This window comes from Streptomyces sp. NPDC016469, assembly GCF_040632905.1.
In the GTDB taxonomy this organism is placed as follows: domain Bacteria; phylum Actinomycetota; class Actinomycetes; order Streptomycetales; family Streptomycetaceae; genus Streptomyces.
Map to the genome: position 1 here is coordinate 1 of NZ_JBEYCQ010000031.1, position 56,198 is coordinate 56,198.

Annotated in this window: 50 protein-coding genes and 1 pseudogene (1 of these 51 running past the window's edge); 32 read left to right on the forward strand and 19 right to left on the reverse strand. The window is 73.0% G+C overall.

Annotation, left to right across the window (positions count from 1 at the left end; translation table 11 throughout):
* Positions 1-146: 146 nt before the first annotated feature.
* Complete coding sequence (locus ABZ565_RS28520; protein WP_361032865.1) at positions 147-881, forward strand: ABC transporter ATP-binding protein; 735 nt, start codon at positions 147-149, stop codon at positions 879-881.
* Positions 875-3,332: pseudogene (locus tag ABZ565_RS28525) on the forward strand (FtsX-like permease family protein). Before ABZ565_RS28520 ends, ABZ565_RS28525 begins: the two are co-directional and overlap by 7 nt.
* Before the next feature lie 6 nt (positions 3,333-3,338).
* On the opposite strand, the gene ABZ565_RS28530 reads toward ABZ565_RS28525, so the two are convergent.
* Positions 3,339-4,022 carry a phosphotransferase gene (locus tag ABZ565_RS28530; RefSeq protein WP_361032868.1) on the reverse strand — a complete coding sequence of 228 codons (684 nt, stop codon included), beginning with the start codon at positions 4,020-4,022 and terminating at the stop codon, positions 3,339-3,341.
* Between the two features lie 165 nt (positions 4,023-4,187).
* On the opposite strand from ABZ565_RS28530, the gene ABZ565_RS28535 reads away from it, so the two are divergent.
* Both ABZ565_RS28535 and ABZ565_RS28540 read left to right on the forward strand, forming a co-directional pair.
* Positions 4,188-5,546, forward strand: coding sequence for an alpha-lytic protease prodomain-containing protein (locus ABZ565_RS28535; protein WP_361033065.1), 1,359 nt, complete (start codon positions 4,188-4,190; stop codon positions 5,544-5,546).
* Positions 5,547-5,661: 115 nt separating this feature from the next.
* Positions 5,662-6,522, forward strand: a complete 861-nt coding sequence (locus tag ABZ565_RS28540) for a carbohydrate-binding protein (protein ID WP_361032871.1) — start codon at positions 5,662-5,664, stop codon at positions 6,520-6,522.
* Between the two features lie 120 nt (positions 6,523-6,642).
* Here ABZ565_RS28540 and ABZ565_RS28545 read toward each other — a convergent pair whose 3' ends face one another.
* Positions 6,643-8,328: a bifunctional 3'-5' exonuclease/DNA polymerase gene (locus ABZ565_RS28545; RefSeq protein WP_361032874.1), complete on the reverse strand. Its 1,686-nt coding sequence runs from the start codon at positions 8,326-8,328 to the stop codon at positions 6,643-6,645.
* Between the two features lie 142 nt (positions 8,329-8,470).
* Between ABZ565_RS28545 and ABZ565_RS28550 the strand changes: the two genes are divergently transcribed.
* Positions 8,471-9,649 carry a DUF2786 domain-containing protein gene (locus ABZ565_RS28550; protein ID WP_361032877.1) on the forward strand — a complete coding sequence of 393 codons (1,179 nt, stop codon included), beginning with the start codon at positions 8,471-8,473 and terminating at the stop codon, positions 9,647-9,649.
* Between the two features lie 68 nt (positions 9,650-9,717).
* Positions 9,718-11,850, forward strand: a complete 2,133-nt coding sequence (locus tag ABZ565_RS28555) for an FUSC family protein (protein WP_361032880.1) — start codon at positions 9,718-9,720, stop codon at positions 11,848-11,850.
* Positions 11,851-11,868: 18 nt separating this feature from the next.
* Here ABZ565_RS28555 and ABZ565_RS28560 read toward each other — a convergent pair whose 3' ends face one another.
* Complete coding sequence (locus ABZ565_RS28560) at positions 11,869-12,396, reverse strand: hypothetical protein (RefSeq protein WP_361032883.1); 528 nt, start codon at positions 12,394-12,396, stop codon at positions 11,869-11,871.
* A 249-nt stretch (positions 12,397-12,645) separates the two neighbouring features.
* On the opposite strand from ABZ565_RS28560, the gene ABZ565_RS28565 reads away from it, so the two are divergent.
* Positions 12,646-12,882 (forward strand): DUF397 domain-containing protein, encoded by a 237-nt coding sequence (locus ABZ565_RS28565; protein ID WP_018102227.1) that lies wholly within the window; start codon positions 12,646-12,648, stop codon positions 12,880-12,882.
* Positions 12,883-13,024: 142 nt separating this feature from the next.
* Here the strand turns inward: ABZ565_RS28565 and ABZ565_RS28570 are convergent, their stop codons facing one another.
* Positions 13,025-13,525 carry an ATP-binding protein gene (locus ABZ565_RS28570; RefSeq protein ID WP_361032887.1) on the reverse strand — a complete coding sequence of 167 codons (501 nt, stop codon included), beginning with the start codon at positions 13,523-13,525 and terminating at the stop codon, positions 13,025-13,027.
* Between the two features lie 328 nt (positions 13,526-13,853).
* Here ABZ565_RS28570 and ABZ565_RS28575 point away from each other — a divergent pair, with 328 nt between their 5' ends.
* The 5 genes from ABZ565_RS28575 (at position 13,854) to ABZ565_RS28595 (ending at position 18,762) form a co-directional block, all read left to right on the forward strand.
* The gene (locus ABZ565_RS28575; RefSeq protein WP_361032890.1) at positions 13,854-14,735 is read left to right on the forward strand and encodes a helix-turn-helix transcriptional regulator; all 882 of its coding nucleotides are present in this window, start codon (positions 13,854-13,856) and stop codon (positions 14,733-14,735) included.
* Positions 14,736-14,789: 54 nt separating this feature from the next.
* The gene (locus ABZ565_RS28580; RefSeq protein WP_361032893.1) at positions 14,790-16,247 is read left to right on the forward strand and encodes an aldehyde dehydrogenase family protein; all 1,458 of its coding nucleotides are present in this window, start codon (positions 14,790-14,792) and stop codon (positions 16,245-16,247) included.
* A gap of 66 nt (positions 16,248-16,313) precedes the next feature.
* Positions 16,314-16,955 (forward strand): PadR family transcriptional regulator, encoded by a 642-nt coding sequence (locus tag ABZ565_RS28585; RefSeq protein WP_361033068.1) that lies wholly within the window; start codon positions 16,314-16,316, stop codon positions 16,953-16,955.
* 80 nt (positions 16,956-17,035) lie between these two features.
* Entirely contained in the window at positions 17,036-17,980 is a 945-nt protein-coding gene (locus ABZ565_RS28590) for an ATP-binding cassette domain-containing protein (RefSeq protein ID WP_361032896.1), read from the forward strand.
* Positions 17,977-18,762, forward strand: coding sequence for an ABC transporter permease (locus ABZ565_RS28595; protein WP_361032899.1), 786 nt, complete (start codon positions 17,977-17,979; stop codon positions 18,760-18,762). Before ABZ565_RS28590 ends, ABZ565_RS28595 begins: the two co-directional genes overlap by 4 nt.
* A 4-nt stretch (positions 18,763-18,766) precedes the next feature.
* Here ABZ565_RS28595 and ABZ565_RS28600 read toward each other — a convergent pair whose 3' ends face one another.
* Together ABZ565_RS28600 and ABZ565_RS28605 are read right to left on the reverse strand one after the other, a co-directional pair.
* Complete coding sequence (locus ABZ565_RS28600; protein ID WP_361033071.1) at positions 18,767-20,191, reverse strand: glutamate decarboxylase; 1,425 nt, start codon at positions 20,189-20,191, stop codon at positions 18,767-18,769.
* A 156-nt stretch (positions 20,192-20,347) separates the two neighbouring features.
* Complete coding sequence (locus ABZ565_RS28605) at positions 20,348-21,622, reverse strand: ion channel protein (RefSeq protein ID WP_361032902.1); 1,275 nt, start codon at positions 21,620-21,622, stop codon at positions 20,348-20,350.
* A 129-nt stretch (positions 21,623-21,751) separates the two neighbouring features.
* Here ABZ565_RS28605 and ABZ565_RS28610 point away from each other — a divergent pair, with 129 nt between their 5' ends.
* On the forward strand, positions 21,752-22,510 hold the full coding sequence (locus ABZ565_RS28610; RefSeq protein WP_361032905.1) for a MerR family transcriptional regulator: 759 nt from the start codon (positions 21,752-21,754) through the stop codon (positions 22,508-22,510).
* 110 nt (positions 22,511-22,620) lie between these two features.
* Entirely contained in the window at positions 22,621-23,325 is a 705-nt protein-coding gene (locus ABZ565_RS28615) for a VTT domain-containing protein (RefSeq protein WP_361032908.1), read from the forward strand.
* 29 nt (positions 23,326-23,354) lie between these two features.
* On the opposite strand, the gene ABZ565_RS28620 is transcribed toward ABZ565_RS28615, so the two are convergent.
* Both ABZ565_RS28620 and ABZ565_RS28625 read right to left on the reverse strand, forming a co-directional pair.
* Positions 23,355-25,052, reverse strand: a complete 1,698-nt coding sequence (locus ABZ565_RS28620) for a threonine/serine exporter family protein (protein WP_361032911.1) — start codon at positions 25,050-25,052, stop codon at positions 23,355-23,357.
* A 143-nt stretch (positions 25,053-25,195) separates the two neighbouring features.
* Positions 25,196-25,690: an inorganic diphosphatase gene (locus ABZ565_RS28625; RefSeq protein WP_018520452.1), complete on the reverse strand. Its 495-nt coding sequence runs from the start codon at positions 25,688-25,690 to the stop codon at positions 25,196-25,198.
* Positions 25,691-25,776: 86 nt separating this feature from the next.
* On the opposite strand from ABZ565_RS28625, the gene dacB reads away from it, so the two are divergent.
* The 6 genes from dacB (at position 25,777) to folE (ending at position 33,339) form a co-directional block, all read left to right on the forward strand.
* Entirely contained in the window at positions 25,777-27,267 is a 1,491-nt protein-coding gene (gene dacB / locus ABZ565_RS28630; protein WP_361032914.1) for a D-alanyl-D-alanine carboxypeptidase/D-alanyl-D-alanine-endopeptidase, read from the forward strand.
* Positions 27,268-27,316: 49 nt separating this feature from the next.
* Positions 27,317-28,450, forward strand: coding sequence for a zinc-dependent metalloprotease (locus ABZ565_RS28635; RefSeq protein ID WP_361032917.1), 1,134 nt, complete (start codon positions 27,317-27,319; stop codon positions 28,448-28,450).
* 189 nt (positions 28,451-28,639) lie between these two features.
* Positions 28,640-29,725, forward strand: a complete 1,086-nt coding sequence (gene tilS, locus ABZ565_RS28640) for a tRNA lysidine(34) synthetase TilS (protein ID WP_361032920.1) — start codon at positions 28,640-28,642, stop codon at positions 29,723-29,725.
* A gap of 101 nt (positions 29,726-29,826) precedes the next feature.
* Positions 29,827-30,366, forward strand: a complete 540-nt coding sequence (gene hpt, locus ABZ565_RS28645; RefSeq protein ID WP_037777945.1) for a hypoxanthine phosphoribosyltransferase — start codon at positions 29,827-29,829, stop codon at positions 30,364-30,366.
* Between the two features lie 193 nt (positions 30,367-30,559).
* Positions 30,560-32,584 (forward strand): ATP-dependent zinc metalloprotease FtsH, encoded by a 2,025-nt coding sequence (gene ftsH, locus ABZ565_RS28650; RefSeq protein WP_361032923.1) that lies wholly within the window; start codon positions 30,560-30,562, stop codon positions 32,582-32,584.
* 149 nt (positions 32,585-32,733) lie between these two features.
* On the forward strand, positions 32,734-33,339 hold the full coding sequence (gene folE, locus ABZ565_RS28655) for a GTP cyclohydrolase I FolE (protein WP_361032926.1): 606 nt from the start codon (positions 32,734-32,736) through the stop codon (positions 33,337-33,339).
* Positions 33,340-33,380: 41 nt separating this feature from the next.
* Here the strand turns inward: folE and ABZ565_RS28660 are convergent, their stop codons facing one another.
* The 6 genes from ABZ565_RS28660 to ABZ565_RS28685 form a co-directional block, all read right to left on the reverse strand.
* A complete protein-coding gene (locus tag ABZ565_RS28660; RefSeq protein WP_361032929.1) occupies positions 33,381-33,866 on the reverse strand; it encodes a DUF3180 domain-containing protein in 486 nt (161 codons plus the stop codon).
* A 75-nt stretch (positions 33,867-33,941) separates the two neighbouring features.
* The gene (folK, locus tag ABZ565_RS28665; protein WP_361032932.1) at positions 33,942-34,553 is read right to left on the reverse strand and encodes a 2-amino-4-hydroxy-6-hydroxymethyldihydropteridine diphosphokinase; all 612 of its coding nucleotides are present in this window, start codon (positions 34,551-34,553) and stop codon (positions 33,942-33,944) included.
* Entirely contained in the window at positions 34,550-34,909 is a 360-nt protein-coding gene (folB, locus tag ABZ565_RS28670) for a dihydroneopterin aldolase (protein ID WP_073966343.1), read from the reverse strand. Before folB ends, folK begins: the two co-directional genes overlap by 4 nt.
* Positions 34,910-35,120: 211 nt before the next feature.
* On the reverse strand, positions 35,121-35,624 hold the full coding sequence (locus ABZ565_RS28675; protein WP_361032937.1) for a nuclear transport factor 2 family protein: 504 nt from the start codon (positions 35,622-35,624) through the stop codon (positions 35,121-35,123).
* Complete coding sequence (gene folP, locus ABZ565_RS28680) at positions 35,621-36,475, reverse strand: dihydropteroate synthase (protein ID WP_361032940.1); 855 nt, start codon at positions 36,473-36,475, stop codon at positions 35,621-35,623. Before folP ends, ABZ565_RS28675 begins: the two co-directional genes overlap by 4 nt.
* Positions 36,476-36,505: 30 nt before the next feature.
* Positions 36,506-38,335 (reverse strand): phosphatidylglycerol lysyltransferase domain-containing protein, encoded by a 1,830-nt coding sequence (locus ABZ565_RS28685; protein ID WP_361032943.1) that lies wholly within the window; start codon positions 38,333-38,335, stop codon positions 36,506-36,508.
* A 140-nt stretch (positions 38,336-38,475) separates the two neighbouring features.
* Here ABZ565_RS28685 and ABZ565_RS28690 point away from each other — a divergent pair, with 140 nt between their 5' ends.
* Positions 38,476-39,597, forward strand: coding sequence for an alpha/beta hydrolase-fold protein (locus tag ABZ565_RS28690; protein WP_361032946.1), 1,122 nt, complete (start codon positions 38,476-38,478; stop codon positions 39,595-39,597).
* A gap of 26 nt (positions 39,598-39,623) precedes the next feature.
* On the opposite strand, the gene ABZ565_RS28695 is transcribed toward ABZ565_RS28690, so the two are convergent.
* Positions 39,624-40,802: a betaine/proline/choline family ABC transporter ATP-binding protein gene (locus tag ABZ565_RS28695; protein ID WP_361032949.1), complete on the reverse strand. Its 1,179-nt coding sequence runs from the start codon at positions 40,800-40,802 to the stop codon at positions 39,624-39,626.
* Positions 40,803-40,933: 131 nt separating this feature from the next.
* On the opposite strand from ABZ565_RS28695, the gene ABZ565_RS28700 reads away from it, so the two are divergent.
* The 4 genes from ABZ565_RS28700 to ABZ565_RS28715 all read left to right on the forward strand — a co-directional run bounded on the left by ABZ565_RS28700 (position 40,934) and on the right by ABZ565_RS28715 (position 44,463).
* Entirely contained in the window at positions 40,934-41,635 is a 702-nt protein-coding gene (locus tag ABZ565_RS28700; RefSeq protein ID WP_361032952.1) for an ABC transporter permease, read from the forward strand.
* A gap of 1 nt (position 41,636) precedes the next feature.
* A complete protein-coding gene (locus ABZ565_RS28705) occupies positions 41,637-42,311 on the forward strand; it encodes an ABC transporter permease (protein WP_361032955.1) in 675 nt (224 codons plus the stop codon).
* A gap of 88 nt (positions 42,312-42,399) precedes the next feature.
* Positions 42,400-43,377, forward strand: coding sequence for an ABC transporter substrate-binding protein (locus ABZ565_RS28710; RefSeq protein ID WP_361032958.1), 978 nt, complete (start codon positions 42,400-42,402; stop codon positions 43,375-43,377).
* A gap of 219 nt (positions 43,378-43,596) precedes the next feature.
* Complete coding sequence (locus ABZ565_RS28715) at positions 43,597-44,463, forward strand: hypothetical protein (protein ID WP_361032961.1); 867 nt, start codon at positions 43,597-43,599, stop codon at positions 44,461-44,463.
* Between the two features lie 41 nt (positions 44,464-44,504).
* On the opposite strand, the gene ABZ565_RS28720 is transcribed toward ABZ565_RS28715, so the two are convergent.
* Both ABZ565_RS28720 and ABZ565_RS28725 read right to left on the reverse strand, forming a co-directional pair.
* Complete coding sequence (locus ABZ565_RS28720) at positions 44,505-45,647, reverse strand: NADH-quinone oxidoreductase subunit D (RefSeq protein ID WP_361032964.1); 1,143 nt, start codon at positions 45,645-45,647, stop codon at positions 44,505-44,507.
* Positions 45,648-45,721: 74 nt separating this feature from the next.
* Positions 45,722-46,693 carry an SAM-dependent methyltransferase gene (locus ABZ565_RS28725; protein ID WP_361032967.1) on the reverse strand — a complete coding sequence of 324 codons (972 nt, stop codon included), beginning with the start codon at positions 46,691-46,693 and terminating at the stop codon, positions 45,722-45,724.
* A 94-nt stretch (positions 46,694-46,787) separates the two neighbouring features.
* Between ABZ565_RS28725 and ABZ565_RS28730 the strand changes: the two genes are divergently transcribed.
* Together ABZ565_RS28730 and ABZ565_RS28735 are read left to right on the forward strand one after the other, a co-directional pair.
* Positions 46,788-48,005, forward strand: a complete 1,218-nt coding sequence (locus ABZ565_RS28730) for a sensor histidine kinase (protein ID WP_361032970.1) — start codon at positions 46,788-46,790, stop codon at positions 48,003-48,005.
* Positions 48,006-48,030: 25 nt separating this feature from the next.
* Positions 48,031-48,705: a response regulator transcription factor gene (locus ABZ565_RS28735; RefSeq protein WP_361032973.1), complete on the forward strand. Its 675-nt coding sequence runs from the start codon at positions 48,031-48,033 to the stop codon at positions 48,703-48,705.
* A gap of 5 nt (positions 48,706-48,710) precedes the next feature.
* Here ABZ565_RS28735 and ABZ565_RS28740 read toward each other — a convergent pair whose 3' ends face one another.
* A complete protein-coding gene (locus ABZ565_RS28740) occupies positions 48,711-49,838 on the reverse strand; it encodes a DUF5937 family protein (RefSeq protein WP_361032976.1) in 1,128 nt (375 codons plus the stop codon).
* A gap of 42 nt (positions 49,839-49,880) precedes the next feature.
* Positions 49,881-51,071: a beta-eliminating lyase-related protein gene (locus ABZ565_RS28745; protein ID WP_361032979.1), complete on the reverse strand. Its 1,191-nt coding sequence runs from the start codon at positions 51,069-51,071 to the stop codon at positions 49,881-49,883.
* 166 nt (positions 51,072-51,237) lie between these two features.
* Between ABZ565_RS28745 and ABZ565_RS28750 the strand changes: the two genes are divergently transcribed.
* The 5 genes in view from ABZ565_RS28750 to ABZ565_RS28770 are tightly spaced (at most 2 nt apart) and all read left to right on the forward strand, a layout consistent with a single transcriptional unit that may run on beyond the window.
* Entirely contained in the window at positions 51,238-52,218 is a 981-nt protein-coding gene (locus tag ABZ565_RS28750; RefSeq protein ID WP_361032982.1) for a DUF2520 domain-containing protein, read from the forward strand.
* Positions 52,218-53,234 carry a pantoate--beta-alanine ligase gene (gene panC / locus ABZ565_RS28755; protein WP_361032985.1) on the forward strand — a complete coding sequence of 339 codons (1,017 nt, stop codon included), beginning with the start codon at positions 52,218-52,220 and terminating at the stop codon, positions 53,232-53,234. The genes ABZ565_RS28750 and panC overlap by 1 nt, the downstream gene beginning before the upstream one ends.
* Positions 53,231-54,961 (forward strand): L-aspartate oxidase, encoded by a 1,731-nt coding sequence (locus ABZ565_RS28760; protein WP_361032988.1) that lies wholly within the window; start codon positions 53,231-53,233, stop codon positions 54,959-54,961. Before panC ends, ABZ565_RS28760 begins: the two co-directional genes overlap by 4 nt.
* A gap of 2 nt (positions 54,962-54,963) precedes the next feature.
* Positions 54,964-55,995, forward strand: a complete 1,032-nt coding sequence (gene nadC / locus ABZ565_RS28765; RefSeq protein WP_361032991.1) for a carboxylating nicotinate-nucleotide diphosphorylase — start codon at positions 54,964-54,966, stop codon at positions 55,993-55,995.
* Positions 55,995-56,198, forward strand: the 5' portion of a protein-coding gene (locus tag ABZ565_RS28770; RefSeq protein ID WP_361032994.1) for a type III pantothenate kinase. The gene runs 594 nt beyond the window's last position; only the first 204 of its 798 coding nucleotides appear in the window; it begins with the start codon at positions 55,995-55,997; its stop codon lies off the right edge, out of view. The genes nadC and ABZ565_RS28770 overlap by 1 nt, the downstream gene beginning before the upstream one ends.

The window sequence follows — 56,198 nt, forward strand, 5'->3', positions numbered from 1 at the left end:
ACCTGGTCAACCGGCCGCTGGATGCGGACGGGTCGCGGACTGTAACCGCCGGTTCGGAATTGCACTTCTGAGGTGGAGCTACCTCCACCTCAGAAGTGGAAACCGCTGCGATGTGCCGGGCGGACGGCGGCGGTTGGCTGGGGGACATGAATCACGCAGCCGTCCGACTCCGCTCGGTCACCCGGTCCTACGCCGGCAGATCCGGTGCCGTCACCGCGCTCGACGCGGTCAGCCTGGACATCCCCCGGGGCTCCTTCACCGCCGTCATGGGCCCTTCGGGTTCCGGCAAGTCCACCCTGCTCCAGTGCGCCGCGGGCCTCGACCGGCCCACCGCCGGTCGGGTGTTCCTCGGTGACACGGAGCTGACCGGGCTGAGCGAGCGCCGGCTGACCCTGCTCCGGCGCAGCCGCATCGGCTTCGTCTTCCAGGCGTTCAACCTGCTGCCCGCTCTGACCGCCGAGCAGAACGTGGCCCTGCCGCTCAGGCTCGCGGGCCGCCGCCCGAAGCGCGCCGACGTCCTCGCCGTCCTGGACCGGGTGGGTCTCACCGGACGCGCCGGGCACCGCCCCGGTGAGCTGTCGGGCGGCCAGCAGCAGCGGGTGGCGCTGGCCCGCGCGCTGGTCACCCGGCCCGACGTGCTGTTCGGCGACGAGCCGACCGGCGCGCTGGACACCGCGACCGGCCGCGAGGTGCTGACGCTGCTTCGGACCATGGCGGACGACGGCCAGACCGTGATCATGGTGACGCACGACCCGGTCGCCGCCTCCTACGCGGACCGGGTGCTGTTCCTCGCGGACGGCAGGGTGCGCGACGAGCTGCACGCCCCGGCGGCCGAGGAGATCGCGGCCCGGATGACCCGGATGGGGGCCGTCCCGTGCTGAAGCTCATCCTCCAGGGCATACGGACCCGCTGGGTCACCCTCGCCGGCTCCTTCCTCGCGCTGGCCCTCGGCGTGGGGATCATCACCACGACGGGGCTGGCCCTCGCCGCCACCGTCGACGGCCCGGAGCAGGCCCCCGAGCGGTTCGCCGCGGCGCCGGTGGTGGTGCGCGGTGCGGATCAGGTGCGCGTACGCACCCCGATCGGCGTCCGTACGCAGAAGCTCGCCGATCCCCGGCCCGTCCCGGCGGAGGCCGCCGCCCGGCTCGCGGGGCTGGGGCGCACGGCGGTGGACCGTACGTTCCCGGTATCGGCCGGGTCCCGCGAGGCGGCCGGGCACCCCTGGGCCGTCGCCGCCGCGACCCCCTACCGGCTGCTCTCCGGTCGTCCGCCCGCCGCGTCCGGCGAGGTCGTGGTCACGGCGGACACCGGTGCCGTGGGCGACCGGGTCACCCTCACCACGCCCGCGGGCAAGGGGACGTGGACGGTGACCGGGACCGTGCGCCCCGCCCGCTTCGAGCGCGCCGTCTTCTTCGGCGAGGCGGAGGCCGCCCGGCATTCCCCGGACATCGACGCCGTCGTGGTCCACGCCGACCCGGCCGCCGTGCGCGCTGCCGTGGGCGACGGCTTCGGCCTGGACGTCCTCACGGGCGACGAGCGGCGCAGGGCCGACCCCGACCCGGACCGGGACGCCGAGGCCCTGGTCTCGGTCAACGCCCTGCTGGGCACGGCCGCCGGCATCACCGCCTTCGTCTCCGTGTTCGTCGTCGCCTCGACGTTCTCCTTCGCCGTGGCCCAGCGCCGCCGCGAGTTCGGCCTGCTGCGCATGGCGGGTGCGACGCCCGGCCAGGTGCGCCGCCTGGTGTACGCGGAGGCCGCGCTCGTCGGTGTCCTCGCCTCGGCGGCGGGCTGCTGGCTGGGGCTCTCCGGGGCGCCGAGGCTCGCGGCCTGGATGGTCCAACAAGGCCTCGCGCCCGCCTGGTTCACCATCGGGGACCAGAACTGGCCGCTGCCCACCGCCTTCTGGACCGGCCTCGCCGTCGCCCTCGCCGGAGCGGTCGCCGCCGCGCACCGCGCCGGACGGGTCCGCCCGGCGGAGGCCCTCCGCGACGCCGCTGTGGACAGCGGCACGATGCCGCCGGTACGGGTGGTCCTGGGCGCGGCCGTCCTGCTCACCGGGGCGGTGCTGGTGGTGCTCGGGCTCGTCCAGGACCCGGCGGGGCTCCTGAAGCGCAAGACGTACACCACGCAGCCGATGCTCCTGATCGTCGGATGCGCCCTGTTCGCACCCGTCCTGGTGCGCCCCGCGATCCGCCTCCTGGCCTGGCTGCCCGCCAGGCTGCCGGGCGCCACCGGACTCCTGGTCCGGGAGAACGCCTCGGCCGGGCTGCGCCGGACGGCCGCCGTCGCCGCACCCGTGCTCGTCACCGTCGCCCTGGCCGCCTCACTGATGGGCACCAAGGCCACCATCGACGCGGCCAAGGCGGCCGAGGCGCGCGGCCAGGTCACGGCTGACTTCATGGCCGTGGACGAACACGCGGGCGTCCCCGAGGAGTTCGTGGTCCGCGCCCGCCGCATCCCGGGCGCCCGGGTGAGCGCCTCGCGCGCCACCTCGGTCACCGTGCTCGAAGAGGGCACCGCCCTCATCCGCTCCGACGCCCGGGCCGTGGACCCGGCCGACGCCGCAGCCGTGTCCGCGCTGCCCGTGGTCGCCGGGCGGCTCGCCGACCTGGACGACCGCTCGATCGTCGTCAACGAGGAGTGGGCCATTCACCGGGTCGGCGCCCGCGTCCGCGTCTGGCTCGGCGACGGCCGCGAAACCACCCTCCGCGTCGCGGCCGTGCTCGCCCGGGGGCACCGGTGACAACGGCGTCTACCTCACCCCGCGCAACGCGGCCGGCGCCCCCGTCGACCGCGTCGGGATCGCCGTACGCGCCGGGGCGGACCGGCGGGCCGTCGAGCGCGGACTGCACGCGGCCGGGCGGGCGACCGGCACCGAGGTGCTGACCCGTGAGCAGTGGACCGCGACACTCGTGCAAGGCGGCGGCAGCACCCGGACCGGGCTCCTGATGATCCTTGCGATCGCCCTCATCTACACGGGGATCGCCCTCGCCAACACCCAGGTCATGGCCACGGCGGACCGGGTCCGCGACTTCGCCGTGCTGCGCCTCGCCGGGGCGACCAAGGCGCAGGTGCTGCGGCTGGCCGGGGCGGAGGCGCTGGCCGTGGTCGCGGTGGGCGCGGGGCTCGGCGGGGCGGTGGCCGCGCTGAACCTGCTCGGCGTACGGGCCGCGCTCGGCCGGCTCTCCGTGCCCTCGGCGGTCGTCGTGCCGTGGGAGGCGGTCGGGCTGGTGGTCGCGGTGAGCGCGGCGCTCGCGGTGGTCTTCGCCGCGCTGCCCGCCTGGCTCGCGTTGCGCATCCGGCCGGTGGAGTTCGCGGGGGCGCAGGAGTAGGGCGTGCTACCGGCCGGCGAGTGCGGTGACCAGGGCCGCCGCGTCCCCGATCAGGGCCGTCTCGGCCGGGCTCATCGTCGGGTTGAGGGTGCGCCGGGCGACCGCGTCGGCGAGGTGGGGGGCCGGGAGGCCGTCGTCGGCGGCCAGGCGCGGCACCAGGGCGGTGAGCAGTTCCCGCGCCCCGTCCGCCGCCGGGTGAGCGGGGTCCACCGCCGCCTGCGCGAGGATCAGCGCCGACATGGCCCGGTCCAGGGCGGGCCGCCCTTCCTCGGTGTTGCTCCAGTCGATGACCACCGGCCCGTCCGCCGTCAGCATCACGTTGTCCGGGTGGAGGTCCAGGTGGAGCACCCGGTCCTCGGGGTCGGGCGAGAGCCTGGCCGGGACGGAGTGCAGATCGGCGAGGAGCCCGGTCAGCAGGCCGGCGCCCTCCTCGGCGCCCATCGCCCCGGACATCAGGGACTCCAGCATGCTCGGACCGTGCAGGCGCTGGAGGACCAGATCGCCGGGACCGGCCGAAGGGGGCTGCGGGCCCAGCCGCGGCACCGGGTAGCCGGAGGCGGACAGGTAGGACATGACGGGCAGCTCCCGGGAGGCGTCCATCCCGTCGCGGTAACGCCGCAGTACCCACGCCTCGTCCAGCTCGTACACGTCCGCGTTGCGTCCGCTGCCCAGCAGTTGGCCCATTCGCATGAGGGGAAACCTACTCGGGCCCCGTATACAAAGGGGGTTCGGGACCGGACCCGGTGCCCCATAACGCGGTGCGATGGGGCGGACGGGATCTCCTGGAGCTGACGTGTACGCGGCTACCTTGGCGGCGATTCCCCCCAAGTCAAGGAGAGTTCCGTGGAGAGATCCATGCTCCGCAGGCGGGCCCTGGCCGCGTGTACCGCCACCGTGGCCGTCGGCGCGCTCGCACTCGCCGGGCTGACCGGCACCGCGTCCGCCGACCCCGCCACCACCGCCCCCACCCCCGCGGCGGACTCCGCCCACCTCTCGCCCGGCCTGCTGAAGGCCATGCAGCGGGACCTCGGACTCACCGCCGCCGAGGCCCGAGGCCGCATCGCCCGCGAGTCGCGTGCCGCCGCCCTCACCGCCGGGCTGCGGTACTCGCTCGGCGACCGGTTCGCCGGCGCCCGGGTCAGCGGTGCCGACGCGGACCTGACCGTCGCCACCACCGACGCCTCGGACGCCGCCCGCATCACGAAGGCCGGTGCCCGCGCCGAGGTCGTCGACCACAGCCTCGCCGAACTCGACGCCGCCAAGGCCGCCCTGGACCGCGTCGCGCTGCGCGCCGCGCCGAAGGACGTGCCCGCCTGGTACGTGGACGTACGCAGCAACCGCGTCGTCGTCCAGGCCGGGAAGGCGACCGCCGCCGACGCGTTCCTCGCGAAGGCCGGCGTCTCCCGCGACCTGGTGACCGTCGCCCGGTCCACCGAGCAGCCCCGCACCTTTACGGACCTGCGCGGCGGCGACGCGTACTACATGAACGGCTCGGGCCGCTGCTCCATCGGCTTCCCCGTCAAGCGCGGCACCCAGGGCGGCTTCGTCAGCGCCGGGCACTGTGGCACGCCGGGCGTCTCCACCAGCGGCTACAACCAGCAGGCCCAGGGCTCCTTCCAGGGCTCCACCTTCCCCGGCCGCGACTACTCCTGGGTCGCCACCAACACCAACTGGACCCCGCGCCCGCTGGTCAACGGCTACGGCAACGGCGACGTGACGGTCACCGGCTCCACCGAGGCGATCGAGGGCTCGTCGGTCTGCCGCTCCGGCTCGACGACCGGCTGGCACTGCGGCACGGTCCAGCAGCGCAACAGCAGCGTCACCTACCAGGAGGGCACCGTCTCCGGGGTGACCCGGACCAACGTGTGCGCCGAACCCGGCGACTCCGGCGGCTCGTTCATCTCCGGCAGCCAGGCCCAGGGCGTCACCTCCGGCGGCACCGGCAACTGCTCGCAGGGCGGTGTGACGTACTTCCAGCCGCTGAACCCGGCGCTCCAGGCGTACGGACTGACCCTGGTCACCAACGGCTCCACCACCCCGCCGGACCCGACCGACCCGCCGACGAACCCGGGCGGCACCTGGGCGGCCGGCACCACCTACGCGGCCGGTGACGTCGTGACGTACGGCTCGGCGAGCTACCGCTGCCTCCAGGGTCACCAGGCGCAGCCCGGCTGGACCCCGCCCAACGTCCCGGCCCTCTGGCAGGCCGTGTAACACCGAACACCCCGCCCCTCAGGCGATCGAGGAACGGGCCCGGGGCGTCCGACACCGCCCCGGGCCCCCGCACCGCGCACGTGCCCTTCCCCACCATCCCGAGGAGTCCGTCACCATGCCCGCAACCCCCGAGTCCTCCGCACCCGAGCCCGCCGCCGAAGCCGCGGGCGGCCCTGCGATCAGCCGCAAGTCCCTCCTCAAGGCGGCGCTCGTGGCCACCGCCGTACCGCTGTTCGCGGGCGGCGGGGTGGCGCTGGCGCGCGACTCCGCGAACACCGGCCGCCCGCTCGCCCCGACCCCGGACTGCGACGACGGCGACGAGCCGACGCACGACCAGATCGAGGGCCCGTACTTCAAGCCCAACTCCCCGCTCCGCACCAGCCTGGTGACCGCGTCGACGCCCGGCGTCCCGCTCACCGTCAGCGGTTACGTCTTCGGGCGCGAGTGCCGCCCCGTCCCCGGCGTGCTGCTGGACTTCTGGCAGGCCGACACCAACGGTGCGTACGACATGAGCGGTTACGCCTTCCGCGGCCACCAGTTCACCGACCGGAACGGCGCGTTCACCCTCACCACGATCGTGCCCGGCCTCTACCCCGGCCGCACCCGGCACATCCATGTGAAGGCCCAGGCCCCCGGCTCGGGCATCCTCACCACCCAGCTGTACTTCCCGGGTGAGCCGCGCAACAACACCGACATGCTGTACGACGCGGCGCTGCTGATGAACGTCCGGGCGGTCGGCTCCGGCAAGGAAGGCACCTTCGACTTCGTCCTCGACGTCGCCCAGGACCCCACCGATCCCCCCACCGACCCGACCGACCCGCCGACCGGACCGGGCGGCACCTGGGCGGCCGGGACGGCCTACACCGCGGGAGACCGCGTCACCTACGGCGGGGTCGCCTACCGCTGTCTGCAGGCTCACACCGCCCTGACCGGCTGGGAGCCGCCGAATGTCCCCGCGTTGTGGGAACGCGGGTAGACAGCAGACCGGCAGAAGGCGGCCATAACCGCCGCGCCACGCGCCCCGGGCTCTCTCCCCGGGGCGCGTACGGCGCACGGCCCGGGCCGGAGGGGGTTCGGTCCCGGGCCGTTTCATCCGTCACTTCGCGTCCGAGTAGCGCTCCACCACCGCCGTGCTGAACGGGAAGCGCACCGGTGTGTCCCCGAAGGCCGTCCGGCCGGCCACCACGGCGGCCTCCCGGAGTGCCGCCAGGACCGCGTCCGTCTCCGCGAGCGGGCAGTGCACGATCACCTCGTCGTGCTGGAAGAAAACCAGCTCGGCCCGGAGCCCGGCGGCGGCGAGCGCCCGGCGCAGGGTCGCCAGAAGCAGCAGCGCCCACTCCGCCGCGCTGCCCTGGACCACGAAGTTCCGCGTGAACCGGCCGCGCGCCCTCGCGTCCGTCGAGGCGTAACCCGGCGTGTACTCCGCACGCGCCCCGTCCTCCTCCTGCGGGATGCCCGCCTCCCCGTCCTCCCCGTGACCGGCCGCCGGCGGACTGGTCCGGCCGAGCCACGTGCGGACGAGGCGGCCCTCCTCGCCCGCCTTCGCGGCGTCGTCCACATAGGCGACCGCGCGCGGGAACCTGCGGCGCAGGGCCGCCAGATTCTTCAGGCCGTCCCCGGACGTCTGCCCGTAGACGGCACCGAGCAGCGCGATCTTGGCGTGGTCGCGATCGCCGTGGAAGGCGCGGTCGGACAGCGCGGTGTAGAGGTCGCCCTCGTGGCCGGCGACCTCCATCAGGCCGGGGTCGCGGGAGATCGCGGCCAGCACCCTCGGCTCCATCTGGGCGGCGTCCGCGACGACGAGGCGCCACCCCTCGTCCGCGACGACGGCCCGCCGGATCACCTTGGGGATCTGGAGCGCCCCGCCGCCGTTGGTCGTCCAGCGCCCGGTGACCGTGCCGCCCGGCTGGTACTCGGGGCGGAAGCGGCCGTCGCGCACCCAGTCCTGGAGCCAGCTCCAGCCGTGCGCGGTCCAGATCCGGTACAGCTTCTTGTACTGGACGAGCGGCCGGACCGCCGGGTGGTCCAGGGACTCCAGCTCCCAGCGGCGCGTCGAGCGGACCTTGATCCCGGCCTGTGCGAACGCCCGCACCACATCGGCCGGCAGGTCCGGGCGCACCCGGCGGCCGAAGGCGGCGGACACCTCGTCGGCCAGCTCGGCGAGGCGGCGGGGCTCGCCGCCGCCCGCGTACCGCTCGCCGAGCAGTTCGCGCAGCACCTCGCGGTGGACGTCGGCCCGCCAGGGCAGGCCCGTCCGGTTCATCTCGGCGGCGACCAGCATCCCCGCCGACTCGGCGGCCGTCAGCAGCCGCATCCGGTCCGGCCGGTCCGTCGCCTCGTGGCGCGCGAGCTGCGCCGCGTACACCTCGGTCAGCGCGTCGAACGGCAGCTCCGGGCCCGAGGGCGGCTCGAACAGGGACGACTGGGAGCCGGGCTCCGCCGATCGGGGCGGTGGATCGGGTGGCACCGGGCCGCCCCGCAGCCGGGCGAGCGCGGCGGCGGCCGAGCGGGGCTCGCCGAGCCGGCCCTCGTGGCCGATGAGCAGGGACTCGGCGGCCTCCACGTCGTAGGCCCGATCGACCCGCACCCCGGCGGCCAGCAGCCGGGGGTAGACCTCGGCCGTCGAGCGCCACACCCAGCGGGCGACGTCCGGCCGGGAGCGGACCGCCTCCGCGAGGTCCGGCTCGGTCAGGACCGGAGCCGCCGGCAGGCCGGAGCGGTCCAGCGGGGCGAGGCGCGCGCCCCCGCCCTCCATGACGGCCAGCGCCCAGCGTTCGGTCATACGGTCGAGTCTGGCACCCGGCACTGACAACGGCCGGGAGCGCCGGACGGGCCCGGGGTCGGCTGCGCGTTCGATATCCACAGCCTGTGGACGACGGACCGGGGGGAGCGGGCCCTGCGCGACGGGCGCCTACCCTGACCTCATGGAATCGGTGATCGACCAGGCGTTCGCGGCCGCCCTCTACACGGAGGGCGACGCCGGTCTCGACGCCGGCGCCTCGCTGCTCGCCGCCGCCCCGCAGGCCGACGCGGAGCTGGTGCGCCGGGGTGAGGAGTTCGTCCGCCGGGCCTGGGAGCGCGGTTGGCTGCCCACCGACGTCGTCCGCCTCGTCCGCCGCGACCTGGACGAGCACGCGGCGGGCCTGGCCGCCGGGCTCATCGCCTCCGAGGTCCGCCGCTACGGAGAGCTGCCGCCGCGCTGGCGGTCCCAGCTGGACGAGCTTCCCGCCGCGCCGCCCGCGGGCCGGCCCGACCGGTTCTCGTACGCCTCCGCGCTCCTCGCCCTCTACCGGCTGCTGCTCGGGCTCCCGGCCATCGAGCCCGTCGGGCCGCCGCCGGGCGCGGCGCGCGAGGCCCTGACCCGGCCGCCCGCCGCGGGGGAGCCCCGCATGCTGACCCGCATCCGCGCCCTGCTCGCGAAGGCGGAGGCGACCGGCTACCCGGAGGAGGCAGAGGCGCTGACCACCAAGGCGCAGGAGCTGATGGCCCGGCACAGCATCGACGAGGCCCTGCTCGCCGCCCGTACGCACGGCGACCGCACCCCCGGCGCCTGCCGGATCGGCGTGGACGCCCCGTACGAGACGGCCAAGGCGATCCTGCTCGACGCCGTGGCCTCGGCGAACCGCTGCCGGGCCGTGTGGAACAGCGACCTGGGCTTCACCACGGTCATCGGCTTCGAGGCGGACCTGGAGGCCGTCGAACTGCTTCACACCTCGCTGCTCGTGCAGGGCACGGCCGCGATGACCCGCGCCGAGGCGGGCCAGCGGGCCGGCGGACGCAAACGGACCAAGACGTTCCGGCAGTCGTTCCTGATGGCCTACGCCCAGCGCCTGGGCAGCCGCCTCGCCGACGGCACCGCCCGCGTCACGGCCGAGGCCGATGCGGAGGGGGCCGGCGCGGAGGGCGGCGCGGCCGCCGACGCCGGGCTGCTCCCGGTGCTGGCCGCCCGCGACCTGGCGGTCACCGAGACCGCCGAGCAGATGTTCCCCCGCACCACGACCACCCGGGTCAGGGGCGCGACGGACCTGGACGGCTGGACGCACGGCACGGAGGCGGCGGACCGGGCGCGGATGAGCGGGGAGGCGCGGGGCATCAGGGGCTGAGTGATCACCGGCCAGACCCTCATCCCCCACAACTCGGGCAAAACGGCGATTCCGGTTAGGCTCGGCACATGAGCTGGCTCCGGGCGCTGAAGGAGACCGCCCGCTCCGGCCTGAAGATCGAGCGGCGGCGCCTCGAACCGCTGGTCGCGGTGCGCGGCGCGGCCGGGCTCGCCCTGGTCATCGGGGTCAGCCTCGCGCTGTTCGGTCCCGTGGTCGCCGCCAGCTCCGCGTTCGGCGCGTTCCAGGCGGCCATCGCCACCTTCCAGCGCAGCTGGCGCCCCCGCCCCGTGCTCGCCCTGGTCTCCGGCGTCAGCCTCGGCGTCACCACCTTCCTCGGCTATGTGACGGGTCCCCATCTCCCGCTCTTCCTGCTCCTCCTGGTCACCTGGACCTTCCTCGCCGGGCTCGCCTGGGCGGCGGGCCCGACCGGGGGCATCATCGCCGCGTCCAACGTCGCGATCATGCTCGTCACCATCACCCTGCCGACCTCCGTCGGACAAGCGGCCCTGCACGGCGCGATGATCATGTTCGGCGGGGTCGTCCAGGCGGCGCTGATCGTGCTCCTCCCGATCCGCAGATGGGGCGCCCAGCGCGACGCGCTCGCCGACGCGCTGGCCGCCGAGGCCGACTACGCCCGGCGGCTGCGCCACGACCCGGTCGCCCACTTCGACCCGGTTCCGCTGATGCTCGCCCGCCGGGCCGCCGCCGTCACCGCCCGCGAGGCCCGCCGCCGCCCCGCCGAACTGCACGGCTCACGCGGGGTCGCCGAGCGCATCAGGCCGGTGCTGGCCTCGCTCGCCGACCCGGCCATGGGCGTGCCCGCCGAGGGCCCCGAGCGCGACCGCGTCCGCGAGCTGCTGGCCGCCGCCGGATCGCTGCTCGACGCGGCCGCCCGGGCGATCCGCAAGGGCGACCCGGTCAAGCTGCCCGCACCGGCCGTCGCCGCGCTGAAGACCCCCGACACCGGGGCCCTGCTCACCGGCCCGCCGCTGCGCGCCGCCGACCGGCTCGCCGCCCTGCTCTCCGACGTCATCGAGGCGGCCGAGGGCGACGGCACCAAGGAGGAGCGGGCCGGCGCCGAGGAGGCCGCCGACGCCATCAAGGACACCCGGCTCCCCGCCGACCACCACCCGCGCCCGGGACTGCTGCGCCTCGCACCGGTCATCCTCGGGGCGATGCGCCGCGAGGCGCACCACGGCTCCCCAATCCTGCGGCACGCGGTCCGGCTCGCCGCCGTCGCCGCGGTCGGCTACCTGCTGGGCCGCCTGCTGCCGCTCGGCCACGGCTACTGGGCGCCGATGGCGGCGGTGATGGTGATGCGGCCGGAGTTCTCCCAGACCTACTCCCGCGCGGTGGCCCGGTTCGGCGGCACCCTCGTCGGCGTCTTCCTCGCCTCCGCGATCGTGGAGGCCGCGCACCCGGGCACCGGACCGCTCGCCGCCCTCGCCGTGGTCTGCGCCCTGCTGATGTACCTGCTCATGCGGACCGGGTACGCGGTCGCCCAGGCGTGCGTCGGCGCGTACGTCGTCTTCCTGCTCGGCATGGCCGGCGACGACCTGGGCCAGACCGTGTTCGAGCGGGTGCTCCTGACCCTCGGCGGCGGTCTGCTGGCGATGATCTCGTACGCCGTCTACCCGGCCTGGGAGACCCCGCGCCTGCGCACCCGGCTCGGCGACTGGCTGAAGGCGGCCGGCCGGTACGCGGCGGCGGTCGTCGACCAGTACGCGGACCCGGCCGAACGGGGCCAGGGCGATGTGCGGCAGGCCCTGCTCGCCACCCGCGAGGCCCGGGTGGCCTGGCAGGAGGCGGTGGCGACGGCCCGGCACGAACCGGTGCGCCACCGGGGCCTCTCGCACGCCGCCGCCGACGCCACCCAGCACTCCCTGGCCCAGCTCGGCCGGGTCGCGATGCTGCTGGAGGCCCACATCCCGCGCAGCGGGGCCACGCCGGTGCCGGGGGCCGCCGCGCTCGCCGACGCGCTGCGCCGCGCCACCGACCGGGGTGCCAAGGCGGTGCGGGAGCGGCGGGTGCCGGACTGGACGTCGGTGCGGGAGGCGCTGGAGCGCTGGGAGGCGGAGTGCCGGGTGCGTGAGGAGGCGGAGGCCGGGACGCCGCCTCCCGCCGGGACCGCACTCGTACGCACCAACGTGTCCCTGGCCCTCGACGTGCTGGAGGACTTCTCGCGGGGGCTGACCTCGTAGCCCCACGACGTCACGACGTCACGGCGTCGGCAGGTCCGAGACGTCGGGCAGGCCGGGGAGGTCGGGGATGCCCTCCAGCGCGTCCGAGTCGGTCTTCGCCAGGGTGTCCTTCGCCCCGGCGTCCCACGAGATCACGACGGTCTTGCCGTCGTTGGACTCGACGGCCCCCATGGTCCGGGCGGTGTCGCCGTCGGCGCACTTCAGCTCCAGCATCGGCTTGCCCATGTCCGCCACGGTGCCCGTGCAGACGTGGGACTCGGCGACGACGACGGCCTTCCCGGAGACGACGGACAGCACCACCGCCTTGCCGTCGGTCTTCCCCGCCCAGGCGCCCTCCAGCGCCTTCGCGTCGCCGGCGGAGCCGCCGCCGGTGCCGCCGTCCGTCCCGGAGGGGGCGTCGCTGCTCCCGCCCGCCGTCGGGCTCGCGGTGGCCCCGGAGTCCTTGCCCGAGTCGTCCTTGTCACCGTCGCTTCCGCAACCGGTGAGCGCCAGCGCGGCCAGCAGACCGGTGGCGAGGACTGCGCCGGTACGTGCGATTTTGTGCATGTGGAATTCCCCCTGGAAGACGAATGGCCATCCAAGCTACCAGTGGGTCGCAAGGGGTGCCGAGAAGTCAACTCCCTGAATCGGGAGCCGGAGAGGCCGTTCACACGTCTCTGTCGGCAGAAGCTGTAATCACGGCGATACCCCGCGTGCACGTGCATCTGCTCGTGCATCCGCTCATGCAGCAAAAATTGAACACAGCTATGATCCGGGACAGTTGACACTTGCACCTTGCAACTCGGGGAGCGTCCTGTGCACCACGTGTACAACGGCATGGCGGCCACAGAGCTTCGCGGAGTCGTCTGGCAGAAGAGCAGACACAGCAACTCCCAGGGGTCCTGCGTGGAGTTCGCGAAACTGCCCGACGGAGATGTGGCGATGCGCAATTCGCGTCACCCGGACGGGCCGGCGCTGGTCTACACACCGGCCGAGATAGAGGCGCTGCTGCTCGGAGTGAAGGACGGCGAGTTCGACCACCTCGTGGGCTGACGGCCGGCGGGGGTGTTCCCGTACACCCCGCCTGCAAGCGGCGGCCCGTACACCACAGAGGGCTGAACCCCGCCGGAGATCGACGGTGTTCAGCCCTCGGGCGGTGTGCCACGCGGTGCGCCGGCCGGTCGCACCGCCCCCGTCACACCGGGTCGGTCAGTCTGAACAGCGCCCAGACGACCTTGCCTCGGGAGGCCGCCGTGCCCGGCGCGCTCTCGGTGGTCAGTACGGGAGAGGGGTGCCACCCCCAGCAGTCGCTGAAGGACTCCACCAGGAACAGCCCCCGCCCCGACTCGGCGGAGTCCGCCGCCTCGGAGGCGACCGGGCTCGCGTGGCTCGGGTCGCGCACCGCGCACACCAGCCGCGAGGTCCAGCGCATCAGGTGCAGCCGTACGGGCGGCTCCTGGGGCTCGCGCGGGGCGTCGTCGGGCAGGGCGTGCCGCAGGGCGTTGGTGACCAGTTCCGAGACGACGAGCGCGACGTCGTCGAAGCGCTCGCTCAGTCCCCATCCGCCCAGTGTCGCCCGGGTGAACCGCCGTGCGCCGCCGACCGCTTCGTAGTGCGGTGGCAGGGTGCAGGTGGCCGACCCGGAGACGGCCGAGGGATCGATGGGGGGAAGCCCCTGCCGTAACGGCTCGAGCATCGTCGATCCATTCGTCCCCATGCGAGGCACTCCCGGGAATCGCGGCTGGACCGGTACTGCGTACCGGCGACAGCGGCACAACACGAACGAGAACGCAGGTGCGCGGGCTCCATGGTTCCGAATGCGCACAGCAGATGCAAGGGCAGATGCACGTGCACGCGCCGGACCTGTCCGACCCCGTCCGGTTCTTGCTCATTTCTTCCCCGCCCCGGTTTCGGCGTCTTCCCAAGCTCTTCCCATTTCCGTAATCGAATGAGTACGGGGCGAAGCGTTTTGATGGCAGAATCCGGCTCTTGGGGTTCAGGGGGAGCCCCGATGCCAGGAAGCGATGGGGAGGGTTGGACCAGTGGCGGCAGGCGAGTCGAGTGGGTCCGTGGTGCGGCGCATCCTGCTGGGCTCTCAGCTCAGGAGACTGCGTGACTCGCGAGGCATCACGCGCGAGGCGGCCGGCTACTCGATCCGGGCCTCCGAATCGAAGATCAGCCGCATGGAGTTGGGACGGGTGAGCTTCAAGGCCAGGGACGTCGAGGATCTGCTCACGCTCTACGGCGTCACGGACGAGGCGGAGCGCGACTCCCTGCTCTCCCTGGCCCGTGAGGCCAACGTGGCGGGCTGGTGGCACAGTTACGGGGACGTACTGCCCGGCTGGTTCCAGACGTACGTCGGCCTGGAGGGTGCGGCCTCGCTCATCCGGATCTACGAGGTCCAGTTCGTGCACGGACTGCTCCAGACCGAGGACTACGCCCACGCGGTCGTCTCCCGGGGCATGCGCGGCGCGCCCCCCGCCGAGATCGAGCGCCGCGTCGCCCTGCGCCTGGAGCGCCAGAAGGTCCTCGTCTCCGAACGGGCGCCCCGCTTCCACGCCGTGCTGGACGAGGCGGCGCTGCGCCGCCCGTACGGCGAACGCGAAGTGATGCGGGCGCAATTGCGGCATCTGATCGATATGTCGGAACAGCCGAACATCACGCTCCAGGTGATGCCGTTCAGTTTCGGCGGGCACGCCGGCGAGAGCGGATCCTTCACCATGCTGCGATTCCCGGAATCCGATCTGTCGGACATCGTGTATTTGGAGCAGCTGACAAGCGCGCTCTATCTGGACAAGGACGAAGAAGTCGCCCAGTACGAAAAGGCGATGACGCGGCTCCACGAGGAGAGTCCGGGCCCGGAGGAGAGTCGTGACCTGCTCCGAGGACTTCTCCAACTCTCCTGAATTTTCAGTACGATGGCGCTCCTACAGGAGTCTGCACCTGAGTTAAGGGATCGCATGTCCTTCTTCCAAGAGCTGGCCGGCCAGTACATCGACGGTGAATGGCGGACGGGCACCGGCTCCTGGGACATCATCGATTTCAATCCGTACAACGGTGAGAAGCTCGCCTCGATCACCATCGCCACCGCCGCCGAGGTGGACAGCGCCTATCGCGCCGCCGAGCGCGCGCAGGGGGAGTGGGCGGCGGCGAGTCCGTACCGCCGCCGGGACGTCCTGGAGCGCGCGCTGCGGGTCACCGAGGAGCTGGCCGACGAGATCACCGACGCGATCATCGACGAGCTGGGCGGCACCCGCACCAAGGCGGCGTACGAGCTGAGCCTCACCCAGGAGTTCCTGCGCGAGGCCGCCCGGCAGGCGCTCTCCCCGGAGGGCCGCATCCTGCCCTCCGCGGCGGACGGGCGGGAGAACCTGCTCTACCGGCTGCCCGTCGGGGTCGTCGGAGTCATCAGCCCCTTCAACTTCCCGCTCCTGGTGACGATGAAGTCGGTCGCACCGGCCCTGGCCCTCGGCAACGCGGTCGTCGTCAAGGCCAACCAGAACTCGCCCGTCGTCGGCGGTGGCCTCGTCGCGAGGATCTTCGAGGAGGCCGGGCTGCCGGCCGGGCTGCTCAACGTGGTCGTCACCGACATAGCCGAGATAGGCGACGCGTTCATCGAGCACCCCGTGCCCCAGGTGATCTCCTTCGCCGGATCGGACCGGGTCGGCCGCCACGTCGCCGCCACCGCCGGCGCCCTCTTCAAGCGGACCATCCTCGAACTCAGCGGCAACAGCGCCCTGGTGGTGCTGGACGACGCGGACATCGACTACGCGGTCGACGCCGCCGTCTTCAGCCGGTTCATCTACTCCGGCCAGGTCTGCATGGCCGCCAACCGCATCCTGGTGGACCGGCCGGTGGCCGCCGAGTTCACGGAGAAGTTCTGCGCCCGCGTCGCCGCCCTGAAGACCGGCGACCCGCGCGAGCCGGACACCAGCATCGGCCCGGTCATCAACACCTTCCACGCCGACTCGCTGGCCGCCCTGGTGGACCAGGCGATCGCCGAGGGCGCCGAGGCGCCGGTGCACGGACGGGTGCGCGGCAACCTGGTCGAACCGACCGTGCTCACCGGGCTGCCCGAGGGCTCCCCGCTGCTCCACCAGGAGATCTTCGGCCCCATCGCGCTGATGGTCCCCTTCGACGGCGAGGACGAGGCCGTCCGCATCGTCAACGACAGCCCGTACGGCCTCAGCGGCGCCGTGCACACCGCGCGCACCGGACGGGGCGTCCGCTTCGCCCAGCGCATCCGCAGCGGGATGTTCCACGTCAACGACTCGACCGTGCACGACGACCCGGGCATCGCGTTCGGCGGCGAGAAGGACTCGGGCCTGGGCCGGATGAACGGGGACGCGGCGGTGGACGCGTTCACCACCCAGAAGTGGATCTCCGTCCAGCACGGCCGCAGCGTCTTCCCCTTCTGACCTCGCGGGACACCTCCGAGGGCACAGCCCGCTACGCTGGTTGCGTTGACCAGAGAGGTGGAGGGCATGTCCGCGATCCGGCTGCTGGTCCTCGGCGCCGTGCGCCAGCACGGCCGGGCCCACGGCTACCAGGTCCGCAACGACCTGGAGTACTGGGGCGCCCACGAGTGGTCCAACGCCAAGCCCGGCTCCGTCTACCACGCGCTCAAGCAGCTCGCGAAACAGGACATGCTCCTCGCCCACGAGGTGGCCCCGAGCACGGTGGGCGGCCCGCCGCGCATCGAGTACGAGATCACCGAACGCGGCACCGAGGAGTACTTCACCCTGCTGCGCGCCTCGCTCACCTCGTACGACCAGCGGATGGACGTCCTCTCGGCGGGCATCGGCTTCATCGTCGACCTGGATCGCGCGGAGGCGGTCGCCCTGCTCCGCGAGCGGCTGACGAACCTCGCCGCCTGGCGGGCCGCCGTCACCGAGCACTACCTCCCCGAGGGCGGCCCGGAGCAGCTGGGCCACATCGGCGAGGTCATGAACTTCTGGGTCCACTCGGCGGACGCGGGCGCGGAGTGGACGCGCGGGCTGATCGCGCGGATCGAGGGCGGGGCGTACGTCTTCGCGGGCGAGGGCGACCCGTTCGTCGGCGTACTCGCGGAGGGCGAGGAGAACCCGTACGCGACGGGGATCCAGGATCCGGGCGACGCCCACTAATCAAGTTTGATGAATGCCGAGAGGCGGCGTACCTTTCTGCTACTAGTCAATTTTGACTACTGCCTTGGGGGTGTGCTGGATTGCCGGACGCGATCGTGGTCGAGGGAATGCGCAAGCAGTACGGAGGGAAGTCCGCCCTGGACGGACTGGATCTGACGGTCGGCCGCGCCACCGTGCACGCCGTGCTCGGCCCCAACGGGGCCGGCAAGTCCACGGCGGTACGCGTCCTGTCGACCCTGCTGCGGTACGACGAGGGCCGGGCCGAAGTCGCGGGGTACGACGTGCGGCGGCGGCCGGCCGAGGTCCGTCGCCGGATCGGGCTGCTCGGCCAGCACCCCGCCCTCGACGAGGAGCTGGCCGGCCGGCAGAACCTGGAGATGTTCGGCCGGCTGCACCACCTGGGCGCCCGCCGGGCCGGGGCACGGGCGGACACCCTGCTCGACCGGTTCGGCCTCGCGGACACCGGCCGCAAGCCGGTCCGCGACTACAGCGGGGGCATGCGGCGGCGGCTCGACCTGGCGGCCTCGCTGATCACCGGTCCCGAGGTGCTCTTCCTGGACGAGCCGACGACCGGGCTCGACCCGCGCGGCCGCGCCGAGGTGTGGGCCGCCGTGCGCTCACTGGTCGACGGCGGCACGACCGTCCTGCTGACCACGCAGTATCTGGAGGAGGCCGACCAGCTCGCGGACCGGATCTCGCTGATCGACGGGGGCCGGGTCGCCGCCGAGGGCACGGCCGACGAGCTGAAGGCCCGGGTCGGCGGCGACCGCATCGACGTCGTCGTGCGTGACGCCTCCCAGCTGGCGCGCGCGGCCGCCCTGCTCGACGGCGGCACGGTGACGGACCCGGACCGGCGGGCCGTGGGAGCGCCGGCGGCGGACCGGGTGGCGGCGCTCACCGGGGCGGTGCGGGCGCTGGCGGACGCGGGCATCGAGGCGGAGGACATCGCGGTGCGCCGGCCGACGCTGGACGAGGTCTTCCTGGCCCTGACGGGCAGCGGCGACGACAAGGAGGTGGCGGCATGAGCGCGGCGATGTGGGCGGTGTCCGACTCCTGGACGATGACCCGGCGCGAACTGGCCCGCTGGGCCCGGCAGCCGGCGCAGGTGGTGGTGGGGCTGGCGTTCCCGGTGATGCTGCTGCTGATGTTCACCTATCTGGTCGGCGGCGGCCGCGGGGTCGAGGGGGAGGCCGTCGAGTACCTGGTGCCCGGCATGCTGGCGCTGACCATGGTCTTCGGCCTGGAGTCGACCATGCTCGCGGTCACCCGTGACCTGGAGAAGGGTGTCGTGGACCGGTTCCGCTCGATGCCGATGGTGTCCGGGGCGGTGCTGGTCGGACGGGCCGTCGCGGACATGCTCCAGTCGGCGGCCGCGCTGCTGGTGACGGGGGTGGTGGGTTACGCGGTCGGCTGGCGGTGGCACGACGGGGTGGCCGCCGTGCTGGGGGCGGTGGGGCTGCTTCTGCTGCTGCGGTTCGCGATGCTGTGGCTCGGCATCCTGCTGGCGCTGGTGGCCGGACGCCCGGAGCGGGTGCAGGCGGTGCAGATCCTGGTCTGGCCCGTGGGCTTCCTCTCCACGGTGTTCGCGGTGCCGGAGACGATGCCCGGATGGCTGGGCGCCGCCGTCGAGTGGAACCCGCTCTCGGCCACCGCGGCGGCAGTGCGCGAACTGTGCGGCAACCCGGGCGCGGACGGCGGCTCCTGGGCGGCCGGGCACACACAAGTCCTCGCGCTGCTCTGGCCGCTGGCGCTGCTCTCGGTGTTCTTCCCGTGCGCGGTCCGGTGGTTCGCCCGGCTCGGCCGCTGAATCCTCAGTGGTGGAAGGACGTCGCCGCGTTCTGATCACGGGTCAGCGGGTGCGGCTGGGCGCGGAGTTCGGGCACCAGGGAGCGCAGGTCCTGCAGGAGCAGTTCCGCCAGGTCCGACGAGAAGCCGTTGCGGCATACGATCCGGAGCACGGAGAGGTCCTCCCGGTCGGCCGGGAAGGTGTACGCGGGCACCAGCCAGCCCCGTTCGCGCAGTCGCCGTGACACGTCGAAGACGTCGTACGCCGTCACCTCCGGCTTGGTGGTGAGCGCGAAGACGGGCAACTGGTCGCCCCGGGTGAGCAGCCGGAAGTCGCCCAGCTCCTCGATCTTCGCGGCCAGCCCCGTCGCCACGTCCCGGGCCGCCTGCTGCACGGCCCGGTAGCCGTCCCGGCCCAGCCTCAGGAAGGTGTAGTACTGCGCGACGACCTGGGCGCCGGGCCGGGAGAAGTTCAGCGCGAAGGTGGGCATGTCGCCGCCCAGGTAGTTCACCCGGAAGACCAGCTCTTCGGGCAGTTCGGCGGGCGAGCGCCACAGCGCCCAGCCGACGCCCGGATAGACCAGGCCGTACTTGTGGCCGGAGGTGTTGATGGAGGAGACCCGGGGAAGCCGGAAGTCCCACACCAGGTCCTCGTCGAGGAACGGCGCGACCATGGCGCCGGAGGCCCCGTCGACGTGGACGGGGATGTCGAGACCGGTGCGCTCCTGGAGGCCGTCCAGGGCCGCGCACAGCTCCGCGATCGGCTCGTAGCTGCCGTCGAAGGTGGAGCCGAGTACGCCGACGACGCCGATGGTGTTCTCATCGCACAGCTCCACGGCGGCCTGCGGGTCGAGGTGGAAGCGGTCGCCCTCCATGGGGACGAGGCGCGGCTCGACCTCCCAGAACGTGCAGAACTTCTCCCAGCACACCTGCACGTTCACCCCCATCACGAGATTGGGCTTGGCGCTCGCCGGGTAGCGGTCGGCGTTCTTGGCCACCCAGCGGCGTTTGAGCGCCATCGCGGCGAGCATGCACGCCTCGCTGGACCCGGTCGTGGAACAGCCGACGGCCGCCGAGGGGTCGGGCGCGTGCCAGAGGTCGGCGAGCATCGACACACAGCGCCGCTCCAGCTCCGCGGTGCGCGGGTACTCGTCCTTGTCGATCATGTTCTTGTCGCGGCACTCGCCCATCAGCACCCCGGCCTGGGGCTCCATCCAGGTGGTGACGAAGGTGGCGAGGTTGAGCCGTGAGTTGCCGTCCAGCATCAGTTCGTCGTGGACGAGCCCGTACGCGGTGTGGGGCGGCATCGGTCCGTCCGGCATCCGGTGCCGGGGCGGCGCCGCCTCCATTCCGGCGACCGGGTCGGCGACCCCGTAGAACGGGTTGAGCGCCAGCTTGCGCTGCTCGGCCGACGGTTCGCCCTCGTGCACGGAGCCCCGGTGGAGCGGCATCACGGACCTGCCCTTCTCGGCTCGCGCCCGCGAGACCGGACGAATCCGACGATACGGACCGCTTGCGCGGGTGCCACCCGATGCTGGTCCGTCCGGCGCGCGGGCCCTTTGGCGCGGTCCGTCCGGCGTGGCGGCGCCCGGCGCACCGGCCGCCGCTCAGCGCAGCGCCGTGCCGTCCTCGCGCAGCTGCATCAGCGGCCGGCCGGTCACCAGCAGCCAGGCCGGCAGCGAGGCCACGCACAGCACCGGGAGCAGGGCCGTGTCGGAGGCCAGGACCGCCGCCGTGAACAGGCTCAGCCAGCCCTGCCGGGTGACGGCCAGCAGCACACCCAGCACCGCACACGTCACCGCGAGCGCCACCGGCACCCCGTCGACCAGCGCGTGGGCGCACAGGCCGAGCGCCACGCCCACGAACACGGCCGGGAAGATCCGGCCGCCCCGGAACCCGCAGGTCGCGGCGATCACCAGGGCGGCGGCCTTCACCACCGCCATCGTCCCGAACTCGGCGGCCGACCAGCCGTCCGGATCGGCGGCGAGCGTCTTCACCTCGTCCAGCCCCTTGAAAAGGGTGAGGTGCCCGCCCAGCGCCCCGAGCAGGCCGAGCGCGAGGCCGCCCAGGGTCAGGGCGAGCACCGGATGCGGCAGGGCCCGGAAGAAGCGGTGGACCAGGGGGAACGCGTACACCGCCGCGAGGCCGAGGACCGCTCCGGCGGAGGCGATCACGAGGGCGGCGAGCAGGTCGCCCCAGCCGGTGTGCGTGTACCCGGGCAGCGAAAGGTCGAAGCTGGGGTGCTCGGCCAGCGTCATGGTGAGCGACCCGGCGGCCCCGGCCGCGAGCGGCCCGAACAGCTTGTCCCAGAGCGCACCGGGGCCGGGCGCGGCGGCCAGCGTCTCGGTGAGGATCAGAGCGGCGGCGACCGGGGTGCCGAAGAGGGCGCCGATGGTGCCGGCGGCGGCGAGCGCGAGCCACAGCTCACCGGGCGCGTCCGGCGCGACCCGGCGGCCGGCCCAGGCGGCCAGGGCGATGTTGGCTGCGGTGATCGGGTTCTCCGGGCCGAGGCTGACGCCGCCGGCCAGGGCCAGGACGGTGACCACGAGCAGGCCGGGCACCACGTGGGGCGGCAGGGGAGGGTCGACCAGCCCCATGGTCGCCGGGTCCGGGCCGCCCCGGCCGGGTACGGCGCGCAGGACCAGTCCGGTCACCAGGCCCGTGACCGTGAGCATCACGATCATCCACAACGAGGACCACCGCCCCACCGACAGCGCGTCGGGCAGCGTCTCCCACAGCACGTCCTGGAGCTTCTCCGCGAGGATACTGACCCCGAGCAGGACCAGGGCCGAGGCCACGCCCACGGCAAGGGCGGGCACGATGAGGGCGAGCAGCCGGCGGGCGGGGGCGGGCTCGGCGGCCACGGCGGAATCGGTCGGCATCGGCACACCATAGCGACGTGAAAGCCGTAAAGCCGTCCAAAAGGGACGGAAAGTGAGCGGGACTTGCACCTCACGCCGCGTGAGGGCCCAGGCTCGAACGCGTACCCACACAGGAAGGAGCGGGGAGCCATGGAGCACTCCGTGGGACAGGTCGCCGGCTATGCCGGGGTCACGGTGCGCACCCTGCACCACTACGACTCCATCGGCCTGCTCTCACCGGGCGGGCGCAGCCACGCGGGCCACCGGCGCTACGACGACGCCGACCTGGACCGGCTGCAGCAGATCCTCTTCTACCGGGAGCTCGGCTTCCCGCTGGACGAGATCGCGGCCCTGCTCGACGACCCGGACGCGGACCCGCAGGAGCACCTGCGCCGCCAGCACGCGCTGCTGTCGCACCGGATCGCGGAGCTCCAGCGGATGGCCGCCGCCGTAGAGACAGCGATGGAGGCACGCAGGATGGGCATCAACCTCACCCCCGAGGAGAAGTTCGAGGTCTTCGGCGACAAGGACCCCGAGAAGCACGCGGAGGAGGCCGAGCGCCGCTGGGGCGGCACCGACACCTACGCCGAGTCGCAGCGCCGGGCCGCCCGCTACACGAAGGAGGACTGGCAGCGGATGAAGGCCGAGGTCGACTCCTGGAGCGAGCGCTACGTGGCGCTGATGGAGGCCGGTGAGCCCGCCGACGGCGAGCGCGCCACGGTCCTCGCGGAGGAGCACCGGCTCCACATCTCCACCTGGTTCTACGACTGCGGCTACGAGATGCACCGGAACCTCGGCGGGATGTACGTCGCCGATCCGCAGTTCAAGGCGTTCTACGACACCATGCGACCGGGCCTCGCCGAGCACCTGCGCGACGCGATCGAGGCGAACGCGCGCCGCCGGGCGTAAACGGCCACCAGGGCCTGTCCGAGCGGGTGGAACCCGAGGCCGCCCCGAGGCGTTGATAGCTTGGGGCGGCCACGCAGCCGCCCATCGACCTCATCCTGGAGCCCGGACCCTTGAATACGCTTGCGCTCGGACCGAGCTGGCTGGACCCGGACCATCTCATCGGACAGTTCGGCCTGGCCGGCGTCCTGGTCATCGTCTTCGCCGAGTCCGGGCTGCTCATCGGCTTCTTCCTGCCCGGTGACTCCCTGCTGTTCACCACCGGCCTGCTGGTCACGACCGACAAGCTGCACACCCCGCTCTGGCTGGTCTGTGTCCTGGTCGCGCTGGCCGCGATCATCGGCGACCAGGTGGGCTATCTCTTCGGCCGCAAGGTCGGCCCCTCGCTCTTCAGCCGGCCCGACTCCCGCCTCTTCAAGCAGGAGAACGTCGAGAAGGCCCACGAGTTCTTCGAGAAGCACGGCCCGAAGTCGCTGATCCTGGCCCGCTTCGTGCCGATCGTGCGGACCTTCACCCCGATCATCGCGGGCGTCAGCCGGATGAACTACCGCTCGTTCATCGTCTTCAACGTGATCGGCGGCGTCCTGTGGGGCGTCGGCGTGACCCTGCTCGGCGCCGCCCTCGGCAACGTCGAGTTCGTCCACAAGAACATCGAGGCGATGCTCGTCCTGATCGTGCTGATCTCGGTGATCCCGATCGGCATCGAGTTCCTGCGCGCCCGGAGCAAGGGCAAGAAGGAGGGCGGCGCCGCCGGGAACGGCGAGGTGCCCCCGCAGGACCCGGCCGCCGGCCGCCGCGGCCGCCACGCCAAGCGCTGAGCGCCGTACGTCCCTGAGGGGCGACCCGGTCAGAAGCCGCGCGTCCGCTTGGCCGCGCGGCGGTTCGCGCCCCCGACCGCGCCCGGCACCCGCATGAACAGCCGGGAGATCTCGCTCCCCAGGTTCACCCCGATGGCGATGGCCAACGCCGTCGCCACCGCCGTCGACAGCGAGGCGAGGCCCCGGTCCAGCTCGTTCTGCGCGACACCCAGCAGACCGAAGTACGTCGCCGAACCGGGCAGCAGCGGCCCGATCGCCGCCGTGATGAACGGCAGCGACGACGTGTAGCGGTACCGCGAGAACAGCTGCCCGAACAGCCCGACGAGCCCGGCGGCCGCGGCCGTCGCGGCCACCGCCGACAGGTTGCCCGTCTGGGCCATCGCCCCGTAGACGATCCAGGCCACTCCGCCGTTCAAGGTCACCGCGAGCACCGTCGCCCGCTCCTGCTGGAGCAGGATCGCGAAGGACAGGGTCAGCACCATCGACGCCAGGGTCTGGATCACCGGCCGGTCGTGCGTGATGAACCGCGCCTCCGGATCCAGCTCCGCGCCCAGCTGGAGCCCCCCGTACAGGGCCAGCAGCACTCCGGTGACGATCGCGATGAAGAAGTACATGACCTCCAGGAGCCGTGCCGAGGCCGTGATGTAGTACCCGGTCAGCCCGTCCTGCACGCCCGCCACCAGCGCCCGCCCCGGCAGCAGCGCGAACAGTCCACCGGTGATCACCGCCGACGGCCGTACGTCCGACCAGTGCGTCAGCGTCAGCGCCACGCCCATCGCGGCGGGCGGCATCGCCGCCACCACGAACTGGTAGAACTCCGGCAGCCCGCGCCCGGCGCACAGCCAGGCCAGCCGGTCACCGAGCATCGCCCCGAGCGCCGCGATCAGGAACACCAGCGCACCACCGCCGACCAGCACGGACGCGGCCCCGGCCAGCCCGCCGGCGGCCAGCGTGAGCACCCAGCCGGGATACGGGTGCCGATTGCGCCGGATCTCCGCCAGCCGCCGGTACGCCTCCTCCAACGACACCTCGTCGTCGGCCGTGGTGATGTCGTCGATCAGCCGGAAGACCGCCGCCAGCCGCGTGTAGTCGGTGCCCCGGCGGCGTACCGTACGGCTCGCCGTCACCGGGTCGTCCACCAGCGACGGCTGGTGCGAGATCGACAGCAGGGTGAACGTCACGGTCGGCTCGCAGCGGTCGAGCCCGTAGCTCCTCATCACCGCGAACATGGCCGCCTCGACGTCCTCGGCGCCCTCGCCGCCCGCGAGCAGCAGCTCCCCGATACGCAGCGTCAGGTCGAGCACGCGCGGAACCGGGGGCCCCGCCTCCTCGTCGTGCCGCTGGACCGGCTCCGTGGCCGGGCGCTCGGCGACCGGCATCCGCAGCATGGTGCGCATCCGGTCCTGCCAGGGCGCCTCCTTGGTCAGCCGGACCATCGGCACCCCGTACACCGGGGTGAACGCCGGCGGGGAGTCCCGGAAGCTGTACGTGCTCGGCGTGGCGAACGCCGAACCGGTCGTCTCGGACCCGGAAGCGGAACCCGTACCGGAACCGGAACCCGGGGCCGGGGACTCGGGCGTCACCCCCTCCGGAAGGGCGAACTCCGACGTCGGGTGATCCTCCTCGGGCGGAGCCGCCGGTTCGGTCCCGGCAGGCTGCGAGAAGGCGCTGTGCGCCTCGTCGGACTGGGGTTTCTCGTCATCGAAACCGCCCGGTTCCGCCACCACTCGACCTCGTTCCTCCTCGGCTGCGCGTCCTCGGCCGCACTCCTGCCCAGTATGGCCACGCCCAAGGGAGGGCACACGGAACGGGCGGCACACCCGCGTGGGTATACCGCCCGTTTCGTAGCCCGCTCACACGAAGCGGAACGTCAGTGCGCGCCGCCCTGCGCCTCCAGGCGCTTGCGGGAGGCGACGATCTCGGCCTCGGCCTCGGCGCGGCCGACCCAGTCGGCGCCCTCGACGGACTTGCCCGGCTCCAGGTCCTTGTAGACCTCGAAGAAGTGCTGGATCTCCAGGCGGTCGAACTCCGACACGTGCTGGATGTCCTGCAGGTGCTCCACCCGGGGGTCGGACGCCGGGACGCACAGCAGCTTGTCGTCGCCGCCGGCCTCGTCGGTCATCCGGAACATGCCGATCGCGCGGCACTTGATGAGGCAGCCCGGGAACGTCGGCTCCTCCAGGATCACCAGCGCGTCCAGCGGGTCGCCGTCCTCACCGAGGGTGTCCTCGACGAAGCCGTAGTCCGCCGGGTAGCTGGTCGAGGTGAAGAGCCGACGGTCCAGACGAATCCGGCCGGTCTCGTGATCCACCTCGTACTTGTTGCGCGAACCCTTCGGGATCTCGATAACGACGTCGAACTCCACGGGTGGCTCCTCCATGATCAACACATACGACTGGTGGTTAAGTGTCCCTCACGCAGATGTGTGCTCGCGAAAGGGGCTGGTCAACGGTGGCCGAGCCGGTGGAAAGACCGTCGACCGAACCGCCCGGCAGGCCCGGCGGCAGTATCGCGGCCCGCCTGGGCGTACGCGGCGGAGTGAACGACTGGCAGTTCACGGCCGTGTCCGCCGTCGTCGGACTGGCCCTCGCGGCCGGCGCCGTCCTCGCCGCCGGACCCTGGGACTCGGGTCAGCGTAAGGCCGAGCGCGACCGGGCGGCCGCCGCCGAACACACAGGTGGCGCACATCACGACGCCGGCGACCCCGAGGGCCCCGCTCCCGCCCCCAGCGCCCCCGCCGTCCTCGCCGCCCTGTCCGCCGCCGGCACCGGCCCGGAGAACGCCCCGGCCGGCGCCACCCGCGACCTGCGCGCCGTCCTGGACCCGCTGCTGGAGAACGACGCGCTGGGCGCCCGCCGCGCCGCCGTCGTCATCGACACCGCCACCGGCGAACGCCTCTACGGCAAGGGCGCCGACGCCCCCATGACGCCCGCCTCCACCGTCAAGATCGCCACCACCGTCGCCGCCCTCGGCGCCCTCGGTCCCGCCCACCGCATCCCCACCACCGTGCGCGCCTCCGACGATCTGCGCACCGTCACCCTCGTCGGCGGCGGCGACCCCACCCTGGACAAGCCCGCCCTGCGCGCCCTCGCCACCAAGACCGCCCGCGCCCTCAAGACCGCCAAGGCCCCCTCCGTACGCCTCCGCTACGACACCTCCGCCTACGCGGGGCCCACGCACCACCCGATCGGCCCCAACGAGAACATCGCGCCCATGAGCGCCCTGATGCTGAACGAGGGCCGCCAGGACGACTCCGTCAAGGGCCCCGCTCCGCGCACCGAGGACCCGGCAGGCGACGCCGCCCGCGCCTTCGCCGGATACCTGGACGACGCCGGCGTCACCACCAAGGGCGCACCCGCCCCCGGCCGCCCCGCCAAGAAGTCCCGCACCGTCGCCGCCCACCTCTCCGCCCCCCTCTCCGGCCTGGTCGAACGCGCCCTGACCAACAGCGACAACGACATCGCCGAGGCCCTGGCCCGGCAGACCGCCATCGCCGCCGGGCAGCCCGCCGACTTCAAGGGCGGCCGACGGGCCGTCACCGCCCGCCTCAAGAAGCTCGGTCTGCCCCTCAAGGGCGTGAACATCGCCGACGGCAGCGGGCTCGACCGCGAGGACAAGGTGACCGCCGCCCTGCTCGCCGGCCTCCTCGCCCGGGCGGCCGACCCCGCCCACCCCGAACTGCGCCCCGTCCTCACCGGCCTCCCCGTGGCCGGCTTCAGCGGCACGCTCAGCAGCCGCTACACCAGCAAGGCCGGCGGCACCGGCTTCATCCGCGCCAAGACCGGCACCCTCACCGGCGTCAACAGCCTCGCCGGCACGGTCGTGGACACCCGGGGGCGGCTCCTCGCCTTCGCCTTCCTCGCCTCCGGCACCACCGCCCCCACCGAGGCCCAGAAGGCCCTCGACAAACTCGCCACCGCGCTCGGCGCCGGGAAGCGATGAGCCCGTCAACACCGCACCGCATCAAGGGGCGAGCACGTACGGTTGACGCATGACGAGCATCGGTGGTGCAGGGATGGTCGACTGGAACCTCGCGGTCGCGACCGCGACCCGGCTTGTGCGGCCGGGCCCCGAGATCAGCCGCGAGGAGGCCCGCGAGGTCGTCGCGGAGCTGCGCAGGCACGCGAAGGCGGCGGAGGAGCACGTCCGCGCCTTCACCCGGATGATCCCCGAGGGAACGGAGCCGGAGGATACCCCCGTCCTCGTCGTGGACCGGGCCGGCTGGATCAAGGCCAACGTCGCCGGCTTCCGCGAACTGCTGCGCCCCCTCCTGGAGAAGATGGAGGAACGGCGCAGCGGCGGCGCGGGCGGCGCCGTGCTCGGTGCGGTCGGCTCCAAGGTCACCGGCGTCGAGGTCGGCATGCTGCTGTCCTTCCTCGCCTCCCGCGTCCTCGGCCAGTACGAGACCTTCGCCCCCGCCACCCGCGACCTCCCCGCCTCCGCCGACGGCGGCGGCCGCCTCCTGCTCGTCGCGCCGAACATCGTCCACGTCGAACGCGAGCTGGCGGCGGACCCGCACGACTTCCGGCTCTGGGTCGCCCTCCACGAGGAGACCCACCGCACCCAGTTCACCGCCGTGCCCTGGCTCCGCGACCACCTCCAGGGCGAGATCCAGTCCTTCCTGGACGAGACCGACGTCGACCCGATGACCTTCCTGGAGCGGCTGCGCGAGGCCGCCCAGTCCCTCGCCGGCGGCCGGCCCGACGGCGAGTCCGGCGAGGACGGCGGCCGCAGCCTGGTCGAGCTCGTCCAGACCCCCGCCCAGCGCGAGATCCTCGGCCGCCTCACCGCCGTCATGTCCCTCCTGGAAGGACACGCCGACTACGTCATGGACGGCGTCGGCCCCGAGGTGGTGTCCTCCGTCGCCGAGATCCGCGAGAAGTTCCAGCAGCGCCGCGCCCGCGGCGCGAGCCGCCTCGACCAGGCCCTGCGCAAGCTGCTCGGCCTCGACGCCAAGCTCCGCCAGTACCGGGACGGCGAACGCTTCGTGCGCGCCGTCGTGGACGAGGTCGGCATGGACGGCTTCAACCGGGTGTGGACCTCGCCCAACACCCTCCCCACCAAGGCGGAGATCGCCCGCCCCGCGGACTGGATCGCGAGGGTGCACCGTAAGGCAGAGTCGTGATCAAGGTCCCCGGTACGAAGGCAACGCGCCGGTAATCACCCATCCGAGGGACCGTAGGGGCATGGGAAGGCGTGCAATGCTCGATGGACGGCATTGCTCTGTCACCATCGACGCACTCTGAGTGACGGCACTCCTTCCCGTCCCGGCACTCCGAGACACCCCTGAAGAACCTCACGAAGGGCACCGGACATGGGTCCCCATCCTGCGGTCGCGGCGATACGCCTGGCGGTCCGCCGCGTACTCCACGACGTCATCGCCGAACACGCCGAACAGACCGAACGCGCCGGGCACGCCGCCCCGCACCCCGAGCTGGCTCAGGCCGGGGCCGGCAGCCGCCGCGGCGCACTCCCCGACCGCCCCGACACCCCCCTGGTGCTCGTCGCCTGCTCCGGCGGCGCCGACTCCATGGCGCTCGCCTCCGCCCTCGCCTTCGAGGCCCGCAAACTCCCCGTCCGGGCCGGCGGCATCACCGTCGACCACGGCCTCCAGGACGGCTCCGACACCCGCGCCGCCGAGGTCGCCGCCCGGCTCGCCGCCATGGACCTCGGCCCCGTCGAGGCCGTCGCCGTCCACGTCGGCCGTGAGGGCGGGCCCGAGGCCGCCGCCCGCGACGCCCGCTACGCCGCGCTCGACGCCGCCGCCGAACGCCACGGCGCCGCCGCCGTCCTCCTCGGCCACACCCGCGACGACCAGGCCGAGACCGTCCTGCTGGGCCTCGCCCGCGGCTCCGGCATCCGCTCCCTGTCCGGCATGGCAGCCGCCTCGGGCCCGGCCGGCCGCTACCGCCGCCCCTTCCTCCAGCTCGACCGCCAGACCGCCCGCACCGCCTGCCTCGCCCAGTCCCTGCCCGTCTGGGACGACCCCCACAACATCGATCCCGCCTACACCCGCTCCCGGCTGCGCCACGAGGGCCTGCCCGCCCTGGAGAAGGCCCTCGGCAAGGGCGTGGTCGAAGCCCTCGCCCGTACGGCCCAGCTCTCCCGCGACGACGCCGACGCCCTCGACACCTGGGCCGCCGCCGCCGACCGTGACGTACGCGACGACGCCGGCCGGCTGGAGTGCGCCAAGCTGTACGCGCTGCCCCCCGCCGTACGCCGCCGGGTGCTCCGCCGGGCCGCCATAGAGGCGGGATCCCCGGCCGGTTCGCTCTTCGCCCGGCACATCGAGGAAGTGGACCGCCTGGTCACCGGCTGGCGCGGCCAGCAGGCCATCAACCTCCCCGGACGCGTCGAAGCCTTGCGGCAGGGTGGCAGACTGGTCATCCGGCAGAGCTGACGCACGAGCGGCTGACAAGCAGGGCGAGCGGCCGCGCAGGTCCGGGACTCCACCCCCGGGCCCGGCAGGCACAGAAAGAGACGCGGGTGAACGAGAAGGACATGGGCACCGACCTCCAGTCGGTGCTCCTCACCAAGGAAGAGATCGACGCGAAGCTCGTGGAGCTGGCCGCGAAGATCGACGCGGAGTACGCCGGCAAGGACCTGCTCCTCGTCGGCGTCCTCAAGGGCGCCGTCATGGTCATGGCGGACCTGGCGCGCGCGCTGTCCACCCCCGTCACCATGGACTGGATGGCCGTCTCCTCGTACGGCGCGGGCACCCAGTCCTCCGGTGTCGTCCGGATCCTCAAGGACCTGGACACCGACATCAAGGGCAAGCACGTTCTGATCGTCGAGGACATCATCGACTCCGGCCTGACGCTGTCCTGGCTGATGTCGAACCTGGGCTCGCGCGAGCCCGCCTCGCTGGAGATCTGCACCCTGCTCCGCAAGCCCGACGCGGCCAAGGTCGCGCTCGACTGCAAGTGGGTCGGCTTCGACATTCCCAACGAGTTCGTCGTCGGCTACGGGCTGGACTACGCGGAGAAGTACCGCAACCTCCCCTTCGTCGGGACCCTCGCCCCGCACGTATACGGAGGCTGAGGGCCCGCGGACCCGCCGCCGGGCCCGCCGGGAACCCTCAGGGGCCGCCCGCCGTTGAGCCTTCGAGGCGCGATTGCCGGACGTCCGAGGCGGACGCCGGTGACCATGCTGGGGTACCGTCCGAAGAACAGTCTTTACTCACAGCAGCATTTACCTACGGGCAGGAGGGACGGGGCGTCTTCGCCTCGTATGGATGGACGTGAAGCGATACTTCCGTGGGCCGGTCATGTGGATCGTGCTGGCCGTCCTCGCCGTGGTCGTGTTGATGAATGTCGTCGGCTCGGGCGGCGGCTACAAGACGGTGGACACCGGACAGGTGATCCAGGCGATCAGCAAGAACCAGGTGGACCAGGCCAAGCTCACCACCGGTGACGATCACATCATCAAGATCGAACTGAAGGACGGCCAGAAGCTGGCCGACGAGTCCGGCAGCAAGTTCCAGGCGAGCTACATCGGCAACCAGGGCGTCCAGCTCGCCGACATGCTCCAGAAGAAGTACGAGAGCGGCGACATCAAGGACGGGTACACCGTCTCGCCCTCGAAGCAGTCCCCGTTCGTCTCGATCCTCTTCTCGCTGCTGCCGTTCGTCCTCATCGTGGTCGTCTTCCTGTTCCTGATGAATCAGATGCAGGGTGGCGGCTCCAAGGTCATGCAGTTCGGCAAGTCCAAGGCCAAGCTGATTACCAAGGACACCCCGAAGACGACGTTCGCCGACGTGGCGGGCTCGGACGAGGCGGTCGAGGAGCTCCACGAGATCAAGGAGTTCCTCCAGGAGCCTGCCAAGTTCCAGGCCGTCGGCGCCAAGATCCCCAAGGGCGTTCTGCTCTACGGGCCTCCCGGCACCGGCAAGACCCTGCTCGCGCGCGCCGTCGCGGGCGAGGCGGGCGTCCCGTTCTACTCGATCTCCGGCTCCGACTTCGTGGAGATGTTCGTCGGTGTCGGCGCCTCCCGGGTCCGCGACCTCTTCGAGCAGGCCAAGGCGAACGCCCCGGCGATCGTCTTCGTGGACGAGATCGACGCCGTCGGACGCCACCGCGGCGCCGGCATGGGCGGCGGTCACGACGAGCGCGAGCAGACGCTCAACCAGCTGCTCGTGGAGATGGACGGCTTCGACGTGAAGGGCGGCGTCATCCTGATCGCCGCCACGAACCGCCCGGACATCCTCGACCCGGCGCTGCTGCGCCCGGGCCGCTTCGACCGGCAGATCGCGGTCGACCGGCCGGACATGCAGGGCCGCCTGGAGATCCTGAAGGTCCACCAGAAGGGCAAGCCGGTCGCCCCGGACGTCGACCTCGGCGCCGTCGCCCGTCGCACGCCCGGTTTCACCGGTGCCGACCTGTCGAACGTGCTGAACGAGGCCGCGCTCCTTACGGCGCGCAGCAACCAGAAGCTCATCGACAACGCCATGCTGGACGAGGCGATCGACCGCGTCGTGGCGGGCCCGCAGAAGCGGACCCGGATCATGTCCGAGAAGGAGAAGAAGATCACCGCGTACCACGAGGGCGGACACGCCCTGGTCGCGGCGGCTTCCCCCCAGTCGGACCCGGTGCACAAGATCACGATCCTCTCCCGCGGCCGCGCCCTCGGTTACACGATGGTGCTCCCGGAGGAGGACAAGTACTCCACGACGCGCAACGAGATGCTCGACCAGCTCGCGTACATGCTGGGCGGGCGCGCGGCCGAGGAGCTGGTCTTCCACGACCCGACCACCGGCGCCGCGAACGACATCGAGAAGGCCACGGCGACGGCCCGCGCGATGGTCACGCAGTACGGCATGACCGAGCGGCTCGGCGCGATCAAGTTCGGCGGTGACAACACCGAACCGTTCGTGGGCCGCGAGATGGGTCACCAGCGCGACTACTCGGAAGAGGTCGCCGCGCTGGTGGACGAAGAGGTCAAGAAGCTCATCGAGACCGCCCACAACGACGCGTGGGAGATCCTCGTCGAGAACCGCGACGTGCTGGACACCCTGGTTCTCCGCCTCCTGGAGAAGGAGACCCTGGGCAAGGAGGAGATCGCCGAGATCTTCGCCCCGATCGTCAAGCGCCCGGCCCGCCCCGCGTGGACCGGCTCCGCCCGGCGCACCCCGTCCACCCGTCCGCCGGTCCTCTCCCCGAAGGAGCTCGCCCTCACCAACGGCGCGAGCACGGCCGCCGGCTCGGTCACGGACACCGTCCCGAGCCCGGAGGCCCTCCCCGAGGACCGTCCCGAGAGCTAGTCACCGACCCGGTGTGGCCCCCGTCACGGGGGTCCCACCAGGCCCGGAATGGATGCCGCGTCCCCCAGGTTCTAGCCTGTTGGGGGCGCGGCTTTTCCGTACACCTGCGCGGATGCCCCCGCAGCGACAGCTCAAGGAACGAGGCACACATGACCGACCCGGTGACGCTGGACCCCCAGGGGTCGATCGGCGAGTTCGACGAGAAGCGTGCCGAGGCCGCCGTCCGGGAGCTGCTGCTGGCCGTGGGCGAGAACCCCGACCGCGAGGGCCTGAAGGAGACGCCGGGTCGGGTGGCGCGGGCGTACAAGGAGATATTCGCCGGGCTGTACCAGCGGCCCGAGGACGTCCTGACGACCACATTCGACCTGGGCCACGACGAAATGGTGCTGGTCAAGGACATCGAAGTGTTCAGTACGTGTGAACATCATCTGGTCCCGTTCCGCGGGGTGGCGCACGTCGGGTACATTCCGGCCACCAGCGGCAAGATCACCGGTCTGTCGAAGCTGGCCCGGTTGGTGGACGTCTACGCCCGCCGGCCGCAGGTGCAGGAGCGGCTGACCACGCAGATCGCCGAGTCCCTGATGGAGATCCTGGAGCCGCGCGGCGTCATCGTCGTCATCGAGTGCGAGCACATGTGCATGTCGATGCGTGGAATCCGCAAGCCCGGGGCGAAGACGCTGACCTCCGCGGTCCGCGGGCAGCTGCGCGACCCCGCGACGCGCGCCGAGGCCATGAGCCTCATCATGGCGCGCTGACCCCGCCTCCGGCCTGCCCACGAGCCGGACCGGCGCCGGACCTACGCCGTCGCCGCGTCCGGCTTGTTGTCGTCCTTGTCGTCCGGGAGCTTGCAGACGTGTTCCAGGAAGAGGGCGGCGGCGATGACCGCGATGCCGGCCAGGACCGCGAAAGCGGCGTAGATGGCCTGGTCGCGGCGGGGCGGGTTGTCCAGGGAACCGAGCAGGAAGACGGCCGTGCCGCCGTACATGCCGGAGACCAGGGCGACGACCAGGGCGCTCGCCTGGGCGAAGACCAGGGCGCGGGCGGCCATCAGGGGCTCGACGCCCTTGGCGCCGGGGCGGCGTTCGCGCTGGGCGCGCAGGCGGGCGCGGATGGAGAGCGCCGTGGCCAGCAGGACGACGGCGATCAGCGCGAGGACGATGGGCGCGAAGAGCGGGACGCTGGGCAGCGTGCCCAGGGAGTCCCAGAGGCGGGCCGCGCCCCAGGACAGGACTCCGGCGGCGGCGAAGAGGCCGGTCAGGACTCCGAGCCGTAGTTGCTTCACCGGGTGAGCCGCCCTTCGCCGCCTGTGTCCGTCGTGATCGTCGGGATCGTCGTGCTGTGTCTGTGAGCCTAACGACTACTCGGGCAGCCGGAGTTCCAGGTCGGCCCGGGGGAGCACGCCGTCGCGCCCGACACCGGTCAGCAGATCGGCGACCGGGCCCGCGCCGGGCAGCTGGGCCTCGGGGTCCACGTCGTGCCAGGGGGCGAGAACGAAGGCGCGCTCGCGGGCCCGGGGGTGGGGGAGGGTGAGCACGGGGTCGTCGGAGACGACATCCGCGTACGAGACGATGTCGACGTCGATGGTGCGCGGACCCCAGCGCTCCTCGCGGACCCGTTCGAAGGCTTCCTCGATGGCCTGGCCGCGCTCCAGGAGCGAGGACGGGGGCAGCGTCGTCTTCACGACGATCACCGCGTTGAAGTAGGAGGGCTGGGAGCCCGGGGCGACGCCCCAGGGCTCGGTCTCGTACACCGGGGAGACCGCCTTGACCCGGAGGCCGGGCGTGTCCTCCAGGGCGTCGATGGCGCCCTGGAGCGTCTCCAGACGGTTGCCCAGGTTGGCCCCGAGGGAGATCACGGCGAGTTTGGGGTTGGAGAGGGTGATGTCCGCCGCGTCCACCTGCTCGACCACGGAGGCGGGCACCGGCTGTACGGTCGGGTCGCTCTGCCCTTCGGTGGAAAATGCAGTCATGCTCGGCTCCGGGTGATGGTGATGGTGACGTCGTCGAACGGGACGGTGATGGGCGCGTCCGGCTTGTGCACCACGACCTCCACCTCCTCGACGCCGTCGTGCTTGAGGCACTGCTGGGCGATGCGCTCGGCGAGCGTCTCGATCAGGTCGACCGGCTCGCCCTGGACCACCGCGACGACCTCCTCCGCGACCACGCCGTAGTGCACGGTCTTCGTCAGGTCGTCGGTGGCTGCCGCGGGGCGGGTGTCGAGGCCGAGCACCAGGTCCACGATGAACGTCTGCCCCTCTTCCCGTTCCCGGGGGAAGACGCCATGGTGCCCGCGGGCCTTGAGGCCGCGCAGCGCGACACGATCCACGCGAATCACTCCTGCTGTCGTTGGTCGTAGGGGCAAGGGGCCGCGTGCGGGCGGCCGGGTGCCCGATTTCGAATCTACCTGCGAGCACCGACAGCACCTCCCCGTGGGGGCCGGACCTGCGGGCACGGAACAGATAGCCGCTGATACCCCGATGCGGCCGGGTCCAATCACCCCGGACCGGCTTTCGTGCCCGAAGGAAGGGCGGACCGGCTCAGGACGCGGGTTCTTCGTCCTCTTCCTCGCCGGTTTCGGCCAGTACGGGCGAACCGTGGTGCGACCAGAGCTTCCAGCCGTCCGGAGTGCGGCGGAACACATTCGTGGCGACGACGAGCTGCCCGACGAGGGGGCCGAGCGAGGCGCCGTCCTCGGCGGGACCGCCGCTGAGGATGTTCTCGGTGCACGTCACCAGCGCGGTGTCGCCGGTCATGGAGACGCCGACGTCGGTCAGGAAGAACTGGATGTACTCCGTGTTGGCCATGATCAGCGCGTAGCTGCGCAGCACCTCGCGCCGCCCGCTGAGCACCGGCCAGCCCGGGTGGACGCAGGAGACCGTCAGCTCCTCGTCCGGCAGCCAGGCGGCGGTCAGCGCGTCCAGGTCGCCACGCTCCACCGCCTCGTAGTAGGCGGTGTTGGCCTGCTCGACGGCCGCGATGTCGGCGGCGGCGTCCGCGTGCCCGTCCGCCGGCCCGGTCGCCTCGTCGCCCGGCCCGGTCACGCGGCTCCCTCGATGGCGCGGGCGACCCGGACGGCGTCGGCGGTGGCCCGTACTTCGTGAACCCGGACCGCCCAGGCGCCGGCCCGGGCGGAGAGGGCGGAGACGGCGGCCGTCGCGGCGTCGCGCTCGCGGGCGGGCGGCGGGGCGGCGCCCTCGCGGGCCAGGACGCGCCCCAGGAACCGCTTGCGGGACGCGGCGACCAGCAGGGGGCGGCCGAGGGCGTGCAGCGCGTCGAGCCCGGCCAGCAGCGCCAGGTCGTGCGGGGCGTCCTTGGCGAAGCCGAGCCCGGGGTCGATCACGAGGCGTTCCGGGGCGATGCCGCCGGCGACCACCGCGTCCATCCGGTCGCGCAGCTCGTCGGTGACCTCGGCGACCACGTCCGCGTACACCGCCCGGCTGTTCATCGACTCGCTGAAGCCGCGCCAGTGCATGACGACGAACGGCGCGCCGGCGGCGGCGACCACGGGGACCATGTCCGGGTCGGCCTGGCCGCCGCTGACGTCGTTGACGAGGACCGCGCCGGCGGCGATCGCCTGCTCGGCGACGCGGGCGCGCATGGTGTCGACGGAGACCGTGACGCCCTCCGACGCCAGGCCCCGCACGACCGGGATCACCCGGCGCAGCTCCTCGGACTCGTCCACCCGGCTGGCGCCGGGGCGGGTGGACTCGCCGCCGACGTCCACGAGGTCGGCGCCCTCGGCGACCAGGTCGAGGCCGCGCTTGACGGCCGTCGTGGTGTCGAACCAGCGGCCCCCGTCGGAGAAGGAGTCGGGGGTCACGTTGACGACCCCCATGACCGCGCAGCGGTCCCACTCCGGCAGACCCTGGACCGTCCCGCGCAACGTACTCATATGACCAGCGTAGGCCTGTACGGGGCGGCTCTACGCCGTACGGGCGTCCTGCTCGCCCGCCGTGGGCCGTGCGTGGGCGCAGGGGCGGCGGGGGGCGGACCGGAGGGGGCGGGGGAGCGCGAGGTGGACGAAGCCCTCGGCCTGCATCGCGGCGAAGGAGATGCGGGGCAGGTCGCGGGCGGTGCGGTAGACCACGAAGCGGGGCTCCCAGCGCGGCCGGAACTTGGCGTTGAACTTGTACAGCGACTCGATCTGGAACCAGCGCGAGAGGAAGATCAGCAGCCCGCGCCAGACCCGCAGGACGGGCCCGGCGCCCAGCTTCTCGCCCCGGGCGAGGGCGGAGCGGAACATCGCGAAGTTCAGCGAGACGCGGCTGACGCCGAGCCGGGGCGCGGCCTGGAGAGAGGCGACGATGAGCAGTTCGTTCATGCCGGGGTCGGCGGAGCGGTCGCGGCGCATGAGGTCGAGGGACATGCCGTCGGTGCCCCAGGGCACGAAGTGGAGCACGGCCTTCAGGTCGCCGTACGGGGAGTCGGCGGCGTCCTCGTCCGCCTTGTGGGCGGTGGCGACGAAGCAGTCCCGGTCGGCGGTGTCACCGATCCGGCCGAGCGCCATGGAGAAGCCGCGTTCGGTGTCGGTGCCGCGCCAGTCGGCGGCGGCCCGGCGGATGCGGGCGAGTTCGGCCTCGCCGATGTCGGCCACGCGCCGGACGCGGGTCTCGTAGCCGCCGCGCTCAATGCGCTTCACCATCTGGCGTACGTTGCGCATCGCGCGCCCGGCGAGCGAGAAATCCGCGACGTCGACCACCGCCTCGTCGCCCAGTTCCAGGGCGGTGAGTCCGGTCTCGCGGGTCCAGACCTCGCCGCCGGTCTCGCTGCACCCCATGACGGCGGGGGCCCAGGAGTGCGCCCGGGCCTCGTCCATGAAGCGTTCGATGGCCCCGGGCCACGCCTCCACGTCACCGATCGGGTCGCCGCTGGCGAGCATCACGCCGGAGACCACGCGGTAGCAGACGGCGGCCTTGCCGCTGGGCGAGAACACCACGGCCTTGTCGCGGCGGAGCGCGAAGTGGCCGAGCGAGTCGCGTCCGCCGTGCCGTTCCAGCAGGGCGCGCAGCCGGGCCTCGTCGTCCTCGGTGAGCCGGGCGGCCGGGTGTTCGGGGCGGAAGGCCAGGTAGATGGTGGTGACGGCGGTCAGCAGGCCGAGGGCGCCGAGCGAGCAGCCGACGGTCCAGGAGGTGTCCCCGGAGTAGTCGACGGGCCCCTCGAAGCCGACCAGGCCGTACAGCACGTGCTGGAGGCGGTCGGCGATACTGGGGCTGCCGACCAGGCGGCGGGGGTGGGCGCTGACGATGACCAGGCCGAGGCCGAGCGAACCGGCGCCGAGCAGGACGAAGTTGGCCAGGGCCCGCCACCGGCTGCGCGGGTCGGGCAGGGCCGCGAACTCGCTCCGGTGGCGTACGAGCAGGTAGCACAGGGCCAGCGAGACCAGGGTGCCGAGGACCGAGTGCCGGTAGCTGAACTGGGCCAGTGCGCCCGCCGGCAGCAGTATGACGGCGGCGCGCCAGGCGCGGCGCTTGTGGCGTTTGAGGCCGTGCGCCAGGAGGAGCAGCAGGACGCCGGCGCTGAGCGAGAGCGCGGCGGCGAAGGGGCCGAGGGCCCCGGGGAGCACTTCGGTGAGGGTGTGCATGCGGCTGTGCCGGAAGCGCGGGAAGACTCCGGCGGCGACGTCGATCAGCCCGACGGCGGTGCACGCTGTGCCGACGAGCGCGGGCACGGACTCCGGCCGGGGCCCGCGCGCGATCGTGCGTGCGCGAACCGGAACCGATCCTGATTTATCCCCATCTAGCGTGACAGACATCGCTTCCCGTGGTTCCGCGAGAGATTTCCTGGAGTCCGGCGGCCGGGGCCCTGCGGACGATGTGCGACCTCTAGGACGATCCTTCCGGGCCGTGGGTTCACCCGCTGCCCGGAAATTTCCTGACAGAAAGTTCACCCGTCATGGGCCTTACGGGCAAGCCGGTGCTGATCCTCGCGATCGGGCTGGCCGTCGTACTGTTCACCGTCACCGTCTGGTGCTGGCCGAGGCTCGCCCGGCGCAGTGCGCGCGCCGTGTTCGGCCGGGTGGGCATGCTGCTCGCGACCCAGGTGGCGGTGTTCGCCACGGTCGGCCTGCTGGCCAACAACAGCTTCCTGTTCTACGGCTCCTGGGCCGACCTCTTCGGCCGCAAGCAGGATCTGGGCGTGGTCACCGACCACGCGGCCGGGACGCTGGCCGCCAAGAACATCGTCCGGGTGGGCTCGCAGCGGCCGGACGTGCCGGGCGGGGCGCTGCCGAGGGTGGGTGGCCGGATCGACAAGGTCGTGATCGCGGGCCGCCGGTCGGGCATCGAGAGTGCGGCGTACGTGTATCTGCCGCCGGAGTACTTCCAGCCGGCGTTCGCCCGGCGGAAGTTCCCGGCGGTGGTGGTGCTCACCGGGTATCCGGGCACCTCGGAGAACCTGATCAAGGGGCTGCGCTATCCGCGAACGGCACTCGAACGAGTGAAGGCCGGACGGGCGCAGCCGATGATCCTGGTCATGCTGCGTCCGACCGTGGCGCCGCCCCGGGACACCGAGTGCGTCGACATAAAGGGCGGTCCGAAGACGGAGACGTTCTTCGCGGACGACGTGCCCCGGGCGGTGTCGGCCGGGTACCGGGTCGGCAAGCGGGCCCGCAACTGGGGCATCATCGGCAACTCGACGGGCGGCTACTGCGCGTTGAAGATCGGGCTGCACCATCCGGGCCGGTACGCCGCGAGCGCGGGGCTCTCCGCGTACTACGAGGCGGCCGAGGACCCGACGACGGGCGACCTCTTCCACGGCGACGAGGCGGCGCGGCGCCGCGCGGACCTGCTGTGGACGCTGGACAACCGGCCGCAGCCGGACTCCTCGTTCCTGGTGACGAGCTCCCGCCACGGTGAGGCGAACTACGCCGACACACGGAAGTTCGTGGCCAGGGTGAAGCAGCCGGCGCAGGTCTCCTCGATCGTGCTGGACAGCGGGGGGCACAACTTCAACACGTGGCGCCGGGAGATCCCGGCCGCGCTGGAGTGGCTGAGCAGCCGGCTGAGCGAGAGCTGAGGGCAAGGGCCCGCCGGGCCCCGCTCTCAGAGCCCCGCCGCCCCTGCCACGCTCTCGACCTCGACCTCCGCGCGGGGCACCGAGCGGCCGTCCGCGCCGACCGAGCGGCGCAGCGCCTCGTGCAGGCGGGCCGGGGTGAGCACGCCCAGGAAGCGGCCCTCGCCCGCCTCGTCGATGACGGCGATCCAGCCGGCGTCGTGCTGGAGCATGGTGGCGAATGCCTGTTTGAGCGGGGCGCCGAGGGGAAGCCACGCCTCCATGCGGCGGGCGTGGTCGCGGACGGTGCCCTTGGAGCCGGTCCGCGCGTCGTCGGCGGGGATCCAGCCGTGCAGGTGCTCGTCGCCGTCCAGGACGACGGCCCAGCGGGCGCCCTCCGCGCGGAGGCGGTCGGTCGCGGTGGACAGCGGGTCGTCCAGGTGGACGACGGGCGGGCGGTCGAGGTCGCTCTCCTCGACGGGGGTGACCGAGAGCCGCTTGAGGCCCCGGTCGGCGCCGACGAAGTCCGCGACATAGTCGGTGGCGGGGGCGCCGAGCACGGTGGCGGGGGTGTCGAACTGCTCGATCGAGCCCTGCCCGTAGACGGCGATGCGGTCGCCGAGACGGACGGCTTCCTCGATGTCGTGGGTGACGAACAGGACGGTTTTGCGGACCTGTTCCTGAAGTCTCAGGAATTCGTTCTGAAGGTGCTCGCGCACCACGGGGTCGACCGCGCCGAACGGCTCGTCCATCAGCAGGACCGGCGGGTCGGCGGCGAGTGCCCGGGCCACGCCGACGCGTTGGCGCTGTCCGCCGGAGAGCTGTTCGGGATAGCGGTCGCCATAAACGGAAGGATCGAGTCCGACGAGGTCGAGGAGTTCGGCGGCTCGGGCGCGTGCCTTTTGGCGTTTCCAGCCGAGCAGATGGGGAACGGTGGCGGTGTTCTCCAGGACCGTCTTGTGCGGGAAGAGGCCCACTTGCTGGATCACATAGCCGATGCGGCGGCGCAGGCGGACGGGGTCGATGGCGGATATGTCGTCCCCGTCGAGGAATATCCGGCCCTCGGTCGGTTCGATCAGCCGGTTCACCATCTTCATGGTGGTCGTCTTGCCGCATCCCGACGGTCCGACGAGCGTGACCAGTTCACCCTCGGCGACCTCGAAGGAAAGGCCGTCGACGGCGGTGGTGCCGTCCGCATACCGCTTGGTGACGTGCTCGAAACGGATCATGGTTCCCCATTGTCGCGGGTGTTCTGTGAAGGACATGTTGCTGGAACACAACGGCTCCGGCGATTGTCAGTGGTCGAGGATAGGCTCGCCGGACATCAGTACGAGAAGGCGAACGGGAGGTGGGGGGACGGATGGCCGGACAGAACTGCCTGGTGACGAACGACTGGATCTGCGGGGAGTATCTCCGTTCCCGCAGCCAGGAGTTGACGGACGCCACCGTCCAGCACATCTGGATCACCGCCGTCTCGGTCGCGATCGGGGTGGCCGTCGCCTTCCCGCTGGCGCTCCTCGCACGCAGGGGCCGCCGCTTCGCCGGACCGGTCCTCGGGCTGACGACGGTGCTCTACACCGTGCCGTCGCTCGCGATGTTCTCGCTCCTGCTGCCCCTGTTCGGGCTCTCCGCCGCCCTGGTGGTCACCGGGCTCGTGCTGTATTCGCTGACCATCCTCGTACGCAACATCCTGGCGGGCCTGGAAGCGGTGCCCGAGGAGGCGAAGGAGGCCGCGCACGGCATGGGGTACGGGCCGGTCCGCCTGCTGTGGGAGGTGGAGCTGCCGCTCGCGCTGCCCGCGCTGATGGCCGGGATACGGATCGCCACGGTGTCCACGATCGCGCTGACGACGGTCGGTTCGATCGTCGGCCGGGGCGGCCTCGGCAATCTCATCGAGGACGCGCTGCCGAGTTTCTTCAAGGCCCAGGTGCTGGCCGCCTCGGTGCTCTGCGTGCTGCTCGCCGTCGTCGCGGACCTGCTGCTGCTCGGTCTGCAGCGGCTGCTGACGCCCTGGACCCGCGTCCGCGCCGCGCACGGCCCGGCCAAGGTGGAGGCGGTCTGACATGGGAGTTCTCGGGGACGCCTGGACCTGGCTCACCACCGGTGCCAACTGGTCGGGGGAGAGCGGGGCCGCCCACCGGCTGAGCGAGCACCTGTACGTCAGCGGTGTGGCGCTCGCCCTGGCCTGCGCCGTCGCCCTGCCCCTCGCGCTGTACCTGGGCCACATAGGGAAGGGTGGCGCCCTCGCGGTCAACCTGGCCAACGTGGGGCGGGCGGTGCCCGTCTTCGCGGTGCTGGCCCTCTTCATGGTCTCGCCCCTGCGCAACGCGGGATACATACCGACGATCACCGCCCTGGTGCTGTTCGCCGTGCCGCCGCTGCTCACCAACGCCTACGTCGGGATGACCGAGGTGGACCGCTCGGTGGCGGAGGCGGCGCGCGGGATGGGCATGTCGGGCGGTCAGCTCTTCCTGCGCGTCGAGCTCCCCCTGGCGTACCCGCTGATCATGACCGGGCTGCGGTCGGCCGCCGTCCAGGTCGTGGCGACGGCGACCATCGCGGCGATGGTCGGGCAGGGCGGCCTCGGCCGCATCATCACCGCCGGGTTCAACACGTACGACACCGCGCAGGTGGTGGCGGGGGCGCTGCTGGTCGCCGTGCTCGCCCTGCTGGTGGAGGCGGTCCTGGTGGCCGTCGACCGCCTGCTGTCCCCGCTGCGCCGCCGCCGGCCGGCCTGAGGGCCCCGGCGGCCCATCCGACTCGTCACACATGTCGCACATCCACCACTTGTCGCATACGGCTTCGCCGCCGTGGACGGAGAAGAACATGACCAGGACCTCACGCGTGGCCGGCGCCGTCATCGGCATTCTCGCGCTGGCGGGCTCGCTCGCCGCGTGCGGCGGGGACAGCCTGGAGGAGGACAAGGGCGCCCCGGCCGGAGGCCAGGACTCCGGCAAGAAGGGCTCGCTCGTCGTCGGCGCCGCCTCCTTCACCGAGTCCAAGGTGCTCGCCGAGCTGTACGCGCAGATCCTCCAGGACGCCGGATACAGCACCTCGGTCACCACCGTGAAGAACCGCGAACTGTACGAACCCTCCCTGGAGAAGGGCGAGATCGACGTCGTCCCGGAATACGCGGCGACGATCGCGGAATTCCTCAACGCGAAGGTGAACGGGGCGAAGGCCGCCGAGTCGAAGCCGGTCGCCTCGGGCGACGCCGCCGCCACCGTCGCCGCCCTCAAGAAGCTTGCCGAGCCGCGCGGACTGAAGGTCCTTCCGGCCGGGAAGGCCGTCGACCAGAACGCGTTCGCGGTGACCAAGGAATTCGCCGACAAGCACAAGCTGAAGACACTTTCCGATCTCGGCGCGGCGAAGATCGGCGTCAAGGTCGCGGCGGGCGACGAGTGCGAGGTGCGGCCCTTCTGCGCACCCGGACTCAAGAAGACGTACGGCATCGACGTCACCGGAATCGACCCCAAGGGCGTCGGCACCCCGCAGTCCAAGCAGGCGGTGAAGGACGGCAAGGACCAACTCGTCCTGACCACCACCACCGACGCCGTGCTCGACACCTACGACCTGGTGTTCCTGGACGACGACAAGAAGCTCCAGAACGCGGACAACATCCTGCCCGTGCTGAACGCGAAGGACGCCGACGACCAGGAGATAGCCGACGCACTCGGCAAGCTCACCGGCGCACTCACCACCGAGGACCTCGCACAACTGAACCGCAAGGTCGACGCGGAGCGCGCCAAGCCGGCCGATGTGGCCCGTGAATATCTTCAGTCGAAGGGGCTGATCAAGAAGTAGCGAAGGCGTTCGGAGAACGGCCGGCGGGAGCCGCCGGGTAACTTGCCGGGCACAGATTGCCGGGCGGCTCCCCAAGTGCGCCGCGCACACGGTAAATTTCGGGCCATGCCACGTGGACGCCATCGCCATTCGCCACCACTGCACAGAATCCTTCCGCCTTCGGCAGTCGCCGGAGCGTCGGTCGCCTGTGCAGCGGGAGCCTGGCTGCTGACCGAACCCATGGTCCTGCGCGCACTGGTCGCGGCCGCGGCGGCGGCCGCCGTCACCGGCGCGGTCCTCATGCGCAGCTGGGACCGCGAGGCGGGCCGTCGCGTCGCCGAGCTGACCCGCGCCCGCGCCAGTGACGAGTGGCGCGCCGAGGAGCGCGCGGCGGAGCTCGAAGCGGATCTGGAGGAGGCGCGGGAGATCCGCGCCCGCCTGGAGACGAAGCTGCGCCGCAAGCGCGTCGAACTGGCCGGGCTGCGGGGCGAACACGCCGCGCTGCTGCGCCGGTACGCCAACGCGGAGACCGAGCGCGCCAGCGTCCTGGAGAGCCGGCGGCAGCTCGCGATCGAGGCGTCCGCGCCCGCCCGCGCACTGCCCCCCGCCCGCTCCACCCCCACCCCCGACGCCTACGCCCGCGCCGCCCGCGCGCTGGCCGACCTCCCGCGCAACGCGGCGCTCCAGAAGGCCCGCCGGATCGCCGAGGACGCGGCCCGGCACCGGGACGCCGCGGAGCGCGCCCGGGAGGCGGAGGAGTCGCGGACCGCCCTGCCCGCCACCCGGTCCGCCGTGCAGCCGCCCGCCCCGCGCCCGGTTCCGGCCGCCGGCGCGATCGTCCCGTACGCGGCGTCCCGCCGCCATCTGGTGCCGCAGGGCAGCTTCGACTTCTTCGGTACGCAGAAGGCCGTGCCCGCCGCGGCCGCGCGCGCCGCCATCGAGTCCGTGCAGAACGAGGACCTGGCCGACGTGGTGGGCGAGGAGGTCCTGGCCGCGCAGCGCCCGGACGCCCCGGAGGACCGCGCCGTCGGCAAGGTCATCGACCTCACCGCGCACGACGAGACGGAGCAGCTGGACGTGGCGGAGCTGCGCAGCGCGATCTCGTAACGCGGTCGCGTCGCCGGCGCCCGCTGCGTGGCGGTGGCGCCCTACTTGTCGATGTCGCCGACGACGAAGAACAGCGAGCCCAGGATCGCCACCATGTCGGCGACCAGCGTGCCCGGCAGCAGTTCGGTGAGCGCCTGGATGTTGTTGAACGACGCCGAGCGCAGCTTCAGCCGGTACGGGGTCTTCTCGCCCTTGGAGACCAGGTAGTAGCCGTTGACGCCGAGCGGGTTCTCGGTCCAGGCGTACGTGTGGCCCTCGGGGGCCTTGAGGACCTTCGGCAGCCGCTGGTTGACGGGCCCCGGCGCCAGCTCCGCCATCCGGTCCAGGCAGGCGTCGGCGAGGTCCAGGGCGTTGTGCGTCTGCTCCAGCAGGCATTCGAACCGGGCCAGGCAGTCGCCCTCGGTCCGGGTGACGACCTTCAGCGTCTCCGACAGCTCCCCGTACGCGAGGTACGGCTCGTCGCGCCGCAGGTCGAAGTCGACGCCCGAGGCGCGGGCGATCGGCCCGGACACCCCGTACGCGTGCACCGCCCCGGCCGACAGCACGCCGACGCCCCGGGTGCGGGCCCGGAAGATCTCGTTGCCGAGGACCAGCCCGTCGTACACGTCCATCCGGGAGCGGACCGAGGCGACGGCGTCCCGGGCCCGGCCGAGCCAGCCCGCCGGCAGGTCCTCCTTGAGGCCGCCGACCCGGTTGAACATGTAGTGCATGCGGCCGCCGGAAACCTCCTCCATCACCGCCTGAAGCTCCTCGCGCTCCCGGAACGCGTGGAACACCGGGGTGATCCCGCCGAGTTCCAGCGGGTACGAGCCGAGGAACATCAGGTGGTTGAGGACCCGGTTCAGCTCGGCGAGCAGGGTGCGGGTCCAGACCGCGCGCTCCGGGACCTCCATGCCGAGCATCCGCTCGACGGCCATCACGACGCCCAGCTCGTTGGAGAACGCGGAGAGCCAGTCGTGGCGGTTGGCGAGCATGATGATCTGGCGGTAGTCGCGGGCCTCGAACAGCTTCTCCGCGCCGCGGTGCATGTAGCCGACGACCGGTTCGGCGTGCTGGATGCGCTCGCCGTCCAGGACGATGCGGAGGCGGAGCACGCCGTGGGTGGAGGGGTGCTGGGGGCCGATGTTGAGCACCATGTCGGTGCGTTCGGCTGCGCCGCCGATGCCGATGGTCGTCTCCGTCATGGGGGCCAGTATTCCTTGCGCGCCGTTGCTGCGGGGCTCTGCCCCGGACCCCGCTCCCCGATCACCGGAGGGGCTCAGGGTTTCCTGTGTTCCAGCCAGCCGAAGTCGCCCAGGCCGCCCCGGGCCGTCAGTTCCGCTGCCTCGCCCGCCGTCGACAGGGCGCGGACGTACGCGGACGGGTCGGCCGACGCCAGGGTCAGGGGCGGGCGTTCGCCCGTGATGCCCAGGGTCGCCAGGGCCTCGCGCTGGGTACGCAGGTGCGCGGGCGGGCCCGCCGTCGCCGCGCACGCGTCCAGCGCCACGTGGGCCGTCAGGTCGCAGGTGCCGTCCGGCACCGGCCGGACCTCGCGGCCCGCGCGGAAGCCGGTGAGCGTGCCGAAGGGCGGGCGTTCCCCGCGTACGTGTGCGTAATCCACCGCCACCGCGAGCCCGGCGGACAGGGACGACACCGCCGCCGCCCACGCCTCGTCGCGCGGGCGGCCGATCTCCGCCCGGCTGCCCGGGCCGGCCGACGGCCACCAGCGGCGCAGCCACTCCGCGTCCGCGCCGGTCACCGGAGCGCCCAGCCGCTCCGCGCCGTCGGAGACGCGGACCTCGACGTACCGTTCGACGCCCTCGGCGTCCGTCTCCGCGACGGGGAGCGGCACGTTGTCCAGCCACTCGTTGGCGAAGAGCAGCCCGCGCGCTCCGTGCGGCGGCTCCGCGCACCACTCCACCCGGGGGTCCAGGCCCTCGGGGCGGCCGGCGAGCTCCACGGCGTACGCGCGCACCGCGAGGTCCGCCCCGCCCTCGGCCGGGAGCGCGGCGAGGACACCGGTGACGAGTTCCCCGCGCCCGGCGCCCATGTCGACCAGGTCCACGTGCGCGGTGCCGAGGTCCGCCGCGGTGCGGACCAGGAGCCGGGCGACGGCGGTGGCGAACAGGGGCGATGCGTGCACGGAGGTACGGAAGTGACCCGCGGGGCCCTCGGGGCGCCGGTAGAAACCCTCGTCGCCGTAGAGCGCGGTCTCCGCCGCCTCCTGCCACCCGCGCCACTCATCCGTCACGCGCCCAGTCTCCACCTTGGGGAGTACGGTCCCGGGACCCGGATCGGCCCTTCGGCTGACCCGGCGGCCCTCGGCCTTCTTTACGCTGGGTTACGTGCAGCGCCTCTACGATTTCATCCGCAGACACCCGACGGGCGTCGACAGCTTCTGGGCTGTCTTCCTCCTCGGGCTCTCCGGCATGACCCTCGTGGTGGGCGACGTCGGGCACGGCGGGCGTCTCGAACGGATCGCGATCGTGCCGGTCGTCCTCGGACTCTGCCTCGTCGTCGCGCTGCGCCGCCGCGCGCCGGAGAAGATGCTGCTGCTCGCCATCGCGATGGGCGTCGTCCAGCTGATCTGCGGCGTCCGGCCGAACGTCGCGAACTTCGCGATGCTCGTCATCACCTTCACCGTGGCCACCGTCGGTGAGCGCTGGGCCTCCCGGCTCGCCCTGGCGTGCAGCCTGACCGCCGCCACGATGTCCCAGCTCCGCTGGCCGAACGCGGAGGGCACGCCGCGCAACTGGGCGCAGACGTTGTTCGTCGTCGCCGTGCTGACGGTGCCGTTCGTGCTGGCCTGGGTGCTCGGCGACTCGATGCGGACCCGGCGGGCCTACTTCGACCAGCTGGAGGAGCGGGCGGCCCGGCTGGAGCGGGAGCGCGAGGCCCAGTCGAAGGTCGCGGTGGCCGCCGAGCGGGCCCGTATCGCCCGCGAACTGCACGATGTCGTCGCGCACAACGTCTCCGTGATGGTGGTGCAGGCCGATGGCGCCGCCTACGTCATGGACGCGGCGCCCGACCAGGCCCGGCAGGCGCTGGAGACCATCTCCAGCACCGGCCGCCAGGCGCTCGCGGAGATGCGGCGGCTGCTCGGGGTGCTGCGGACGGGCGACGCGCAGGAGAGCGGGGAGTACGTCCCGCAGCCCGACGTCGAGCAGATCGAGGAGCTGATCGACCAGGTCCGCAAGGCCGGTCTGGCGGTGGACTTCAAGGTCGAGGGGACCGCCCGCCCGCTGCCCAGCGGCGTCGAGCTGACCGCGTACCGCATCGTGCAGGAGGCCCTGACCAACACCCGCAAGCACGGTGGCCCGCACGCCGGGGCCAGCGTGCGGCTGGTCTACTTCGACGACGGGCTCGGCCTGCTGGTCGAGGACGACGGCCGGGGCGCGGCGCACGAGCTGTACGAGGACGGGGGCGCCGACGGCGCCGGCCACGGCATGATCGGCATGCGGGAACGGGTCGGCATGGTCGGCGGCACACTGGACGCCGGGCCGCGCCCCGGCGGAGGATTCCGGATCAGCGCGCTGCTGCCGCTCAAGGCCGCCGACCGTTGAACGAACGAGGAGAGAACAGGCCCCCATGGCGATCCGCGTGATGCTCGTCGACGACCAGGTGCTGCTGCGCACCGGCTTCCGGATGGTGCTCGCCGCCCAGCCCGACATGGAGGTGGTGGCCGAGGCCGGGGACGGCGCGGAGGCGATCGACATCCTGCGCGCCACCGCCGTGGACGTGGTGCTGATGGACGTCCGCATGCCGAAGCTGGACGGCGTCGAGGCCACCCGCCGCATCTGCGCGCAGCCCGACCCGCCGAAGGTGCTGATCCTGACGACGTTCGACCTGGACGAGTACGCGTTCTCCGGACTGAAGGCCGGTGCCAGCGGCTTCATGCTGAAGGACGTGCCGCCGGGCGAACTGCTCGCCGCGATCCGCTCCGTGCACAGCGGGGACGCCGTCGTCGCCCCGTCCACCACCCGCCGGCTGCTCGACCGGTTCTCGCCGATGCTGCCCAGCGGCACTCCGGAACCGCAGCACAAGGACATCGCCAAGCTCACCGAACGCGAGCGCGAGGTGATGCTGCTCGTCGCGCAGGGCCTGTCGAACGGCGAGATCGCGGGGCGCCTGGTGCTCTCCGAGGCGACCGTGAAGACGCATGTCGGCCGCATCCTGACCAAGCTGTCCCTGCGGGACCGGGTGCAGGTCGTCGTCCTCGCGTACGAGACGGGGCTGGTCCGCGCCGGCGGCGGCGCGGGCTGACAACGTCAGCGGAGGATCCCCTCCAGGAAGTCGCTGCCGAGCCGGGCCACCACGGTCAGGTCCAGCTGGTGCAGGACGTACCGGCCCCGGCGCCGGGTCATGACCAGACCGGCCTTCTTGAGCACCGCGAGATGGCGTGAGACCTCGGGCGGGGTGATCCCGTTCGTGTCGGCGAGTTCACCGGTGGTGTACGGGGAACGCGCGATGTTCCGGCACAGCCGCATCCGCATCGGGTGCGCCAGCGCCTCCAGCCGCAGCTGGAGCAGCTCCACCGAGGCGGGCGCGGGCAGCTCGGGCCGGTGCACCGGGTAGTGGATCACCGGGCGCCAGCCCGGGGCGTGCAACACCATCAGGTGCGGCCAGCCGAAGCTGGTCGGGATCAGCGTGAGTCCGGGGCCGACGGCGGGGTCCGTCGCGTCGGTCGCCCCCTCGGTCAGCTTGTCGACGCTGATCCTGCCGCCGTCCGCGTCGAGCGTGAGCGCGGGCGAGACCGCCCGTATCGCCTCGGCGAGCCCCTTGCGCCGCAGCAGATCCGTCTTGTGCCGCGCGTCGGCCACCAGCTGGACCCGCACCCGCTCCCAGGTGTCCGCGAAGAACGCCTGCTCGCAGTCTTCGAACAGGCGGCGCAGCCAGCGGCGCACGGGAGCGGGGTCGGCCAGCAGCCTCCGGGTGAACTCCACCTGGCGCGGGCCGCGCGCCGCCGCCATGTCCAGCGCCCGGGCGCGCGCCTCGGCGTTGCGCAGCGGGGAGGCCGCGCCGGTCCCGTAGAACGCGGCGCAGGTGAACTCCAGGGCGGCGGAGACGAAACGGTCGTCGTCCAGCCGGTCCAGGATGTCCAGGTCGGCGGCGAGGTCGTCGCCCGTCGTGCCGTCGCCGCCGATCACCCCGGCGAACGGCATGAAGACGTCCGAGAAGGTGTTCCGCCACAGGAACTCCGCCTCGTGCAGCCGGTCGGCGAGATCGGGCTCCAGGGCCGTGGCGGTGGCCGTCGCCCAGCCGTGCAGGCCCGGGTGGTGCCCCGGCTCGGCGAGGGCGTGCAGGGCGACGCCGAGCTCGACCAGCGGGGAGGTCCGGAAGACGATGCGGGCGGGGTCGAGCCCCGCGATGCCGATGGTGACGCTCACCCGGTCCATGGTGCCGGGTGGGTGTGACAGCCGGGCCGGGGCCCCGCCGCCTCAGCCCTTCCCGTCCAGCCGCTGCAGAAACGCGGCCACCGCGTCCCGCACGTCCTGCGCGCTCCACTCCAGCCCGGCCTCCGCCACCGTCATCTCCGTGTACGCCACCCCGGGCGCCCCCGTGTCCGGGGTGAACCAGCGGCGGAAGAGCACCGTGCCCGTCTCCTCCGCCTGCCGCACCGACGCCCGGGTCAGCACCTCGGCGTCGTACGGCAGCCACACCTGGAACTGGTGCGTGTGCGGCACCTCCGGGTGCACCCGGAACCAGCCCGCGCCGGCCGCCTCGAACCCCTCGGCCAGCGCACCGGCCACCACCTTCGCGTGCGCCACGTACGACGGCAGCCTCGGCAGCTCCCGGTCGAGCCCGGCCAGCGCCGCGACCGCCGCCGGGAACTGCTGGAAGAGCTGACCGCCGTACCGGTGCCGCCAGAGCCGGGCCTCCTCGACCAGCGAGGCCGAACCCGCGAGCACCGCCCCGGAGATCCCGCCCAGGGACTTGTAGAACGACACGTACACGCTGTCCGCGAGCGCGGCGATCTCCGGCAGCCCGCGCCCGAAGTGCGTGGCGCACTCCCACAGCCGGGCCCCGTCGAAGTGGACGACGGCGTCCCGGTCGCGCGCGGCGGCCACCACGGCCTCCAGCTCCTCCCAGGTGGGCAGCACGAAACCGGCGTCCCGCAGCGGCAGCTCCAGCATCAGCGTGCCGAACGGCTCCGGGAAGTCGCGGACCTCCTCGGCGGCCGGCAGCCTGGGCGCGGTCGTGGGGTGGACGGTGCGCAGCCCGCTCACCGTTCCCAGGGCGCCGCTCTCGTGCACCTCCGGGTGGGCGAGCGGATGCAGCGCCACCACGGGGTTGCCGGTGCGGGCGGCCCAGCAGCGCAGCGCGACCTGCTGCGCCATCGTCCCGGTCGGGAAGAACACGGCGGCCTCCGTGCCCAGCAGGGCGGCGACCCGCTGCTCCAGCTCGCCGACGACGCCGTCCCCGTAGATGTCCGCCGGGAGTTCCAGGTCCGTGACCGTCCCGGCGTCCGCCGCCAGGGCGGCCAGCTGCTCACCGAGCGTGCGGTCCTGCGGATTGCGGGACAGCGCGCGCCCGGCCCGCCGCCACGCGGCGAGCCGGCGAAGCCGCAACGCCTCCTCGCTCCCCGGCTCCGCCTTCTCGTCCGTCACCTGCGTGTTCATGTCTGCCATGGGACGATCATCACGCAGAAAGCCGGACCTGCCCACCGCGTTTCCGGGGCCCGCCCGGAGCGGTATCCACAGCCTGTGGACAGCCGGGAGGGCGGGGCGGTCGCTGGCGTAGCATGCAAGGGAATCGTCCGGTACCCCCCGCGGACTGGAACGGAAGGCCCGCAGTGTGAACGCAACAGCTCCCAAGGACCCCCTCGACGCGAGGGACCGCCCCGCCCGGCTCACCGTCGGCGTGGTGGGGGCGGGGCGTGTCGGCCCCGCCCTGGCCGCCTCCCTCGCCCTCGCCGGGCACCGCCCGGTCGCCGTCTCCGGGGTCTCCGACGCCTCCCGCCGGCGCGCCGCCGACCTCCTCCCCGACGTCCCCCTCGTGACGCCCGCCGACGTCCTCGCGCGCGCCGAGCTCGTCCTGCTGACCGTCCCCGACGACGCCCTCCCCGGCCTGGTCGAGGGCCTGGCCGAGACCGGGGCGGTCCGCCCCGGACAGCTCCTCGTCCACACCTCCGGGCGGTACGGGACGAAGGTGCTGGACCCCGCGCGGCGGGCCGGCGCCCTGCCGCTCGCGCTGCACCCCGCGATGACGTTCACCGGCACCTCCGTGGACGTCCAGCGACTGGCCGGCTGCTCCTTCGGGGTCACCGCTCCGGACGAGCTGCGGCTCGCCGCGGAGGCGCTGGTCATCGAGATGGGCGGCGAGCCGGAATGGATCGCGGAGGAGTCCCGCCCGCTCTACCACGCGGCCCTCGCCCTCGGCGCGAACCACCTGGTCACCCTGGTCGCCCAGTCGATGGAGCTGCTGCGCACCGCCGGGGTCACCGCCCCCGACCGGATGCTCGGCCCCCTGCTCGGCGCCGCCCTGGACAACGCCCTGCGCTCCGGCGACGCGGCGCTCACCGGCCCGGTCGCGCGCGGCGACGCCGGCACGGTCGCCGCGCACCTCGGCGAGCTGCGCGCCCACGCCCCGCAGACGGTCGCCGGTTACGTGGCGATGGCCCGCGCCACGGCGGACCGCGCCCTCGCCCACGGCCTGCTCAAGCCGGAGCTGGCCGAGGACCTGCTCGACGCGCTGGCGGACGGCGGGTCCGGCCCGTCACGGTCCGGCGGCCCGCATCCTTCCGGCGACACCGGCACCGGACCGGAGGAGTCCTGATGACCGCCACCACGTCCACCGCCCCGGTCCTGCTCAACACGGCCGCCGAGCTGCACGCGTACGCCCCCGGGGGGCGGCGGGCCGTCGTCATGACGATGGGCGCCCTGCACGAGGGCCACGCCTCGCTCATCCGCGCCGCCCGCGCCCACGCGGGCCCCGCCGGGCAGGTCGTCGTCACCGTCTTCGTCAACCCGCTCCAGTTCGGCGAGGCCGCCGACCTCGACCGCTACCCGCGCACGCTCGACGCCGACCTCGCGGTGGCCGGCGCGGCCGGCGCCGACGTGGTCTTCGCCCCGTCCGTGGACGAGGTCTACCCGGGCGGCGAGCCGCAGGTCCGGATTTCGGCGGGCCCGATGGGCGAGCGACTGGAGGGGGCGTCCCGCCCCGGGCACTTCGACGGCATGCTCACCGTCGTCGCCAAGCTGCTCCACCTCACCCGGCCGGACACCGCGTTCTTCGGGCAGAAGGACGCCCAGCAGCTGGCGCTGATCCGGCGCATGGTGCGCGACCTGAACTTCCCGGTGGAGATCACCGGCGTGGAGACGGTCAGGGAGCCGGACGGCCTCGCGCTGTCCAGCCGCAACCGCTTCCTCGGCACGCACGAACGCCGCACCGCGCTCGCCCTGTCCCGCGCCCTGTTCGCGGCCCGCGACCGCCTCGCCGCCCAGGCCGCCCTGCACGCCCGCGCGCAGGCCACCGCCGCCACCGAGGACCGGGCCGCCGGGCTCAACCGGCTCGGCGAGGCCCGCCTCGCGGCCGACGCCCAGGCGGTCGCCCGGGCCCGCCCGGACGCCGGACCCGCAGCCGTGCGCGCCGCCGCCCGCACGGTCCTCGAGGAGGCGGAGGCCGCGAGCCCGCCGCTCGCCCTGGACTACGTGGCGCTCGTGGACCCGGCCGACTTCACCGAGATCCCCGACGACCGCGCGGCCGGTGAGGCGATCCTCGCCGTCGCCGCCCGGGTCGGCGCCACCCGCCTCATCGACAACATCCCCCTGACCTTCGGAGCGACCCCGTGACCGGAATACGGCTGACCGCCCCCGCACCCGGCTGGTCCATCGACGCCGACGTCGTGGTCGTCGGCTCCGGCGTCGCCGGGCTCACCACCGCGCTGCGCTGCGCCGCGGCGGGCCTCGCCACCGTCGTGGTGACCAAGGCCCGTCTCGACGCCGGCTCCACCCGCTGGGCCCAGGGCGGCATCGCCGCGGCCCTCGGCGAGGGCGACACCCCCGAACAGCACCTGGACGACACCCTGGTCGCCGGCGTCGGCCTCTGCGACGAGTCCGCGGTGCGGGCGCTGGTGACCGACGGCCCGGGCGCGGTGCGCCGGCTGATGGAGACCGGCGCCCGCTTCGACACCGCCGACGACGGCTCCGTGGCCCTCACCCGCGAGGGCGGCCACCACCGCCGCCGCATCGTCCACGCGGGCGGCGACGCGACCGGTGCCGAGGTGTCCCGCGCCCTGGTGGAGGCGGTCCGCGCGGCCGCCCTGCACACCATCGAGAACGCCCTCGTGCTCGACCTCCTCACCGACGCCGAAGGCCGTACCGCCGGTGTCACCCTGCACGTGATGGGCGAGGGCCAGCACGACGGCGTCGGCGCGGTCAACGCCCCGGCCGTGGTCCTGGCCACCGGCGGCATGGGCCAGGTCTTCTCCGCCACCACCAACCCCTCGGTCTCCACCGCCGACGGCGTGGCGCTCGCGCTGCGGGCCGGCGCCGAGGTCTCGGACGTGGAGTTCGTCCAGTTCCACCCCACCGTCCTCTTCCTCGGCGCCGGCTCCGAGGGCCAGCAGCCGCTGGTCTCCGAAGCGGTACGCGGCGAGGGCGCCCACCTCGTGGACGCCTCCGGTACGCGCTTCATGCTCGGGCAGCACGAGCTGGCGGAGCTGGCCCCGCGCGACATCGTCGCCAAGGGCATCACACGCCAGATGCAGCTCAACGGCACGGACCACATGTACCTCGACGGCCGCCACTTCGGCGCCGAGATGTGGGAGCGGCGCTTCCCGACCATCCTGGCCGCCTGCCGGGCCCACGGCATCGACCCGGTCACCGAGCCCATCCCCGTGGCCCCCGCCGCGCACTACGCGTCCGGCGGTGTCCGCACCGACCTGCGGGGCCGTACGACCGTCCCCGGCCTGTACGCCTGCGGCGAGGTCGCCTGCACCGGGGTGCACGGCGCGAACCGGCTGGCGTCCAACTCGCTGCTCGAAGGACTCGTCTTCGCCGAGCGCATCGCCGCCGACATCGTCGCCGACCGCCCCCGCGCGGGCGAGGCCGTCGGGCCCGCCGGGAGGCCCGTCCCGCTCCTGGCCCCCGAGACCCGGCTCACGGTCCAGCGCGCCATGACCCGGGGCGCCGGAGTGCTGCGCTCCGCCGAGAGCCTGGCCGCCGCGGCGGACGAGCTGGAGGCACTGCACCTCGCCACCCGCGAGACCGGGGCGGCGGAGACCAAGCCCGCGGTGCCCGGCGTCGAGGCGTGGGAGGCCACCAACCTGCTGCTCGTCGCCCGGGCCCTGGTCGCCGCCGCCCGCGCCCGCGAGGAGACCCGCGGCTGCCACTGGCGCGAGGACCGGCCCGAGCGCGACGACACGGACTGGCGCCGCCACCTCGTCGTACGGCTCGACCCGGAAGACGGTCTCGTCCTCCGTCGGACGGATACCGAGGCATTCGGGCCCGTGGACGCGCCCGGGGCAGCAGACTGCGCAGCGACGAGCACCACCCACCCCACTCCCGAGGAGCCGTAACCGTGAGCACGCCCGAAGAGAATCCGCGCCCCACACCCGTGGACGTACCGCTGATCCGGGTCGGCGCGCCCGCCCCCGCCGCGGGCGGCTGCGGGGACGGCTGCGGCTGCGGCGACGGCGAGGAGTACGAGGAGTGCGGGCTCGACCCCGCGCTCGCCCGGCTCCTCGCCGAATCCGGCCTGGACCCGATCCAGGTCGAGGACATCGCGCACCTGGCCATCACCGAGGACCTGGACGGCGGGGTGGACGTCACGACCGTCGCCACCGTCGCCGAGGACGCCGTGGCCATCGGTGACTTCACCGCCCGCGAGGCCGGTGTGGTGGCCGGGCTGCGCGTGGCGGAGGCGGTCCTGTCGATCGTCTGCACCTCCGAGTTCGAGGTCGAGCGGCACGTCGAGGACGGCGACCGCGTCGCCCCCGGCCAGAAGCTGCTGACCGTCACCACCGGCACCCGGGACCTGCTCACCGGCGAGCGCAGCGCCCTCAACCTGCTCTGCCGGCTCTCCGGCATCGCCACCGCCACCCGCGCCTGGGCCGATGTGCTGGAGGGCACCGGGGCCAAGGTCCGCGACACCCGCAAGACGACGCCCGGGCTCCGCGCCCTGGAGAAGTACGCGGTGCGTTGCGGCGGCGGCGTCAACCACCGGTTCTCGCTGTCCGACGCCGCGCTCGTCAAGGACAACCACGTCATCGCGGCGGGCGGGGTCGCCGAGGCGTTCAAGCGGGTCAGGGAGGAGTTCCCGGAGCTGCCGATCGAGGTCGAGGTCGACACGATGGACCAGGTCGCCGAGGTCCTGGAGGCGGGCGCCGACCTGATCCTGCTGGACAACTTCACCCCGGCCGAGACCGCCGAGGCGGTCGCCCTGACCGGCGGACGCGCCTTCCTGGAGTCCTCCGGCCGGCTCACCCTCGATTCGGCCCGCGCCTACGCGGAGGCCGGGGTCGACTACCTGGCCGTGGGCGCGCTGACCCACTCCTCGCCGATCCTGGACATCGGCCTGGACTTCCGCGACGCCGACGGGGCCGGCGCCTGATGCTGCTCACCATCGACGTCGGGAACACCCACACCGTCCTCGGCCTCTTCGACGGCGAGGAGATCGTCGAGCACTGGCGGATCTCCACGGACCCCCGTCGCACCGCCGACGAGCTCGCCGTGCTGCTCCAGGGCCTCATGGGCATGCACCCGCTGCTCGGCATGGAGCTGGGCGACGGCATCGAGGGCATCGCGATCTGCTCC

Excerpts from the sequence above, each read along its gene's own strand:
- ABZ565_RS28570 (WP_361032887.1), bottom strand. The coding sequence starts at position 13,525 with ATGCTCGAGCCGTTACGGCAGGGGCTTCCCCCCATCGATCCCTCGGCC.
- ABZ565_RS28560 (WP_361032883.1), bottom strand. The coding sequence starts at position 12,396 with ATGCACAAAATCGCACGTACCGGCGCAGTCCTCGCCACCGGTCTGCTG.
- ABZ565_RS28535 (WP_361033065.1), top strand. The coding sequence starts at position 4,188 with ATGCTCCGCAGGCGGGCCCTGGCCGCGTGTACCGCCACCGTGGCCGTC.
- hpt (WP_037777945.1), top strand. The coding sequence starts at position 29,827 with ATGGGCACCGACCTCCAGTCGGTGCTCCTCACCAAGGAAGAGATCGAC.
- ABZ565_RS28695 (WP_361032949.1), bottom strand. The coding sequence starts at position 40,802 with ATGATCCGTTTCGAGCACGTCACCAAGCGGTATGCGGACGGCACCACC.
- folP (WP_361032940.1), bottom strand. The coding sequence starts at position 36,475 with ATGAGTACGTTGCGCGGGACGGTCCAGGGTCTGCCGGAGTGGGACCGC.
- folE (WP_361032926.1), top strand. The coding sequence starts at position 32,734 with ATGACCGACCCGGTGACGCTGGACCCCCAGGGGTCGATCGGCGAGTTC.
- ABZ565_RS28690 (WP_361032946.1), top strand. The coding sequence starts at position 38,476 with ATGGGCCTTACGGGCAAGCCGGTGCTGATCCTCGCGATCGGGCTGGCC.
- ABZ565_RS28540 (WP_361032871.1), top strand. The coding sequence starts at position 5,662 with ATGCCCGCAACCCCCGAGTCCTCCGCACCCGAGCCCGCCGCCGAAGCC.
- ABZ565_RS28605 (WP_361032902.1), bottom strand. The coding sequence starts at position 21,622 with ATGCCGACCGATTCCGCCGTGGCCGCCGAGCCCGCCCCCGCCCGCCGG.
- ABZ565_RS28550 (WP_361032877.1), top strand. The coding sequence starts at position 8,471 with ATGGAATCGGTGATCGACCAGGCGTTCGCGGCCGCCCTCTACACGGAG.
- ABZ565_RS28715 (WP_361032961.1), top strand. The coding sequence starts at position 43,597 with ATGGTCCTGCGCGCACTGGTCGCGGCCGCGGCGGCGGCCGCCGTCACC.
- ABZ565_RS28575 (WP_361032890.1), top strand. The coding sequence starts at position 13,854 with ATGGGGAGGGTTGGACCAGTGGCGGCAGGCGAGTCGAGTGGGTCCGTG.
- ABZ565_RS28555 (WP_361032880.1), top strand. The coding sequence starts at position 9,718 with ATGAGCTGGCTCCGGGCGCTGAAGGAGACCGCCCGCTCCGGCCTGAAG.
- tilS (WP_361032920.1), top strand. The coding sequence starts at position 28,640 with ATGGGTCCCCATCCTGCGGTCGCGGCGATACGCCTGGCGGTCCGCCGC.
- ABZ565_RS28520 (WP_361032865.1), top strand. The coding sequence starts at position 147 with ATGAATCACGCAGCCGTCCGACTCCGCTCGGTCACCCGGTCCTACGCC.
- ABZ565_RS28530 (WP_361032868.1), bottom strand. The coding sequence starts at position 4,022 with ATGCGAATGGGCCAACTGCTGGGCAGCGGACGCAACGCGGACGTGTAC.
- ABZ565_RS28545 (WP_361032874.1), bottom strand. The coding sequence starts at position 8,328 with ATGACCGAACGCTGGGCGCTGGCCGTCATGGAGGGCGGGGGCGCGCGC.
- ABZ565_RS28685 (WP_361032943.1), bottom strand. The coding sequence starts at position 38,335 with ATGTCTGTCACGCTAGATGGGGATAAATCAGGATCGGTTCCGGTTCGC.
- ABZ565_RS28740 (WP_361032976.1), bottom strand. The coding sequence starts at position 49,838 with ATGGACCGGGTGAGCGTCACCATCGGCATCGCGGGGCTCGACCCCGCC.
- ABZ565_RS28600 (WP_361033071.1), bottom strand. The coding sequence starts at position 20,191 with ATGCCGCTCCACCGGGGCTCCGTGCACGAGGGCGAACCGTCGGCCGAG.
- ABZ565_RS28710 (WP_361032958.1), top strand. The coding sequence starts at position 42,400 with ATGACCAGGACCTCACGCGTGGCCGGCGCCGTCATCGGCATTCTCGCG.
- ABZ565_RS28595 (WP_361032899.1), top strand. The coding sequence starts at position 17,977 with ATGAGCGCGGCGATGTGGGCGGTGTCCGACTCCTGGACGATGACCCGG.
- panC (WP_361032985.1), top strand. The coding sequence starts at position 52,218 with ATGACCGCCACCACGTCCACCGCCCCGGTCCTGCTCAACACGGCCGCC.
- ABZ565_RS28735 (WP_361032973.1), top strand. The coding sequence starts at position 48,031 with ATGGCGATCCGCGTGATGCTCGTCGACGACCAGGTGCTGCTGCGCACC.
- ABZ565_RS28585 (WP_361033068.1), top strand. The coding sequence starts at position 16,314 with ATGTCCGCGATCCGGCTGCTGGTCCTCGGCGCCGTGCGCCAGCACGGC.
- ftsH (WP_361032923.1), top strand. The coding sequence starts at position 30,560 with ATGGACGTGAAGCGATACTTCCGTGGGCCGGTCATGTGGATCGTGCTG.
- ABZ565_RS28610 (WP_361032905.1), top strand. The coding sequence starts at position 21,752 with ATGGAGCACTCCGTGGGACAGGTCGCCGGCTATGCCGGGGTCACGGTG.
- ABZ565_RS28705 (WP_361032955.1), top strand. The coding sequence starts at position 41,637 with ATGGGAGTTCTCGGGGACGCCTGGACCTGGCTCACCACCGGTGCCAAC.
- ABZ565_RS28720 (WP_361032964.1), bottom strand. The coding sequence starts at position 45,647 with ATGACGGAGACGACCATCGGCATCGGCGGCGCAGCCGAACGCACCGAC.
- ABZ565_RS28745 (WP_361032979.1), bottom strand. The coding sequence starts at position 51,071 with ATGGCAGACATGAACACGCAGGTGACGGACGAGAAGGCGGAGCCGGGG.
- ABZ565_RS28700 (WP_361032952.1), top strand. The coding sequence starts at position 40,934 with ATGGCCGGACAGAACTGCCTGGTGACGAACGACTGGATCTGCGGGGAG.
- ABZ565_RS28635 (WP_361032917.1), top strand. The coding sequence starts at position 27,317 with ATGACGAGCATCGGTGGTGCAGGGATGGTCGACTGGAACCTCGCGGTC.
- folK (WP_361032932.1), bottom strand. The coding sequence starts at position 34,553 with ATGACTGCATTTTCCACCGAAGGGCAGAGCGACCCGACCGTACAGCCG.
- ABZ565_RS28580 (WP_361032893.1), top strand. The coding sequence starts at position 14,790 with ATGTCCTTCTTCCAAGAGCTGGCCGGCCAGTACATCGACGGTGAATGG.